The organism is Pseudomonas serbiensis (assembly GCF_030580745.1).
GTDB lineage: Bacteria > Pseudomonadota > Gammaproteobacteria > Pseudomonadales > Pseudomonadaceae > Aquipseudomonas > Aquipseudomonas serbiensis.
In genome coordinates this window covers 1-55,052 of record NZ_JAUQOO010000024.1, presented here as the reverse complement: position 1 = coordinate 55,052, position 55,052 = coordinate 1, and the positions used below count along the sequence as shown (strand labels likewise).

General features: G+C 57.5%; 58 protein-coding genes and 2 pseudogenes (1 of these 60 running past the window's edge). 34 read left to right on the top strand and 26 right to left on the bottom strand.

Annotated features, from left to right (window positions below):
- Positions 1-465, top strand: the 3' portion of a protein-coding gene (locus Q6A51_RS24060; RefSeq protein WP_304575886.1) for a hypothetical protein. Its footprint begins 213 nt before the window's first position; 465 of the gene's 678 nt are visible here — the last part of the coding sequence; the start codon falls outside the window, past its left edge; it ends in the stop codon at positions 463-465.
- A gap of 77 nt (positions 466-542) precedes the next feature.
- Here the strand turns inward: Q6A51_RS24060 and Q6A51_RS24055 are convergent, their stop codons facing one another.
- The 3 genes and pseudogenes from Q6A51_RS24055 to acnA form a co-directional block, all read right to left on the bottom strand.
- Positions 543-2,108 carry a methyl-accepting chemotaxis protein gene (locus Q6A51_RS24055; protein WP_201006194.1) on the bottom strand — a complete coding sequence of 522 codons (1,566 nt, stop codon included), beginning with the start codon at positions 2,106-2,108 and terminating at the stop codon, positions 543-545.
- A gap of 109 nt (positions 2,109-2,217) precedes the next feature.
- A pseudogene (locus Q6A51_RS24050) lies at positions 2,218-3,009 on the bottom strand (CPBP family intramembrane glutamic endopeptidase).
- Between the two features lie 94 nt (positions 3,010-3,103).
- Positions 3,104-5,848, bottom strand: a complete 2,745-nt coding sequence (gene acnA, locus Q6A51_RS24045) for an aconitate hydratase AcnA (protein ID WP_304575885.1) — start codon at positions 5,846-5,848, stop codon at positions 3,104-3,106.
- A gap of 159 nt (positions 5,849-6,007) precedes the next feature.
- Between acnA and rlmM the strand changes: the two genes are divergently transcribed.
- From rlmM to pdxB, 3 genes are all read left to right on the top strand, one after another.
- A complete protein-coding gene (gene rlmM, locus Q6A51_RS24040) occupies positions 6,008-7,090 on the top strand; it encodes a 23S rRNA (cytidine(2498)-2'-O)-methyltransferase RlmM (protein ID WP_201019935.1) in 1,083 nt (360 codons plus the stop codon).
- Between the two features lie 54 nt (positions 7,091-7,144).
- Positions 7,145-7,399, top strand: a complete 255-nt coding sequence (gene tusA, locus Q6A51_RS24035) for a sulfurtransferase TusA (protein ID WP_201006201.1) — start codon at positions 7,145-7,147, stop codon at positions 7,397-7,399.
- A gap of 66 nt (positions 7,400-7,465) precedes the next feature.
- Complete coding sequence (gene pdxB / locus Q6A51_RS24030) at positions 7,466-8,605, top strand: 4-phosphoerythronate dehydrogenase PdxB (protein ID WP_304575884.1); 1,140 nt, start codon at positions 7,466-7,468, stop codon at positions 8,603-8,605.
- A 68-nt stretch (positions 8,606-8,673) separates the two neighbouring features.
- Here pdxB and Q6A51_RS24025 read toward each other — a convergent pair whose 3' ends face one another.
- Positions 8,674-8,853: a PA1571 family protein gene (locus tag Q6A51_RS24025; RefSeq protein WP_201006205.1), complete on the bottom strand. Its 180-nt coding sequence runs from the start codon at positions 8,851-8,853 to the stop codon at positions 8,674-8,676.
- Between the two features lie 201 nt (positions 8,854-9,054).
- On the opposite strand from Q6A51_RS24025, the gene Q6A51_RS24020 reads away from it, so the two are divergent.
- Positions 9,055-10,836 carry an ABC transporter transmembrane domain-containing protein gene (locus Q6A51_RS24020; protein ID WP_201019932.1) on the top strand — a complete coding sequence of 594 codons (1,782 nt, stop codon included), beginning with the start codon at positions 9,055-9,057 and terminating at the stop codon, positions 10,834-10,836.
- 43 nt (positions 10,837-10,879) lie between these two features.
- On the opposite strand, the gene ppnP is transcribed toward Q6A51_RS24020, so the two are convergent.
- Together ppnP and Q6A51_RS24010 are read right to left on the bottom strand one after the other, a co-directional pair.
- Positions 10,880-11,161: a pyrimidine/purine nucleoside phosphorylase gene (gene ppnP, locus Q6A51_RS24015; RefSeq protein WP_201006209.1), complete on the bottom strand. Its 282-nt coding sequence runs from the start codon at positions 11,159-11,161 to the stop codon at positions 10,880-10,882.
- An 83-nt stretch (positions 11,162-11,244) separates the two neighbouring features.
- Entirely contained in the window at positions 11,245-11,787 is a 543-nt protein-coding gene (locus Q6A51_RS24010) for an exonuclease domain-containing protein (protein WP_201019931.1), read from the bottom strand.
- Between the two features lie 250 nt (positions 11,788-12,037).
- On the opposite strand from Q6A51_RS24010, the gene Q6A51_RS24005 reads away from it, so the two are divergent.
- Positions 12,038-12,886 carry a substrate-binding periplasmic protein gene (locus Q6A51_RS24005; RefSeq protein ID WP_201006212.1) on the top strand — a complete coding sequence of 283 codons (849 nt, stop codon included), beginning with the start codon at positions 12,038-12,040 and terminating at the stop codon, positions 12,884-12,886.
- A 13-nt stretch (positions 12,887-12,899) separates the two neighbouring features.
- On the opposite strand, the gene Q6A51_RS24000 is transcribed toward Q6A51_RS24005, so the two are convergent.
- Together Q6A51_RS24000 and eat are read right to left on the bottom strand one after the other, a co-directional pair.
- Entirely contained in the window at positions 12,900-13,067 is a 168-nt protein-coding gene (locus Q6A51_RS24000; RefSeq protein ID WP_201006214.1) for a DUF2897 family protein, read from the bottom strand.
- A 113-nt stretch (positions 13,068-13,180) separates the two neighbouring features.
- Positions 13,181-14,545 (bottom strand): ethanolamine permease, encoded by a 1,365-nt coding sequence (gene eat / locus Q6A51_RS23995; protein ID WP_201019929.1) that lies wholly within the window; start codon positions 14,543-14,545, stop codon positions 13,181-13,183.
- Between the two features lie 291 nt (positions 14,546-14,836).
- Between eat and pyrF the strand changes: the two genes are divergently transcribed.
- Positions 14,837-15,535, top strand: a complete 699-nt coding sequence (gene pyrF / locus Q6A51_RS23990; protein ID WP_200994097.1) for an orotidine-5'-phosphate decarboxylase — start codon at positions 14,837-14,839, stop codon at positions 15,533-15,535.
- 164 nt (positions 15,536-15,699) lie between these two features.
- Here the strand turns inward: pyrF and Q6A51_RS23985 are convergent, their stop codons facing one another.
- The gene (locus Q6A51_RS23985; RefSeq protein WP_201019927.1) at positions 15,700-16,704 is read right to left on the bottom strand and encodes an NADP-dependent oxidoreductase; all 1,005 of its coding nucleotides are present in this window, start codon (positions 16,702-16,704) and stop codon (positions 15,700-15,702) included.
- A gap of 198 nt (positions 16,705-16,902) precedes the next feature.
- Between Q6A51_RS23985 and Q6A51_RS23980 the strand changes: the two genes are divergently transcribed.
- From Q6A51_RS23980 to Q6A51_RS27660, 3 genes and pseudogenes are all read left to right on the top strand, one after another.
- Positions 16,903-17,838: a S66 peptidase family protein gene (locus Q6A51_RS23980; RefSeq protein ID WP_304575883.1), complete on the top strand. Its 936-nt coding sequence runs from the start codon at positions 16,903-16,905 to the stop codon at positions 17,836-17,838.
- A gap of 224 nt (positions 17,839-18,062) precedes the next feature.
- Positions 18,063-19,175 (top strand): annotated as a pseudogene (locus tag Q6A51_RS27665) (HAMP domain-containing protein); the annotation flags it as partial.
- Complete coding sequence (locus Q6A51_RS27660; RefSeq protein ID WP_374063458.1) at positions 19,152-20,033, top strand: methyl-accepting chemotaxis protein; 882 nt, start codon at positions 19,152-19,154, stop codon at positions 20,031-20,033. The pseudogene Q6A51_RS27665 and the gene Q6A51_RS27660, both read left to right, overlap by 24 nt.
- Positions 20,034-20,035: 2 nt before the next feature.
- Here Q6A51_RS27660 and Q6A51_RS23970 read toward each other — a convergent pair whose 3' ends face one another.
- Positions 20,036-21,229, bottom strand: coding sequence for a benzoate/H(+) symporter BenE family transporter (locus Q6A51_RS23970; protein ID WP_201019921.1), 1,194 nt, complete (start codon positions 21,227-21,229; stop codon positions 20,036-20,038).
- A 50-nt stretch (positions 21,230-21,279) separates the two neighbouring features.
- Complete coding sequence (locus tag Q6A51_RS23965; RefSeq protein WP_304575881.1) at positions 21,280-21,753, bottom strand: MarR family winged helix-turn-helix transcriptional regulator; 474 nt, start codon at positions 21,751-21,753, stop codon at positions 21,280-21,282.
- An 82-nt stretch (positions 21,754-21,835) separates the two neighbouring features.
- Here Q6A51_RS23965 and Q6A51_RS23960 point away from each other — a divergent pair, with 82 nt between their 5' ends.
- From Q6A51_RS23960 to Q6A51_RS23950, 3 genes are read left to right on the top strand one after another with little or no spacing between them, the layout of a single operon-like run.
- Positions 21,836-23,002 (top strand): aminotransferase-like domain-containing protein, encoded by a 1,167-nt coding sequence (locus Q6A51_RS23960; RefSeq protein ID WP_304575880.1) that lies wholly within the window; start codon positions 21,836-21,838, stop codon positions 23,000-23,002.
- Between the two features lie 38 nt (positions 23,003-23,040).
- On the top strand, positions 23,041-23,643 hold the full coding sequence (locus tag Q6A51_RS23955) for a glutathione S-transferase family protein (RefSeq protein ID WP_304575879.1): 603 nt from the start codon (positions 23,041-23,043) through the stop codon (positions 23,641-23,643).
- Positions 23,644-23,665: 22 nt separating this feature from the next.
- Entirely contained in the window at positions 23,666-24,052 is a 387-nt protein-coding gene (locus tag Q6A51_RS23950) for a lysozyme inhibitor LprI family protein (protein WP_304575878.1), read from the top strand.
- An 18-nt stretch (positions 24,053-24,070) separates the two neighbouring features.
- Here Q6A51_RS23950 and Q6A51_RS23945 read toward each other — a convergent pair whose 3' ends face one another.
- Positions 24,071-24,442, bottom strand: coding sequence for a glutaredoxin family protein (locus Q6A51_RS23945; RefSeq protein WP_201006231.1), 372 nt, complete (start codon positions 24,440-24,442; stop codon positions 24,071-24,073).
- 71 nt (positions 24,443-24,513) lie between these two features.
- Positions 24,514-25,059, bottom strand: coding sequence for a GTP cyclohydrolase I FolE (folE, locus tag Q6A51_RS23940; protein ID WP_236124300.1), 546 nt, complete (start codon positions 25,057-25,059; stop codon positions 24,514-24,516).
- A 235-nt stretch (positions 25,060-25,294) separates the two neighbouring features.
- Between folE and Q6A51_RS23935 the strand changes: the two genes are divergently transcribed.
- Positions 25,295-25,486: a hypothetical protein gene (locus Q6A51_RS23935; protein WP_304575894.1), complete on the top strand. Its 192-nt coding sequence runs from the start codon at positions 25,295-25,297 to the stop codon at positions 25,484-25,486.
- A gap of 39 nt (positions 25,487-25,525) precedes the next feature.
- Here Q6A51_RS23935 and Q6A51_RS23930 read toward each other — a convergent pair whose 3' ends face one another.
- The 3 genes from Q6A51_RS23930 to Q6A51_RS23920 all read right to left on the bottom strand — a co-directional run bounded on the left by Q6A51_RS23930 (position 25,526) and on the right by Q6A51_RS23920 (position 27,176).
- On the bottom strand, positions 25,526-26,083 hold the full coding sequence (locus Q6A51_RS23930) for a Smr/MutS family protein (RefSeq protein ID WP_201006233.1): 558 nt from the start codon (positions 26,081-26,083) through the stop codon (positions 25,526-25,528).
- 47 nt (positions 26,084-26,130) lie between these two features.
- Positions 26,131-26,451, bottom strand: coding sequence for a hypothetical protein (locus Q6A51_RS23925; RefSeq protein WP_201019913.1), 321 nt, complete (start codon positions 26,449-26,451; stop codon positions 26,131-26,133).
- Between the two features lie 134 nt (positions 26,452-26,585).
- Positions 26,586-27,176 carry a cysteine hydrolase family protein gene (locus Q6A51_RS23920; RefSeq protein ID WP_201006236.1) on the bottom strand — a complete coding sequence of 197 codons (591 nt, stop codon included), beginning with the start codon at positions 27,174-27,176 and terminating at the stop codon, positions 26,586-26,588.
- A gap of 200 nt (positions 27,177-27,376) precedes the next feature.
- Between Q6A51_RS23920 and prmB the strand changes: the two genes are divergently transcribed.
- Positions 27,377-28,285, top strand: a complete 909-nt coding sequence (gene prmB, locus Q6A51_RS23915; RefSeq protein ID WP_201006238.1) for a 50S ribosomal protein L3 N(5)-glutamine methyltransferase — start codon at positions 27,377-27,379, stop codon at positions 28,283-28,285.
- A 37-nt stretch (positions 28,286-28,322) separates the two neighbouring features.
- Here the strand turns inward: prmB and Q6A51_RS23910 are convergent, their stop codons facing one another.
- Positions 28,323-29,123 (bottom strand): hypothetical protein, encoded by an 801-nt coding sequence (locus tag Q6A51_RS23910; RefSeq protein WP_201006240.1) that lies wholly within the window; start codon positions 29,121-29,123, stop codon positions 28,323-28,325.
- A 115-nt stretch (positions 29,124-29,238) separates the two neighbouring features.
- The gene (locus Q6A51_RS23905; RefSeq protein ID WP_304575877.1) at positions 29,239-30,234 is read right to left on the bottom strand and encodes an alpha/beta hydrolase; all 996 of its coding nucleotides are present in this window, start codon (positions 30,232-30,234) and stop codon (positions 29,239-29,241) included.
- A gap of 143 nt (positions 30,235-30,377) precedes the next feature.
- Between Q6A51_RS23905 and aroC the strand changes: the two genes are divergently transcribed.
- From aroC to Q6A51_RS23875, 6 genes are all read left to right on the top strand, one after another.
- Entirely contained in the window at positions 30,378-31,469 is a 1,092-nt protein-coding gene (aroC, locus tag Q6A51_RS23900; RefSeq protein WP_201019910.1) for a chorismate synthase, read from the top strand.
- Between the two features lie 31 nt (positions 31,470-31,500).
- On the top strand, positions 31,501-32,673 hold the full coding sequence (locus Q6A51_RS23895; RefSeq protein ID WP_304575876.1) for an MFS transporter: 1,173 nt from the start codon (positions 31,501-31,503) through the stop codon (positions 32,671-32,673).
- Complete coding sequence (locus tag Q6A51_RS23890; RefSeq protein WP_201019908.1) at positions 32,670-33,284, top strand: methylthioribulose 1-phosphate dehydratase; 615 nt, start codon at positions 32,670-32,672, stop codon at positions 33,282-33,284. The genes Q6A51_RS23895 and Q6A51_RS23890 overlap by 4 nt, the downstream gene beginning before the upstream one ends.
- An 80-nt stretch (positions 33,285-33,364) precedes the next feature.
- A complete protein-coding gene (locus Q6A51_RS23885; protein WP_201019907.1) occupies positions 33,365-33,910 on the top strand; it encodes a 1,2-dihydroxy-3-keto-5-methylthiopentene dioxygenase in 546 nt (181 codons plus the stop codon).
- 67 nt (positions 33,911-33,977) lie between these two features.
- Entirely contained in the window at positions 33,978-34,652 is a 675-nt protein-coding gene (gene mtnC / locus Q6A51_RS23880) for an acireductone synthase (protein ID WP_201019905.1), read from the top strand.
- 282 nt (positions 34,653-34,934) lie between these two features.
- Positions 34,935-35,657, top strand: a complete 723-nt coding sequence (locus Q6A51_RS23875) for a helix-turn-helix domain-containing protein (protein WP_201006250.1) — start codon at positions 34,935-34,937, stop codon at positions 35,655-35,657.
- A gap of 96 nt (positions 35,658-35,753) precedes the next feature.
- Here the strand turns inward: Q6A51_RS23875 and Q6A51_RS23870 are convergent, their stop codons facing one another.
- On the bottom strand, positions 35,754-36,032 hold the full coding sequence (locus Q6A51_RS23870; protein WP_201006251.1) for a DUF3509 domain-containing protein: 279 nt from the start codon (positions 36,030-36,032) through the stop codon (positions 35,754-35,756).
- Positions 36,033-36,363: 331 nt separating this feature from the next.
- Here Q6A51_RS23870 and Q6A51_RS23865 point away from each other — a divergent pair, with 331 nt between their 5' ends.
- Together Q6A51_RS23865 and Q6A51_RS23860 are read left to right on the top strand one after the other, a co-directional pair.
- Positions 36,364-36,894 carry an ankyrin repeat domain-containing protein gene (locus Q6A51_RS23865; RefSeq protein ID WP_201019904.1) on the top strand — a complete coding sequence of 177 codons (531 nt, stop codon included), beginning with the start codon at positions 36,364-36,366 and terminating at the stop codon, positions 36,892-36,894.
- Between the two features lie 88 nt (positions 36,895-36,982).
- Positions 36,983-37,507 (top strand): hypothetical protein, encoded by a 525-nt coding sequence (locus Q6A51_RS23860; protein WP_304575875.1) that lies wholly within the window; start codon positions 36,983-36,985, stop codon positions 37,505-37,507.
- Here Q6A51_RS23860 and Q6A51_RS23855 read toward each other — a convergent pair.
- Positions 37,504-38,430, bottom strand: coding sequence for a ZIP family metal transporter (locus Q6A51_RS23855; RefSeq protein WP_201006254.1), 927 nt, complete (start codon positions 38,428-38,430; stop codon positions 37,504-37,506). The genes Q6A51_RS23860 and Q6A51_RS23855 overlap by 4 nt on opposite strands.
- A gap of 138 nt (positions 38,431-38,568) precedes the next feature.
- Between Q6A51_RS23855 and Q6A51_RS23850 the strand changes: the two genes are divergently transcribed.
- The 8 genes from Q6A51_RS23850 to Q6A51_RS23815 all read left to right on the top strand — a co-directional run bounded on the left by Q6A51_RS23850 (position 38,569) and on the right by Q6A51_RS23815 (position 46,836).
- Positions 38,569-38,760 carry a PLDc N-terminal domain-containing protein gene (locus tag Q6A51_RS23850; RefSeq protein WP_201006255.1) on the top strand — a complete coding sequence of 64 codons (192 nt, stop codon included), beginning with the start codon at positions 38,569-38,571 and terminating at the stop codon, positions 38,758-38,760.
- A gap of 219 nt (positions 38,761-38,979) precedes the next feature.
- Positions 38,980-39,840, top strand: coding sequence for a polyamine aminopropyltransferase (speE, locus tag Q6A51_RS23845; protein WP_201019901.1), 861 nt, complete (start codon positions 38,980-38,982; stop codon positions 39,838-39,840).
- A gap of 276 nt (positions 39,841-40,116) precedes the next feature.
- On the top strand, positions 40,117-42,210 hold the full coding sequence (locus Q6A51_RS23840) for an LTA synthase family protein (protein WP_201019899.1): 2,094 nt from the start codon (positions 40,117-40,119) through the stop codon (positions 42,208-42,210).
- A 140-nt stretch (positions 42,211-42,350) separates the two neighbouring features.
- Entirely contained in the window at positions 42,351-42,587 is a 237-nt protein-coding gene (locus Q6A51_RS23835; protein WP_201006259.1) for a hypothetical protein, read from the top strand.
- A gap of 245 nt (positions 42,588-42,832) precedes the next feature.
- On the top strand, positions 42,833-43,174 hold the full coding sequence (locus tag Q6A51_RS23830) for a ribonuclease E inhibitor RraB (RefSeq protein ID WP_201006260.1): 342 nt from the start codon (positions 42,833-42,835) through the stop codon (positions 43,172-43,174).
- A 489-nt stretch (positions 43,175-43,663) separates the two neighbouring features.
- Positions 43,664-45,073 (top strand): circularly permuted type 2 ATP-grasp protein, encoded by a 1,410-nt coding sequence (locus tag Q6A51_RS23825; RefSeq protein ID WP_201006261.1) that lies wholly within the window; start codon positions 43,664-43,666, stop codon positions 45,071-45,073.
- Positions 45,074-45,085: 12 nt separating this feature from the next.
- Positions 45,086-46,042: an alpha-E domain-containing protein gene (locus Q6A51_RS23820; protein ID WP_201006262.1), complete on the top strand. Its 957-nt coding sequence runs from the start codon at positions 45,086-45,088 to the stop codon at positions 46,040-46,042.
- The gene (locus Q6A51_RS23815; RefSeq protein WP_201019898.1) at positions 46,039-46,836 is read left to right on the top strand and encodes a transglutaminase family protein; all 798 of its coding nucleotides are present in this window, start codon (positions 46,039-46,041) and stop codon (positions 46,834-46,836) included. The genes Q6A51_RS23820 and Q6A51_RS23815 overlap by 4 nt, the downstream gene beginning before the upstream one ends.
- An 82-nt stretch (positions 46,837-46,918) precedes the next feature.
- Here Q6A51_RS23815 and Q6A51_RS23810 read toward each other — a convergent pair whose 3' ends face one another.
- Positions 46,919-47,290: a rhodanese-like domain-containing protein gene (locus Q6A51_RS23810; RefSeq protein ID WP_201006264.1), complete on the bottom strand. Its 372-nt coding sequence runs from the start codon at positions 47,288-47,290 to the stop codon at positions 46,919-46,921.
- A 614-nt stretch (positions 47,291-47,904) separates the two neighbouring features.
- Between Q6A51_RS23810 and Q6A51_RS23805 the strand changes: the two genes are divergently transcribed.
- A complete protein-coding gene (locus Q6A51_RS23805; protein WP_201006266.1) occupies positions 47,905-48,633 on the top strand; it encodes an amidotransferase in 729 nt (242 codons plus the stop codon).
- A gap of 48 nt (positions 48,634-48,681) precedes the next feature.
- Here the strand turns inward: Q6A51_RS23805 and Q6A51_RS23800 are convergent, their stop codons facing one another.
- From Q6A51_RS23800 to Q6A51_RS23780, 5 genes are all read right to left on the bottom strand, one after another.
- Positions 48,682-49,653, bottom strand: a complete 972-nt coding sequence (locus Q6A51_RS23800; protein WP_304575874.1) for a magnesium and cobalt transport protein CorA — start codon at positions 49,651-49,653, stop codon at positions 48,682-48,684.
- A 137-nt stretch (positions 49,654-49,790) separates the two neighbouring features.
- Complete coding sequence (locus tag Q6A51_RS23795; RefSeq protein ID WP_304575873.1) at positions 49,791-50,480, bottom strand: crotonase/enoyl-CoA hydratase family protein; 690 nt, start codon at positions 50,478-50,480, stop codon at positions 49,791-49,793.
- A gap of 217 nt (positions 50,481-50,697) precedes the next feature.
- Entirely contained in the window at positions 50,698-51,378 is a 681-nt protein-coding gene (locus Q6A51_RS23790; protein ID WP_304575872.1) for a class I SAM-dependent methyltransferase, read from the bottom strand.
- Positions 51,379-51,408: 30 nt separating this feature from the next.
- A complete protein-coding gene (locus Q6A51_RS23785; protein ID WP_201006271.1) occupies positions 51,409-51,702 on the bottom strand; it encodes a DUF6388 family protein in 294 nt (97 codons plus the stop codon).
- 139 nt (positions 51,703-51,841) lie between these two features.
- Complete coding sequence (locus Q6A51_RS23780) at positions 51,842-52,729, bottom strand: manganese catalase family protein (protein WP_304575871.1); 888 nt, start codon at positions 52,727-52,729, stop codon at positions 51,842-51,844.
- A 361-nt stretch (positions 52,730-53,090) separates the two neighbouring features.
- Between Q6A51_RS23780 and Q6A51_RS23775 the strand changes: the two genes are divergently transcribed.
- Together Q6A51_RS23775 and Q6A51_RS23770 are read left to right on the top strand one after the other, a co-directional pair.
- On the top strand, positions 53,091-54,812 hold the full coding sequence (locus Q6A51_RS23775) for a ShlB/FhaC/HecB family hemolysin secretion/activation protein (protein ID WP_405046176.1): 1,722 nt from the start codon (positions 53,091-53,093) through the stop codon (positions 54,810-54,812).
- 50 nt (positions 54,813-54,862) lie between these two features.
- A partial coding sequence (locus Q6A51_RS23770) for a hypothetical protein (protein WP_304575055.1) occupies positions 54,863-55,052 on the top strand: 190 nt, incomplete at its 3' end.

Sequence of the window (55,052 nt, the reverse complement as noted above, 5' to 3'; positions counted from 1 at the left end):
ATAAGGGCAGGCACGAACAGTAATACCCGTGAACTGGAAAGTTTGAAGAAAGTTGTCGAGGAACAGGCCAAGGCCATTGAAGAACTCAAGCGCAATAGCAAGGCTTCTGCTTCAAGCAGCAGTTCCAGTGATAGTGAAATTTCAACTCTCAAGCGCAAGCTTGATGAGCAGAGCCGCAGCATCGATAAGTTTGAAGGGCAGGTGAATGACTTGAAGCGTAGTTCCGGGTCAAGTAACAGCTCCAGCTCAAGTGAACTGTCCAGCCTCAAGAGCAAGGTCGATGAGCAGGGGCGCGACGTGGCCAGGCTTGAGGGGCAGGTGAATGACTTGAAGCGTAGTTCAGGGTCAAGTAGCAGCTCCAGCTCAAGTGAGCTGTCCAGCCTCAAGCGTGACCTCAGCAGTCAGCAGAGTGAGTTGAGTAATGTGAAACGCTCCCTCGATGACCTTTCCCGCAAGGTGAAATAAGGCCGCACAGTTTCAAATCTCGTAAAAAAGCCCCGGTAAATCAGCATTTACCGGGGCTTGTCTTTTTCCGTGCAGGCTTATCGATTGAAGCGTTCAACCAGCGAATATTGCGAATTGGCGGTGTCGGTCAGCTCGGCGCTGAGCACTGCCGAGCGATGAGCCTCGTCGGACGTCTGGTCGGCCAGCTCGGCAATGGTGGAGATATTGCGGCTGATCTCTTCGGCCACCGAGCTTTGTTGTTCGGTGGCTGTGGCGATCTGAGTGGCCATGTCCGTGATGTTGGCGACCGCTTCGCTGATGCCCACCAGCGCCTCGTCGGCTTCCAGTACCCGCGCAACACCTTCCTCGGCCTGACGATGGCCTGAGTTCATGGTCTGCACGGCATTATTGGCAGTCTGTTGCAGTTTGGCGATCAGGCCATGGATCTGTCCGGTGGACTCAGTCGTGCGTTGTGCCAACTGACGCACCTCATCGGCTACCACGGCAAAGCCGCGGCCCATTTCCCCGGCGCGTGCCGCTTCGATGGCTGCGTTGAGTGCCAGCAGGTTGGTCTGGTCGGCAATGCCTTTGATCACATCGACCACGCCACCGATTTCATCGCTGTCCTTGGCCAGTTGCGTGACGGTCAGGCCGGTTTCGCCCACGGAAGTGGACAAGCGTTGAATCGCGTCACGGGTTTCCCCGGCAATATCACGGCCACGGAGCGTCAGTTGATTGGCCTGCTGGCTGGCATCGGCTGCCCGCTGCACATGGCTGGCGACTTGCTGGGTGGTGGTTGCCATCTGGTTGATCGCGGTTGCCACTTGTTCTGTCTCGACCCGTTGACGCTCCAGCCCGGAAGAGCTTGCATTGGCCAGCGAGTTGGATTTGCGTGCCTGGGTATTCAAGTGTTCGGCGGTGTCCTGCAAGCGGGTCAGGCAGGTTTTCAGCCGTGCTTCCTGGCTGAGGATCGACATTTCCAGACGGGCCTGCGGGCCCCGGCTGTCGGTATACATCTGCGCGATCAGCGGGTCCGAAGTGGTTTGTTCTGCCAGACGCAGCAGGCGCTTGATACCGCGCTGCTGCCAGGTCAGGCCGAGCAGGCCCAGCGGCACGGACAATACGGCGGCCAGAATGAAGCCCCAGTGAGAGTTGAGCCAGGCTCCGATCATGAAGCTCAACTGGCTGACAAGGATGAACGGCAGCCAGTCCTGCAGCACCGGCAGCCATTTATCGCGGCCAGGAATGGCCGACTTGCCTTTATTGATTCGTGCATACAGCGCTTCGGCACGCTTGATCTGTTCGGCGGTCGGTTTGACACGCACGGACTCGAAGCCAACCACCTGCTTGTTCTCGAACATTGGCGTCACATAGGCGTTGACCCAATAGTGATCGCCATTCTTGCAGCGGTTCTTGACGATACCCATCCACGGCTGGCCACGTTTCAGAGTGGTCCACATGTGCTCGAAAACGGCCGGAGGGACGTCAGGATGACGAACCAGATTATGCGGAGCCTTTATCAGCTCTTCATGACTGAAACCGGAGACTTCCTGGAAAATCTCGTTGCAGTAGGTGATCACGCCTTTGGTATCGGTGGTAGAAATCAACCGCTGTTCAGCAGGAAATGTCCGCTCACGTTGAGTGATTGGCTGGTTGTTACGCATGGCTTTCGGTCCTTCGATCCAATAGGCTTCGGAGAGTTATCGGCAAACTTACCTGTAAATTGAGCCTGTTAAGCGAAATGATTAGCGATTCATTGTCATCCATCAATGCTTATCGATTGAGCATCGGGTAGGTGAACAGGCCGAAATGCACCAGATTCAACCCCAGGTGAGTGATCACCGAGGCCAGCAGGCCACCGAACCGATAAGCGATGCCATAACCTGCCCCAGCCAGGCCCGCGAGCAATATCCACTGCCATCCCGAGCCCGCATGGGCAAGCCCGAACAGTATGGCAGCGATACTGATGGCAAGTGTGCTACCAAACCATAGTTTGTTAAAAAATTGTTGCAATGCACCTTGCAGATAAGCGCGGAAAAACAGCTCTTCGGTCAATGTCACCAGCAGTAGATTATTCAATAGCCAGAGTGTGCCGTGCTCCGGCCATTTTGCAGACCAGCCGGTTACCCCGAGGGCTATTGCCGTTGTCATGCACAGTACGCTGCTGGCGATCAGCGTGCCGGCTGCGACTTTCAGTGAGCGTGCAACGCCTGTTGACGCCAGTATCCAGGGGCAGAACAGCAGTATCCAGAAGCCGATCAGGGGTTTGTCCAGATTCAGGGACATGGAGAAGGGCGCGGCCTCAGGGCTGAAGCGAACCGCGTCGAACACTTTTGCGTTGTTGAAACCGGGCAACAGATGACTGGCCAGCGCAATGCCCGTGACAATGAAGGTGGCATGCCCAAGCCCGCGGACAATCCTGTTTCCTTACTGCCTTGCGCAAAGCCCTGCAATAAGCAGAACGCCGACAGCCAGGGCCGCGGGCCACTCCAGTTGCCCGTAAAACAGGGCAATGGAGTAGCCGAGGCCAAGCAGGCCGAAAAATACCCACAGCCTTGGTGCCATTGAGAATCTCCTGAAGCAAAAGCGGAGATTCTAGGGGGTTCCACCGGGCGTGTGCGGTATCAATAGATATTGGCCATGCATCATTTTCACGACGTCACGACGCAATCAACTGCCTCAACACGTAATGCAGAATGCCTCCTGCCTTGAAGTATTCGACTTCGTTGAGGGTGTCGATCCGGCATAGTACGTCCAGATTTTCCTGGCTGCCGTCTTCCCGGGTGATCTTGAGCGTCAGGTTCATGCCCGGCTGCACCTCTGCATGTGTCAGCCCGCTGATTTCCAGTGTCTCCTTGCCCGTCAGCTTCAGGGATTTGCGGTTCTGGTCATTTTTGAATTGCAGGGGCAGCACGCCCATCCCTACCAGATTGGAGCGATGAATCCGCTCAAAGCTTTCGGCGATGACGGCTTTTACGCCCAGAAGGTTCGTACCTTTGGCTGCCCAGTCGCGGCTTGAGCCGGTGCCGTATTCCTGGCCCGCGATAATCACCAGTGGCGTGCCTTCTGCCTGATAGCGCATCGCGGCGTCGTAGATGGCCAGCTTTTCGCCGCTGGGTACGTGAAGGGTATTGCCGCCTTCCTCGCCGCCGAGCATTTCATTGCGAATGCGGATATTGGCGAAGGTGCCGCGCATCATCACTTCATGGTTGCCACGACGTGATCCGTAGGAGTTGAAGTCCTTGGGTTCTACGCCCTGATCGCGCAGGTAGCGTCCGGCCGGGCTTTCAGTCTTGATATTGCCCGCCGGGGAAATATGGTCAGTGGTGACCGAGTCACCCAGCAGTGCCAGGATCCGTGCGTCTTGAATATCTTCGATCACCGGCAAAGGGCCGGCAATTTCTGCAAAGAACGGCGGATGCTGAATATAGGTGGAGTCCGGCTGCCAGACATAGGTGGCCGCCTGAGGGACTTCGATGGCCTGCCATTGTTCGTCACCGGCAAAGACCTCGGCGTACTCCTTGTGAAACATGCTGGTGTTGACGCTTTCTACTGCCTCGGCGATTTCTTTCTGGCTGGGCCAGATATCGCGCAGGTAAACCGGTTTGCCGTCCGAACCTTCACCCAGCGGTTCGCTACTGATATCGATGCGCACACTACCTGCCAAGGCATAGGCCACAACCAGCGGTGGTGACGCCAGCCAGTTGGTCTTGACCAATGGGTGTACGCGGCCCTCGAAATTGCGGTTACCGGACAATACCGAGGCCACGGTCAGGTCCGAGTTCTGGATGGCGTTCTCTATGGGCTCAAGCAGTGGCCCGGAATTACCGATGCAGGTGGTACAGCCATAACCCACCAGATCGAAGCCCAATGCATCAAGGTATTGCGTCAGGCCAGCGGCCTTGTAGTAATCGGTGACGACCTTGGAGCCGGGAGCCAGCGAGCTTTTTACCCAAGGCTTGCGCTTGAGGCCTTTTTCCACTGCTTTTTTCGCCACCAGCCCGGCTGCCATCATCACGCTGGGGTTGGAGGTGTTGGTGCAGGACGTAATGGCCGCGATAACGACTGCGCCGTCTTTCAGGCGATAAGTCTGGCCGTTGTGCTCATATTCAGCTTCGCCGCTGAGCTGTTCGGCATTGCCCACGGCCACGCCACCGCCGCCTTCGCTTTCCAGGCGACCTTCTTCTGTGCGGGCAGGTTTGACCTGCAGGCCGAGAAAGTCATCGAATGCCTGGGCGACGGCAGGCAGATCGACTCTGTCCTGCGGACGTTTCGGCCCCGCCAGGCTGGCCTGTACAGTGCTCATGTCCAGTTCCAGGCTGTCGGTGAACACAGGCTCCTTGCCAGGCAGTCGCCACAGGCCCTGCGCCTTGCAATAAGCTTCCACCAGCTTCACCGTTTCATCCGGGCGGCCGGAAAGGCGCAGGTAATCCAGCGTTACATCATCCACCGGGAAGAAACCGCAGGTTGCACCATATTCGGGTGCCATGTTGGCAATGGTTGCGCGGTCAGCCAGCGGCAGGTCGGCCAGCCCGTCGCCATGGAATTCGACGAATTTCCCGACCACGCCTTTCTTGCGCAGCATCTGGGTGACGGTCAGCACCAGATCCGTCGCGGTGATGCCTTCCTTGAGCTTTCCGGTCAGTTTGAAACCGATCACTTCCGGGATCAGCATCGACACCGGCTGGCCGAGCATGGCCGCTTCGGCTTCGATCCCGCCCACGCCCCAACCCAGCACACCCAGGCCGTTGATCATGGTGGTGTGGGAGTCGGTGCCGACCAGGGTGTCGGGGAATGCATAAGTGCGGCCATCCTCTTCCTTGGTCCAGACCGTGCGGCCCAGGTATTCCAGGTTCACCTGATGGCAGATTCCGGTGCCCGGCGGTACGACGCTGAAGTTATCGAAGGCGCTCTGGCCCCAGCGCAGGAAGGCATAACGTTCTCCGTTGCGCTGCATTTCAATATCGACGTTGTCGCTGAAGGCGTCGGGATCGCCAAACCGGTCCACCATGACCGAGTGATCGATGACCAGATCAACCGGCGATAGCGGGTTGATACGCTGTGGGTCGCCACCGGCCTTGGCCACGGCGGCGCGCATTGCGGCCAGATCCACCACAGCGGGCACGCCGGTAAAGTCCTGCATCAGAACCCTGGCCGGGCGGTACTGAATTTCGCGGTCCGAACGGCGTTCGGTCAGCCAGGCCGCAAGGGCCTTCAAGTCGGCTCCGGTGACGGTCTTGTTGTCTTCCCAGCGCAACAGGTTTTCCAGCAGCACTTTGAGCGACATGGGCAGCTTGTCCAGGTCACCCAATGATTTGGCGGCTTCCGGCAGGCTGAAGTAGTGATAGGTCTTGTTATCGATTTCGAGTGTTTTCAGGCTTTTCAGGCTATCCAGGGAGGGCATGAATGACTCCTTAAAGAGTTATGCAAGCGGTACTGGCTCCATGCAACAGGTCGGGAGCGCAGTCCGAGGCTCGACATTCTGTGGACTGTCGGGCTGCGCCAGTGGTTCCTGATTGGGCTATCATGCGCGGCTTTCAAGTCTGCGGGGCCGTGAGTCACCATGAATACGCTGTTTATGCATTGTCGACCCGGTTTTGAGAGCGAGGTCTGTTCGGAGATATCCGACCATGCTGCACGCCTGAACGTGGCAGGTTATGCCAAGGCCAAGCCCGATACGGCCTGTGCCGAATTCATTTGCACTGAAGAGGATGGTGCCCGGCGTCTGATGAGCGGTCAGCGTTTTGATCGCTTGATCTTCCCTCGGCAGTGGGCTCGGGGAGTCTTTCTCGATTTACCTGAAACCGACCGCATCAGTGTGATCCTGGCTCATATGGCGAGTTTTCCTGTCTGCGGCAGCGTGTGGCTGGAAGTGGTCGACACCAACGATGGCAAGGAACTGTCGAATTTCTGCAAGAAATTCGAGGCTCCGCTGCGCAAGGCGCTGACCCAGGCGGGCAAGCTGGTGGACGATTCGCGCAAGCCGCGTCTGTTGCTGACCTTCAAGAGTGGCCGAGAGGTGTTTCTCGGTCTGGCCGAGGCAGATAACTCGGCGATGTGGCCCATGGGGATTCCGCGTCTGAAGTTTCCTCGTGAAGCGCCAAGCCGTTCGACCCTGAAACTCGAAGAGGCCTGGCATCACTTTATCCCGCGTCAGGAGTGGGATGAGCGCCTGTCCAGCGACATGACCGGCGTAGACCTGGGGGCGGCGCCGGGTGGCTGGACCTATCAACTGGTGCGTCGTGGCATGCTGGTAACGGCCATCGATAACGGACCGATGGCCGAAAGCCTGATGGATACCGGTCTGGTGCAGCATTTGATGGCCGATGGTTTTACCTACAAGCCTCGCCAGACAGTGGACTGGATGGTCTGCGACATCGTCGAAAAACCGGCACGTAACGCCGCCTTGCTGGAAACCTGGCTGGGAGAGGGTCTGTGCCGTGAGGCCGTGGTCAATCTCAAACTGCCCATGAAGCAGCGTTACGCTGAAGTGCGTCGGCTGCTTGATCGTATCGAGGAAGGGTTCCAGGCGCGTGGTGTCAGGGTTTCGATTGGCTGCAAGCAGCTTTATCACGACCGCGAGGAAGTGACCTGCCACCTGCGTAGGCTGGACGTTGCCAAGCCAGCCCGCCCGCGCAAGGGCTGATTGGCCTGATTGAATCAATTGAGCGACAATTGCCGCCAGTTTTTGGAGTGCCTCATGTCTGAACCCATCGAAAACCAGCCTGTTGATGCAACCCTGGATGCCAGCGGCCTCAATTGTCCTGAACCTGTGATGATGTTGCATCAGAAGGTTCGTGACCTGCATGCCGGTGGCCTGCTCAAGGTGATCGCCACGGACCCTTCGACCCGTCGTGACATTCCCAAGTTTTGTGTGTTTCTAGGGCATGAACTGGTCGAACAACAGACCGATGGCGGTACTTTTCTCTACTGGATTCGCAAGAAACAGGATTGAGGCAGGTTTTACCTGCCGCAATCGTGTTTCACTACGGGTTATCCCTCAGTTACCAGAGACTCTTTCATGCGCATTGTCGCTGACGAAAATATCCCGCTGCTTGATGCCTTTTTCGCTCATTTTGGCGAGATACGCCGTCTGCCGGGGCGCTCTATCGATCGGGCCGCGGTTGCCGATGCCGATATCCTGCTGGTGCGCTCGGTGACAAACGTTGACCGCACGATGCTTGAAGGCAGCCCGGTGCGTTTCGTCGGGACCTGCACCATTGGGACGGACCATCTGGATCTGGAGTATTTCCAGCAGGCGGGCATTCAATGGTCCAGCGCTCCTGGCTGCAATGCCCGAGGCGTTGTGGATTATGTATTGGGCAGTTTGCTGACCCTGGCCGAAATCGAAGGTGCAGACCTCAAGCAGCGCACTTATGGTGTCGTGGGTGCAGGTCAGGTGGGTGGCCGCCTGATCAAGGTGTTGAAGGCTCTGGGCTGGAACGTACTGGTCTGTGATCCGCCTCGGGCTGGCGAGGGCGGCGAGTTCGTCAGCCTGGACGATATCGTTGAGCGCTGCGATGTCATCAGCCTGCACACGCCTTTGACCAGGGTGGGGGAGCAGCCAACCTGGCATCTGTTCGATAAGTCGCGGTTACTTCAGCTCAGGCAGGGTGCCTGGCTTATCAATGCCAGTCGTGGTGCAGTGATCGATAACGTTGCGCTGCATGATGTCCTGCTTGAGCGTGAAGACCTGCAAGCGGTACTCGATGTATGGGAAGGCGAACCTCAGGTCAACGTGCCGCTGGCGGATCTGTGCGTGATCGGCACGCCGCATATTGCAGGCTACAGCCTTGATGGCAGGCAGCGTGGAACCGCGCAGATCTATCAGGCGCTCTGTGCCTTTCTCGATCAGCCGGCAACCATTCTTCTGGACGATCTGCTGCCTCGGCCCTGGCTGGCGCAAGTCAGCCTGGACGGGCAAACCGATCCTGTCTGGGCACTGAACATGCTGTGCAGGGGGGTCTATGATCCGCGTCGCGACGATGCCGATTTCCGTCGCAGCCTGGTGAACGATACCGCCAGCCAGCGTCTGGCTTTCGATGCCTTGCGCAAGCACTACCCGCCACGTCGGGAAATCGAGGGTTTGAAAGTCCGGCTGGAAGGCGATTCGCAGGCCTTGAAGCAGATGGTCTTGGCGCTGGGTGCATCGCTTGTCTGAACAGGCACACAGGATTCAAGGCAGAAAAAACCCGACACTGGGTCGGGTTCTGAAAAATGGGGTGATGCTTAATTATTCTGCTTTGCAGGCGTGACCCAGAACTTTTCGCATTCCTGGCAGGCAGCCTGAACCATTTCTTCGGTAATGAGGACTTCGTGTCCATCCTTGTCGAGCACAGCGCCACCTACAGAGAGGTCGGGGGTGGATCGAACGACCTGGACTTGATTGCTGCTTTCTTGCACGTTCATAGTCTTTCTCCTTGATCAGGTGTTACATCTAAACTACCCGCGTTTGATGACCGTGCAGTGACACTTCCAGTCGCAAGCGGAGTCCCAGTGCAACAGAAATGATATAAAACCGCCAGTATTTGCTTAGATCGATCCTTTCTAGAAGAGAAGCAAGGCGTCATAACGCTTGGCTTTCCTGCCCCCCATACAGGTTTAATGATTATGTCGTCGGTGTTTTCCATCGCTCAGCGGCCTTCTATCCGTCTGGCTCTGAGTTTTCTCGTCCCTTACCGCTGGCAGGCTTTGGGGGCATTGCTGGCCTTGATCATTACGGCAGGTCTCATGCTCTTCATGGGGCAGGGCATCAAGATGATCGTGGATCAGGGGTTCGTGACGGGCTCGGCTGAACAACTTGAGCGATCCATCGGTTTTTTCCTGCTGGTGACTGTGGGGTTGTCGATCGGCACCTTTACCCGCTTTTATCTGGTGTCCTGGATCGGCGAGCGGGTTGTGGCGGATTTGCGCAATCGCGTATTCGAGCACCTGATCAATCTGCATCCGGCTTTCTATGAAAATAACCGCAGCTCGGAAATCCAGTCCCGCCTGACGGCAGATACCACCTTGCTGCAGTCGGTGGTGGGGTCGTCTCTGTCGGTATTCCTGCGCAGTGCGCTGATGGTGATTGGCGGCATCATTCTTTTGTTCATCACCAACCCGAAGCTGACCAGTATCGTGGTGCTCACCTTGCCACTGGTGATCGTGCCAATCCTGGTATTCGGTCGCCGGGTGCGTCGTCTGTCTCGAGAGACGCAGGACCGTGTGGCTGATGTAGGCAGTTATGTCGCCGAAGCGCTGAGGCAGATCAAGACCGTTCAGGCGTATAACCACCAGGAGCACGACAAGGCGCATTTTTCCCGGACGGTCGAGAATGCCTTCGGTACGGCACGCAAGTATATCTTGCAAAGGTCCTGGCTGATTACCATCGTGATCTCGCTGGTACTGGGTGCTGTTGGCGTGATCCTGTGGGTTGGCGGGATGGACGTGATCAAGGGCACCATCAGCAGCGGTGAATTATCGGCCTTTGTGTTTTACGCCCTTCTGGTAGGCACTTCCTTTGGTTCGCTGAGTGAGGTGATTGGCGAGTTGCAGCGCGGCGTGGGTGCTGCCGAGCGCATCAGCGAACTGCTTCAGGTCTGTAGCGAAATCACACCTCCAGCCAGCGGCCTGCTTTGTCTGCCGGGCAGAATCAGTGGTCGTCTGGCGTTCGAGGGCGTCAGTTTTGCCTACCCGTCACGGCTCGATCACAATGCGGTCGACGATCTGACCCTGAGCATCGTGGCCGGTGAAACCATCGCGCTGGTCGGTCCATCGGGGGCGGGCAAGTCCACGCTGTTCGATTTGTTGCTGCGTTTCTACGATCCTCAGCAGGGCCGCATCCTGATTGAAGGGACCCCCATTCTTCAGCTTGATCCTCAAGACCTGCGTCGCAACTTTGCCCTCGTTTCACAGACGCCAGCCTTGTTCTTCGGCAGTGTCGAAGACAACATTCGCTATGGCAACTCAGAGGCCAGTATCGAGCAGGTGGAAGCCGCAGCGCGCATTGCTCATGCCCATGAGTTCATCATGCAAATGGCTGATGGCTACAAGACCCATCTGGGGGATGGCGGCCTTGGGTTGTCCGGTGGTCAGCGGCAGCGTCTGGCGATTGCCAGGGCATTGCTGGTCGATGCACCGATTCTGTTGCTGGATGAAGCGACCAGTGCGCTGGATGCTCAAAGCGAGCACCTTATCCAGCAGGCGCTGCCAAGCCTGATGAAGGGGCGTACGACGCTGGTTATCGCCCATCGACTGGCCACGGTACAGAATGCCGACCGTATTGCAGTCATCGATCAGGGGCGTCTGGTGGCGGTGGGGACGCATCAGCAACTGATAGCCGGCAATGCGCTGTATGCGCGTCTTGCGGCACTTCAGTTTAATGTGCAGATGGAAGGCGAGATGGGTTGAGGCTTTGGCTGGCTGCGTGTCTGGCACGCAGCCTTGGCTTTACTCAGCGGTATTCGCACAGGTAAGCAGTATCGACACTTACCTTCAACTGAAACTTGCTGTTGGCCGGTACATTGAACTGGCTGCCGGTGCTGAAGGTTTCCCAGTCAGTGCTGTCCGGTAGCTTGACGATCAGTTCGCCGGAGATGACATGCATGATTTCGCGTTGTGCAGTGCCGAACTCATATTCGCCCGCTGCCATCACACCAATGGTGGCCTGGCCTTCCGTCTGACTGAAAGCGATGGATTTGACAGTGCCGTCGAAGTATTCATTGACCTTGAACATGCGAGATTCCTTGGTGAAAGGGCTGAAAAGGGTCGAATAGTATGCCCAAGGTATCAACCATCGTCACTTGGCAATCCTGATATTCAATTGGGAAGAATCAGCGGCAGCAGTCTGGCGGTGTTGCGTGCATCGACCAGAGCGCGGTGTTGCTGGCCGCTGAACTGCATGCCGGCCAGTTGCAGCGCGCTGTTGAGCCCCGGCGCGCGTTGTAGTTGGCGGGCCTCGGCGAAGCGCTGCTTCAGGTTCACATAGGGCATCTCGCTCAGGGCGCTTTGCAGATGATGCTGGCGCCACTGCTCCTCCAGTTGCCTGCGGTCGTAATCGCCCCAGCTGGCCCAGCCGACAACACGGGCCTGATGATGGCTGAGCCAGCGCTCGAATTGTGGCCATACGCTGGTCAGCGGTGCGGCGCTGTCGATATTGCTTTGGCTGATGTGGGTCAGTTCTCGGCAGAAGTGCGTCAGCAAGGGGCGGCGTGCGGGGCGTACGAAGCGCTCGAAATGATCCAGTTCGCGTCCGTCCTGATTCACCAGCGTTGCACCGATCTCGATGATTTCCATTTCTGCGACCGGCCATCCGCCTTCCTCGGTGGTAGCCTCCAGGTCGATCACCAGCCAATGCGGCATTATGAAGCTCCATCCAACAGTTTGAGTGAGATCAGAGTAGCCATATTCATTCGGCTATGCTCGATAAGGTTTTGCCACGGGGTTGCCGATACTTCAATCGACCGTTGAATACTCCTTGAGTGCCTTGTCTTTTGTCGCCATTCACCTGTCGGCTTTCATGGCGCATCCGATTATGCCGATTCATTGATTTGGTAGTTGTTTAAACTGCTGAAAGCGCATAGCGTGTGGCGTTTTTGACCGATACCTTTTCATGAAGACGCACGCAGTAATAACCGATGTGTTGTTGCGCAGGGGAGCGATGCTGATTGTATCGCTGTTATTGAGCTGGCAGGTTCAAGCCGCTCAAGTCGTGCAGGTTGCGGCCGTGCATTTTCCGCCCTATATGATTCGCCCTGAAAGAGGCAATGATACCGGGCTTCTGCCCAAGCTTATCGAGGCCTTGAATGCCAGTCAGCACGACTACGAGTTCGTGGTGGTGCCGACTTCCGTGCAGCGTCGCTTTCGTGACTTTGCACAAGGTCGCTTCGACATTGCCATTTTTGAAAACCCGGACTGGGGTTGGAAAAGTGTTGCCTATGACAAAGTGGATATGGGGCTGGAAGATGCCGAAGTCTTTGTTGCCCGACGGGCGGAAGGGCGTCAGCAGAGTTATTTCGACGACCTGTCCGATAAACGCCTGGCTCTGTTCAGTGGTTATCACTATGGGTTTGCCAACTTCAATGCCGACCCGAAGTTTCTGAGCGAGAACTTCAACGTCACGCTGACCTATTCACATGACAGCAATTTATTGATGGTCATACGCGAACGTGTGGATATTGCGCCGGTAACGCGCTCTTACCTGGTGGATTTCATGGCGCACAACCCGACCGAAGCCGAGCAGTTTCTGGTGTCCGAGCGGGTGGATCAGCTCTATCGTCAATATGCACTGTTGCGTCCGGGTGGCAGCATCAGCGCAACGAAGTTTGATCAGTTGTTGCAGCAGTTGCGTGACAGTGGGGCGTTCGCGAAGATCTTCGAGCCTCTGCACATAAAGGTATTGGCCGTGCCTCCTTACTCGGCTGCGCAAGACAAGGCAGCGAGCAAGAAGGCTGGAAGGTGAGAGAAGGCCAGGATCACTGATCCTTGGCTTCCTTGGCATCCATCTGCGCATTACGTTCATGAATACGCTTGAGCTGCTCTTCGGTCAGAGGCAGCTTTTGTGCTGTGTCGCGCAGTAACATCAGGCCGCCGACGATGGAGCCAATTGCAACGATCAGAATCAACCAGGCATACCAGGGCATAGCACTCTCCTTGTAGTCATACCGGTTTGAGCAAGGTGTTGCCCAATGGTTCAAGTGTATGCGCTCTGGAAGGGCCGCGTGAAACCGTGATGGTTTCACGCGGCCTTTTGCTGTTATGAGCCGGTCAGCATCGCGTCGGCAGGGGCGTTGGCGCGCGATTGGGAGGTAAGGCTGAAGTAGATGAAGCCTACAGCCATGAAGCAGAGGAAGATGAACCCGATCAGCATGTTGAACCAGGCCATTGCCACCAGGCATACCACGGCCAGCGCCAGGGCGATTCCTGGCACGACAGGGTAGCCCGGTGCGCGGAAGCTGCGTTCCAGCAGGGGTTCGGTCTTGCGCAGTTTGAACAGGCTGAGCATGCTCATGATGTACATCACGATTGCACCGAATACGGCCATGGTGATCATGGCTGCGGTCAGGGTCATACCGCTCAGGTTGATCAGGCCGTCGCTGTAGATGGCTGCAATGCCGATCAGGCCGCCCGCGATGATTGCCCGGTGAGGCGTCTGGAAGCGTGAGAGCCTGGCCAGCGAAGCGGGCAGGTAACCGGCACGCGCCAGGGCGAAGAACTGACGCGAGTAACCCAGGATGATCCCGTGGAAACTGGCAACCAGCCCGAACAGGCCGATCCAGACCAGCATGTGCAGCCAGCCGGAGTTATCGCCCACCACGGCCTTCATGGCCTGTGGCAGCGGGTCGTTGATGTTGGACAGGGTGCGCCAGTCGCCGACACCGCCCGCAAACAGCATTACGCCGATGGCCAGCACTACGAGGGTCAGGATGCCGCTGACATAGGCTTTCGGAATGGTACGTTTCGGGTCCTTGGCTTCTTCGGCAGCCATGGCTGCACCTTCGATAGCCAGGAAGAACCAGATTGCGAACGGAATCGCGGCGAACATACCGGCAATCGCGCCCGGCCCGAAGGTATCTGAACCTGCCCAGCCATGCAGTGCGAAGTTACTGAAACTGAAGGCCGGAGCCACCACGCCCATGAACACCAGCAACTCGGCCACGGCCAGGACGCAGACAACCAGCTCAAAGGTCGCCGCCAGCTTCACGCCCAGAATATTGAGGGTCATGAAGACGATATAGGCGCCGACCGCTGCATGCTTGGGGTCCAGGGTCGGAAACTGCACGTTCAGGTAGGCACCGATTGCCAAGGCAATGGCCGGTGGCGCAAAGACAAATTCGATCAGCGTCGCCATGCCAGCGATCAATCCACCTTTCTCTCCGAATGCGCGGCGACTGTAGGCGAATGGCCCGCCCGCGTGGGGAATGGCAGTGGTCAGTTCGGTGAAGCTGAAGATGAAGCAGGTGTACATCGCTGCGACCATCAAGGCCGTGACCAGAAATCCGAGTGTTCCCGCCACACCCCAGCCGTAGCTCCAGCCGAAGTATTCGCCGGAGATCACCAGCCCGACTGCGATCCCCCATAAGTGAATTGTGCCTAGCGTTGGCTTGAGTTGTTGACTCATGTGTTTCTCCCTGAGGGTCCGAAAAGCATTGAAATATTTTTTTGCTTGCTCTTTTTATTTGCTTTGTTTGCAGGCTCCGTGCCAGTGCATGAATCGTCGTCGTATTGCTTCAAATGAGGTCGTTTGCAGAACGGCTCTGGTCGCTGCCTCGTGTTCTGGCGCAGGTTTGGTGCGCAAGGCTGCAAGGGTGAGCGCTGTAAGTGCGTATTGGCTTTTTTAAAGTCCAGGTCCCGTCCGCCAGCAGGTTCGGCTACAATGCGCGCCGATTTCGACTTACCTGAGAACACGCTCATGTCCGCCTGCCAGACTCCTGTCATCGTCGCCCTGGATTTTCCGACCCGTGACGCCGCCTTACGGTTGGCTGACCAGCTTGATCCGAAACTGTGCCGGGTCAAGGTCGGCAAGGAACTGTTCACCAGTTGCGCTTCGGATATCGTTGAAACCCTGCGTAACAAGGGCTTCGAGGTTTTTCTGGATCTTAAATTTCACGACATTCCCAACACCACGGCCATGGCTGTCAAGGCGGCAGCGGAAATGGGTGTCTGGATGGTGAACGTGCATTGTTCCGGCGGCTTGCGCATGATGTCGGCGTGCCGTGAAGTGCTGGAAAAGCGCAGTGGCCCTCAACCGCTGTTGATCGGTGTTACCGTACTGACCAGCATGGAGCGTGAAGACCTGGCAGGTATCGGTCTGGATATCGACCCTCAAGTGCAGGTGCTGCGTCTGGCTGCCCTGGCGGAAAAAGCCGGCATGGACGGTCTGGTATGTTCGGCTCTGGAAGCCCAGGCGCTGAAGGCTGCTCATCCGTCCCTGCAACTGGTCACCCCCGGCATTCGCCCTGCTGGCAGCGCCCAGGACGACCAGCGTCGTATCCTGACACCGCGTCAGGCGCTGGACGCTGGTTCCGACTATCTGGTCATCGGCCGTCCGATCAGCCAGGCCGCCGATCCGGCACAGGCCCTGGCGGCTGTGGTTGCCGAACTGGCCTGATCCTCCGGTAGGATCATGCTGGTACAGTTAAGGTCATAAATCACTTTGTGGGAGGCAGCTTGCTGGCGACTTCAGCGTACAGACGCAGAATATCTGCCGGTTTTGAGGCTTTTTCGCCAGCAAGCTGTCTCCCACAAGTTTTGTTCCTTGACTGATCGTTCCTATCAGACCTTCAGCACCAACTTGCCGAAGTTCTCGCCACTGAAGAGCTTGAGCAGGGTTTCAGGGAAGGTTTCCAGCCCGTCGACCACATCCTCACGGCTCTTGAGCTTGCCTTCGGCAATCCAGCCTGCCATTTCCTGACCGGCTTCGGCGAAACGCGAGGCGTAGTCCAGCACCACAAAGCCTTCCATGCGCGCGCGGTTGACCAGCAGCGACAGGTAGTTGCTCGGCCCTTTGATCGGTGAGGTGTTGTTGTACTGGCTGATGGCGCCACAGATCACGACGCGGGCTCGCGGTGCCAGGCGGCTGAGCACGGCATCCAGGATATCGCCACCGACGTTATCGAAATACACGTCCACGCCTTTGGGGCACTCGCGTTTCAGTCCTGCCAGAACGTCTTCGCTCTTGTAGTCGATAACGCCATCGAAACCCAGTTCGTCGATCAGCGAGCGGCACTTTTCCTGCCCGCCCGCGATGCCGATGACCCGGCAGCCCTTGAGCTTGGCGATTTGCCCGGCCACGCTGCCCACCGCACCGGCTGCACCGGAGATCACTACGGTGTCGCCGCTTTTCGGGGCGCCCACATCCAGCAGTGCGAAGTAGGCGGTCATGCCGGTCATGCCCAGCGCGGAAAGGTAGCGGGGCAGCGGCGCGAGTCTTGGATCAATCTTGTAAAAGCCTTTGGGTTCGCCGACGAAGTAATCCTGAACCCCTACCGAACCTTGTACGTAGTCGCCTGCCGCGAACTGCGGGTTCTTCGATTCGATCACTTCGCCAACGCCCAGGGCGCGCATGACATGGCCCAGTTCAACCGGCGGGATATAGGATTTGCCCTCGTTCATCCAGCCACGCATGGCCGGGTCGAGGGAAAGGAATTGGTTGCGCACCAAAATCTGTCCGTCTGCCACTTCTGCGACCGGTACCTCCTGATACGTGAAGTTCTCTCTGCCGGGATGGCCAACAGGTCGCTTGGCGAGCAGAAACTGGCGATTGGAAAGAGTGGTCATGACAGGTCCTCGATCTGAAGAAGAAAGGCTGATTGAAGCTGTTGATGCTCTTTGAGGCAAGCAACGGTCATGTAGCGAATGCGGCTCCATCCAGCAGGATGATGCCTGTTGGCAGTCGTCACCGAAGGTGTTTCGACTTGAGTCACCCGCAGTGGTGCTCTACATTGCCTGTTCATTGAAAGTCTGGATTGTCGCGCAATGTCCCCTACGAATTTGCCAACCCTTTATCCCCGCGCGCTGCGTGCAGGTGACGCTGTTGCGCTGGTGTCGCCTGCCGGGCCGGTGGTTGCCTCCAAGGTCGAAGCCGCAGTGGAGGTGCTGAAGGGCTGGGGATTGAAGCCGCGGGTCTATCCCCATGCATTGGGCAAGCATTCCTTTTATGCCGGCACTGACGAGGACCGCCTCGCGGATCTGAACAGCGCACTGGCCGACCCGGAAATCCGTGCGGTGATCTGCAACCGTGGCGGTTACGGCACGCAGCGAATTCTTGGGCAACTGGATTTTGAATCCGTTCGGCGCGATCCGAAGCTGGTCACCGGCTTTTCCGATATCACGGCCCTGCACGGCGCGCTATGGACGCATGCAGGTCTTGCGACCATCCACGGCCCGGTGGCGGCTCAACTGGAGCGTGGCGGCTTGTTCGTCAGCGGCATGCGCCATGTGCTGATGAGCGCCGAGCCGGTGCTGCTCAAGGCCGATCCCGAGGCTGCGACCGGTAGTGTGCGAACTCAAGGCAGCGCCAAGGGTTTGCTGCTCGGTGGCAATCTGAGCATGCTCAGCACCTGCATCGGCACGCCTTACATGCCGGATCTGACAGGTGCCATCCTGCTGATCGAGGATGTCGGGGAAGCGGCTTATCGGGTCGACCGTCTGCTGACTCATCTGGGCAATTGCGGGATCCTGCAGCGTCTGGCCGGTATCGCAGCGGGCGATTTCAGTGTGCCTGCCCATACCGCCGGTTCGATCACTCCGGCCCACGTGTTGCAGGAACGACTGGGCAATCTGGGGATTCCGGTCCTGGGCGGCCTGCCGGTGGGTCATGGCGACGTCAATCAGGCCGTGCCTCTGGGTACGCAGGCCATTCTCGATGTGGATGCCGGGACGCTGCTGGTATCCGCCGCTGCCCATTCTTGAAGCACGAATCCCTCTTGTAGCATCGCGTTTCTCTGTGCAGGCGGAGCGTTCAGCCGCCTGTTGCCGAGGCAACCATCCTGAAAGCGACGTCTGCATAGCTCTTTGCCATTATTCATGAGCCGCAGGCTTGCGCTTGCTCCGACCCGTTGCGAATGTGCATGGATATTGAATGGCCTCGTGAGTGGATCATTCAAGGCGAATGAGTCGAACGGGGATTGAACGCTATGATCTTGGCCATTCAAGGACGCTTCGCCAACCTCGGTATGGCGAAGAAGCTGGGCTTTGGTTTTACTCTGGTGCTGCTGTTGACGGCTCTGGTGGCGGCCATTGGTGTCTGGTCGCTGAAAAGCATCAGCCAGCATGTCGATGGCCTGAAACAGATGTCTTCCCTTAATAGTGGGCTGCTGCGTGTACGCTTGCTTGAGCAGGAATACGCCCTGCACAGCGATCCCAGGGTCGTGGAGCAGATTCACACCCGAATCGATGACCTGAGCACTCTGGCGCAATCGCTGCAAGAGCAGTCGCCTGCCAACGAGGCGATGCTTTCTCAGGTTCGGCAGGCATTGGGTGCCTACCGCACCTCTTTCGATGAATTCGTCGATATCAGTCAAAGCAAGGATCTGGCACTGGAAATGGCCAGTTGGTCGGTGTCCAGCGTAGCCAACAATCTTGAAGTGTTGCAGGCCGGGCTGGCCGATGATGGAACCTGGACCCTGAAGGATTCCCAAGGCCAGCAAGGTGCCGAGTTCGTCGAGCAGGCCGGCAAGGTCAGTCAGGTATCGAAGCTGATGCAGCAGGCCATGGACGAAGCCCGTGTACGTCTGGACAAGAGCCGCAGGACCGGGTCGGGCGAAGCTGCGAAAACCGGGACCATCGAGCAGGCCGATCAAGCCAGGGGGCTGGCCGAAGAACTCAAGTCCCAGATCAAGGATGAGGGTTATCTGACGGTGTTGGGTGAAGTCAGCACGCACATCGTCAGCTTCACCGAAAAGCTCAAGGAGTACACCGACCTGCTGGCCAGGGAAGCTCAGGTTTCCGGCCAGTTGGCGACCAATGCCCGGCAAGTGGTGGAACTGGTCAAGCAGGTTTCTGCCACCGAAGATCAGTCCATGCAGACTCAGCTCACCGCCAATACCTTGCAGATTATCGGGTCGTCGGTGGTGGCCTTGTTGGTGGGGTTTATTGTTTCCTGGTTGATTACCCGCTTGATCGTCGGCCCGCTGCGCAGTGTTATCGGCCTGGCACAGCGCATTGCCGCAGGAGACTTGAGTGGCAGTGTGCAGGTTCGGCGGCGCGATGAAATCGGTCAGTTGATGCTCGCCATGCAGCAGATGGGCGAGGGCTTGAGCCGTATTGTCAGTGGCTTGCAGTCGGGCATCGAGCAGCTGTCGAACTCGGCGCACTCCTTGTCGGCCGTTACTGAACAGACCAACCTGGAAGTCAGTTCCCAGAAGGAAGAAACCGAACAGGTCGCCACAGCGATGAATCAGATGACCGCCACTGTCCATGATGTGGCGCGTAATGCCGAAGAGGCTGCATTGGCTGCTCAGACGGCTGATGAAAAGGTGGACGGTGGGCAGGCGGTGGTGCGTCAGAGCATGCAGCGTATCGAGCAACTGGCCAGTTCATCGCAGTCTGCCAGCCAGGGTATCCAGAACCTGAGTGCCGAGATTCAGAACATCGGCCAGGTCTTGAATGTGATCAAAAGCGTTGCCGAACAAACCAACCTGCTGGCACTCAATGCTGCTATCGAGGCCGCTCGGGCGGGTGAGCAAGGGCGTGGTTTTGCGGTGGTGGCGGATGAAGTTCGCGCCCTTGCCAAGCGTACTCAGCAGTCAACCCAGGAGATCGAGAATCTGGTGTTCAGGTTGCAAAGTGGTGCGCAGGCATCGGTTGAGCAGATTCAGAGCAGTGGCGAGCTGGTGAAGCTGGCGGTCAGCGATGCGCTGCAAACCGAAAGCGCGTTGGGTGGTATTGCGGTGGCTGTCTCCATGATTCAGCAGATGAACCAGCAGATCGCCGCAGCCGCCGAGCAGCAAAGCTCGGTGGCCGAGGAGATCAACCGCAGTGTGACAAGCATCCGTGCCAGTGCCGATCAGTCGGCTCTGGCCATGCAGGGCAACGCAGCTTCCAGTCTTGAACTGGCCTCATTGGGAGTGGAACTGAAGGGGATGGTCGGGCATTTCAGGCTTTAACCTCATCCACTCTTGCGCATATTGAGGATCACCAGCGTCAGTACCCCGGCCACGATTCCCCAGAGTGCCGAACCAATGGAAAACAGGGTCAGGCCTGATGCGGTGACCATAAAGGTGATGAGTGCCGCTTCCCGCTCCTTGGGCTCGTTCATGGCGACGGTCAGGCCGTTGATGAGTGAGCCAAACAGCGCCAGAGCGGCAATCGACAGCACCAGCTCCTTTGGAAAGGCTGCGAACAATGCCGCCAGGGTCGCGCCGAAGATTCCGGCGATGCCGTAGAAAACCCCGCACCAGACGGCGGCCGTATAACGCTTTTTCTTGTCTTCATGGGCATTGGGGCTGGTGCAGATGGCGGCGCTGATCGCTGCCAGATTGAGCCCATGGCAGCCAAAGGGTGCGGTCAGCAGCGAGGTGATGCCCGTGGCTGTAATCAGAGGCGAAGAGGGCGTGTGATAGCCATCGGCACGCAACACGGCGATGCCTGGCATGTTCTGCGAAGTCATTGCCACCACGAATAACGGAATGCTGATGCTGATGGTCGCCGCCAGCGAGAACGAAGGCGTCGTCCAGACCGGCGCGGCCACTTCCAGAGAGAGGTCAGTGAAATTCAGCAGCCCCAGCACGCCGGCTATTGCGATCCCCACCAGCAGCGCCGCCAGTACCGAATAGCGCGGCGAGACTCGTTTGACCAGCAAGTAGGTGAAAAACATGGCCAGTACCAGGCTGGTGCGATGCTGTACGGCGATGAAGATATCGCTGCCGATCTTGAACAGGATCCCGGCCAGCAAGGCCGCCGCCAGGGAGGCGGGCAAGCGCTTGACCAGCCGCTCGAAACTGCCGGTCATGCCGCAGATGATCACCAGGAGCGAGCAGGTGATGAACGCGCCGATAGCCTCCGGGTAAGCCACGCCGCCCAGTGTGGTAATCAGCAAGGCGGCGCCGGGTGTTGACCAGGCCACGCTGATCGGCGTGCGGTAGCGCAGCGACAACCCGATACTGCAAATCGCCATGCCTATGAACATCGACAAGAGCCAGGATGACATCTGGCCACTGGTGAGGCCAGCAGACTGCCCTGCCTGAAGCATCAGCACCAGCGAACTGGTGCAGCCGGTCATCATTGCAATGAAACCAGCGACCACGGCTGAAGGTGATGAGTCTGCCAATGGGCGCAGTGGCGCCTTGAGGGTCTCGTTCATGCAGGGCTTTCCTTAAACGGGCAGGTTTGAAAGGTGTCGGTATTTCTTATTCAGTTATCGGTATCTGTGCCGCCGGGCCGGGCGCCCGACTGGAGCGTCTGCCCCAGCGCCTGGTTGACGGTTAGCCATCCATCCACCGCAGCCTGACCTGCGTCGGAGAATACCCGCTGCAAGAGCTTCACCTGTTCCTGGCGCAACGCCTGCTCGAATCTGATTCCTTCTTCGCTCAGCACCAGCAGTCGCTTGCGCTTGTCGGTATCAGGTGTCGTGCTGTGTACCAGCTCCATGGCAATCAACTGGCGCAGTGGCACATTGAGCGCCTGTTTGCTGACCCCCAGCACGGTGAGCAGCTCTTTCACGCTCAGGTCGGGGTAGCGAGCAATAAAAAACACAATGCGCTGATGAACACGGCTGAGCCCGCGCCGGGCCAGCATTTCATCGGCCTTGGCGGTAAATGCCTGGTAGCCGAAAAAGAAGGCTTCCATGGCAATTTGCTGATTGGCAGGATTTTTAAGGTCAAGCATGTTGACGTATCCGGGCTTGGCGTCGTAATTTGAGTCAACAAGTTTGACGTATTTCCCTTTCACTCGGCTACAGGTAGTTGCCATGGCTTTCTCCGAACGTGTTACCCGCCTGAAAAGTTCATTGATTCGCGAAATCCTGGCCGCTGCACAACGGCCTGAAGTGATGTCCTTTGCCGGCGGCTTGCCTGCCGAGTCCATGCTGCCGAAAGTGGAGTGGGCCGACATGCCGTTGACGCTGGGGCAATACGGCATGAGCGAAGGCGAGCCCGAGCTGCGTGAAGCGCTGGCCGCCGAGGCGCGGGCGCTGGGTGTTCCTTGTCAGGCCAGCCAGGTCCTGGTCGTCAGCGGTTCGCAGCAGACGCTTGATCTGGCCGCCAAGCTGTACATCGACAAAGGCACTGAAATCCTGCTGGAAGCCCCGACTTACCTGGCAGCGCTGCAAATCTTCCAGTTGTTCGGCGCCGATTGCCTGACCGTGCCCTTGCAGGCCGAGGGGCCGGATCTGATTGCCTTGCGGCAGCGTCTGGAGCAACACAAGCCTGCGTTCGCCTACCTGATTCCGACCTTTCAGAATCCATCGGCAGTGCGTTATAGCGAAGCGAGCCGTGATGCGGTCGCGGCCCTGCTCGACGAGTTTGGCGTGACGTTGATCGAAGATGAGCCTTATCGCGAACTGACCTTTGATGGCGGCAATGCAAGACCGATTGTCGCTCGTCTCAAAAAGGCCAGCTGGATCTATACCGGAACCGTCTCCAAAACCTTGCTGCCGGGGTTGCGTGTCGGTTACCTGATTGCCAGTGCGGACCTGTTCCCGCACCTGCTGCGCCTGAAGCAATCTGCCGATCTGCACACCAACCGTATCGGTCAGTGGCAGGCCTTGCAGTGGATCGGCACCGAACACTATCGTGAACATCTGAGTGAGTTGCGTGGGTTCTATCGGCAGCGACGCGATGCATTCGAGGCGGCCTTGCAGGAACACTTTGGCGACCTGGCCGACTGGAACAGCCCGCAAGGTGGATTATTCTTCTGGCTGACGCTCAAGCAGAAGCTCGATACCCGCACTTTGCTGGATGCTGCGCTGTCTCAGGATGTGACTTTTATGCCGGGTGAACCGTTCTTTGCGAACCCGGAGGCCAACCACGGTCATCTGCGGTTGAACTTCAGCCATATTGATCCGGCGCGTCTGGATGAGGGCTTGAAACGATTGGCAGCGGTAATTCGCCAGGCCAGTGCAAGGCAGGCGGCTTGATTCGATCCAATACAAGGGATTCCAGCGGGAGCAGGGCGATGTACAAGGTTTACGGCGATTACAACTCAGGCAACTGCTACAAGGTCAAACTGATGCTCAGCCTGCTGGGCAGCGAGTACCAGTGGGTGCCCGTCGATATTCTCAATGGCGAAACCCAGACCCCGGCGTTCCTGGAAAAGAACCCCAATGGCAAGATTCCGGTGCTGGAACTCAGTGACGGCACCTGCCTGTGGGAGTCCAATGCGATTCTCAATTTCCTGGCCGATGGCAGCGTCTACCTGCCTACTGAGCCGCGGCTGCGTACGCAAGTGCTGCAATGGCAGTTCTTCGAGCAGTACAGTCATGAGCCTGCGATCGCGGTGGCACGTTTTATTCAGTTCTATCTGGGTCTGCCTGAAGAGCGTCTGGCCGAGTACCGTGCATTGCAGAAGTCTGGCTATCGGGCCCTTGCAGTGATGGAGCAGCAGCTCAAGCGCACGCCGTTCCTGGTGGGCGACAGTTTTTCCATCGCCGATATCGCCCTCTACGCCTATACCCACGTTGCCCATCAGGGCGGTTTTGACCTGGCCCCATATCCTGGCATTCAACAATGGCTGGAACGGGTCAAGGAGCAGCCCGGTTATGTGGGCATGCTGGATTGATCGAAAGAGAGAGGAGCGTTTCGTGAGAAATTCCATCGCCGCTCTGGCAGCCGTCATTGCGCTGGGCATTGGTTGCTCGGCGCAGGCCGAGGATTGCAATGCCAACCAGGCCAGCATGAATCAATGTGCCGGCAAGGACCTGACTGCGCTTGATGCTGAGTTGAACAGGCAGTACAAGGCGCAGATGAGCTGGCTGAAAGATCCCGCCAGGAAGCAGGCACTCAAGGACGCGCAGCTCAAGTGGATCGCCTTCCGCGATGCCGACTGCCTGTATCGCGTGGGCAAGGCTGAGGATTCGGGGTCGATCTGGCCTTTGCTGCAATCACAGTGTCTGGCCGAGCATACCCGCGTGCGGGTCAAGGAGTTGAAGGCGTATGTGGCGTGTCGCGAGGATGGCTGCCCGCGTTGATGCAGGCAGCCCAAAGGTTCAGACAGTGCTGAAGCGCTGATCCAGGTACTCGATGATGGCCTTGGACTCGTAGAGCCAGGTGGTCTTGTCGCCTTCCTGGATACGCAGGCAAGGCACCTTGATCCTGCCGCCTTCGTTGAGCAGCGTCTGGCGGTCGTTTTCATTGTTCTTGGCGTCCCGCAGGGCGACCGGAACATTGAGGCGGCGCAGGGTGCGGCGGGTCTTCACGCAGAACGGGCAGGCATGGAACTGGTACAGGGCCAGATCTCTGGCTGCTTGATCGACGGCAGCCTGAGCCTGAGGTTCGCGTTTCTTCCTGGCCGGGCGGGTCAGGAAGTCAGCGAAGATAACGAGCTGGCCAAGGCCAACCCTGAGGGCTTTCATGAACACGGTCAAACCTCTTGCGGGGCACGCATTGAAAGGGCGGGCCCGCGCCAACAGGCGGCGCAGGCTGCTGCGCCTTACTTGATAAGGCTGAGGAATTCGCTGCGGGTCGCTGCGTTTTCACGGAACTCGCCAAGCATCACCGAAGTGATCATCGAGGAATTCTGTTTTTCCACGCCGCGCATCATCATGCACATGTGCTGGGCTTCGATGACCACTGCAACGCCCAGGGCGCCGGTCACCTGCTGGATGGCTTCGGCGATCTGACGGCTCAGGTTTTCCTGAATCTGCAGGCGCCGGGCGAACATGTCGACGATACGCGCCACTTTCGACAGGCCCAATACCTTGCCATTGGGGATGTAGGCGACATGGGCCTTGCCAATGAACGGCAGCAGATGGTGCTCGCACAGCGAGTACAGTTCGATGTCCCTGACCATCACCATCTCGCTGGCGTCGGAGCTGAATAGAGCACCGTTGGTCACTTCTTCGAGAGACTGTTCATAACCGCGACACAGGTACTGCATGGCTTTGGCTGCACGCTTTGGCGTGTCCAGCAGGCCTTCGCGCGAAACATCTTCGCCCAACTGACTCAATATGGCGGTGTAATTCTGTTCCAGTGTCACAGGAGTGTGTTTCCGTGTGGGTTTCGATAAACGCGAGGGGCATGGCCCTCGCCAAAGTCGCACATAATAACTTACACATGCGAACAGGTGTATGGCCACTGCACAAATCGGCATGTGAAGTCTGTTTGTATCGCTTTTATTACGCTTTGGCTACCCGATTGCTACCGACTTCCATCGCTGGCTGCGGTCATAGGGAGCAGTAGTCAATCACTGCTTCATGAGAGAGTAAATTCGGATGTTGAGTCGAGTAGCAAAAATAGCGATGGTGATCGTTGTCCTGACTTCGGTTTCCGGCTGCTGGCCGTTCTGGCCCGGCCCTCGTGGTCACGGCGGTGGCGGAGGCGGCGGTCATCATCAGGGTGGTGGCGGCCCCGGTGGTCCGGGCGGTCCTGGTCCGGGTTTTGGTCCTGGTGGCGGTCCTCGCTGACAACGCGGGTCGGGCAGCGTCAAGGCTGCCCGGCCTTCATCACTCGTCGCGACCTTCCATCATGGTGCGCTTGAGCATGACGTAAACCGCGCCAGCGCCGCCATGTTTGGCCAGGCATGAGCAAAAGCCCAGCACTTGCGGGTGCTGGCGCAGCCAGGTGTTGACGTGGCTCTTGATCATCGGGCGCTTGCCGTCCAGGCGAACAGCCTTGCCATGAGTGACACGCACGCAGCGGATTTCCAGCTTTGTGGCTTCGGCGAGAAATTCCCACAGGGTTTCCCTGGCCACTTCCACGCTCATGCCGTGCAGGTCCAGGCTGCCCTCGAAACTGATCTGGCCAAGCTTGAGCTTGCGCATCTGGCCTTCCTGCACGCCATCGCGAGCCCAGCTCAATACATCTTCCGGGCCGACATCGATCACGAACTGGTCGGACAGCCCGTCGACCGTGACCGAATCGGTACGCACCGTGGCGGACTGACGTAGCTTTGCCAGCAGTTTGCGGTCGGTCTTGGGTTTGCCGACGTCGGCGTGCTCGTGCTTGATGGGCTTGACGCCGCGCGTCTCGTTTCTGAACAGGGAAAAATCGTCGTCTTGCATGGGGGCCTCCGCGAAGGAAGCTAGTTTAACCCTGTCGAGCGGCAGGGTCAGTCGTGTTTTTTCATCAGGTGCGCAGACATGCTCAACCCTTTCGCACGGCGTTGACGTCGGCGGCAGCGGCGCCACAGCCAGATGCCCAGGTACAGCACCAGAAGCCCGATGCCGGCAATCACGGCAGCACCTGCCGGGGTTGCATCGAGATCGCCGAGCGCCTGGGGATGGCCGATCAGGCCGGATGCACCCGCCATTGTCAGCAGTACGCCCAGGGTCACCAGCAAGGTGGCAAACGCGGTACCCAGACGCATGCGCCAATTGCCCGGCTCTTTGGAGCGCAAGCGACGGGCATCGAAACCGCCGGATATTTTCATGCCGATTTCCTCAGTGGTTATCGGCGCTATGACCCGAATGAAGTGGGGTTGTTCCCGGTTTCCATGGGCGAGGGGGAGTAAAGGGATGGGCGGTTATGTGAGAGGGTTCACACAACCACACAGGCCGCCTGTCGTCAGATCAGGTCTTTGGTCAGTGCCAGCGTGGCGAAGTTGTCCGCCATGATCGCCATTTCCGTGCGGTGTACGTCATGAGCGCTGACGTCGCCGTTGGGGCCGGGCAGATTGCGGGTGGCGCAGGCATCGTCAACCAGGGTGACGCGATAGCCATAATCCTTGGTCGCACGCACGGTGGTGCTGATGCTCGAATGGCTCATGAAGCCGCAGATGATCAGGTCCAGATGACCCAGGCTTTGCAGCAGCTCATGCAGGCCGGTGCCGTTGAATGCGTTGGGCAGGCGTTTCTCGACCAGATGTTCATCACCTTGAGGTACCAGCTCCGGGACCAGCTGGCCACGTTCGCCTTGCGGGTCGAACAGGCCGCCCACGGTGCCAAGGTGGCGTACATGCACGATAGGGCATTTTACGGCGCGGGCTTTGGCCACCAGTTGACCGATATTGTCCAGGGCTTCATGGATGCCTGTCAGCGCCAGAGGACCGCTGAGGTACTCTTTCTGGGCGTCGATGATAATCAGTGTGGCATTGCTCAAGTTGGCCGCTGCATGAACGCGGCCACTGAGTTGAAACATGGTCTTTAAAGATGACATCCAGAGGGCTCCTTCGGGTGGGGCTTTTGCGACATTCTCCTCTGGCTGAGCGCTTCTGTGAATCTCAACAATCACAAGCCCCGGTTTTATTGGGCTGCAGGGCATTTTGCCGCGGCAGTTGGTGGCGGTTTGCCTTGATGAAGGGCGGTTAATGGTGGAAACTTCCGGGTCTGCCAGATAGTTTCCCCAGGAGTTTGTCCATGATCACTTCTCGTTTGCGCACCGTGCGTGACCATATCCGTTGGGCCGTCAGCCGCTTTCACGAGGAAGATGTATTTTTCGGACACGGCACCGACAATGCCTGGGATGAAGCGCGGCAACTGGTGCTCGGTGCTCTGCATCTGCCTTGGGAAATTGCCGACAGCTATCTGGACTGCCGCCTGGAAGTCGATGAAATCTCTGAATTGCAGCGCCTGATCAAGCGTCGCATCGATGATCGCGTTCCTACGCCTTACCTGCTGGGAGAAGCCTGGTTCTGCGGCATGTCCTTTATTGTCGATGACCGCGTATTGATTCCCCGCTCACCGATTGCCGAACTGATCGAAGACCGCTTTGCACCCTGGCTCGCCAATGAACCCGCCCGCATTCTGGACCTGTGCACCGGTTCCGGTTGCATTGGCATTGCCTGCGCCGACGAGTTCCGGGACGCCGAAGTGGTATTGGCCGACCTGTCGTTCGAGGCCCTTGAAGTGGCTAACCAGAACATCGAGCGCCATGGTGTGGAAGATCGCGTCTATACCGTGCAGGGCGATGGTTTCGATGGCCTGCCGGGGCAGCGTTTCGATCTGATCGTGTCCAACCCGCCGTATGTCGATGCCGAAGACTTTGCCGACATGCCCGATGAGTACCAGCATGAGCCGGAACTGGCGCTGGCCTGCGGTAACGACGGCCTGAATCTGGTGCGCCGCATGCTGAGCCAGGCGGCCGATCACCTGACCGAGAAAGGGTTGTTGATTGTCGAAGTGGGCAACAGCCAGGTTCATGTCCAGGCGCTTTACCCGGAAGTGGATTTCGCCTGGCTGGACTTCCAGCGCGGTGGGCATGGTGTGTTCATGCTGACTGCCGAACAGTGCCGCGAGCATCAGGCGCTGTTCGATTCCAGGATTTGAGGCCGTTGTGAGCGGGGTTTCAGACCCCGCTCACAAGCTAGCGATGTGTCGCAATCCAGATCAGCAATCCCGCCTGAAACACTGCAAAGGTCACCAGGCAAGCGATGGTAAAGCGCAGGCTGCTGTCTTCGCGCTTGTACTTGCTCACCCGGTCTTCATGAGCACGAATCACGACTTCCTGTTCGGTCAGGTTCTGCTCGGCCTTTTCCAGCATCTGTGATGCTTCGAGGATCTCGATGATCCGCACCTTGTCGTTGTTCCAGGTGCTGTGCAGGTTGCCGACGTGAACATCCTTGATGCTGCCTTTCATATGCTGCGCATCGGCATAGATGACTTCAAAGCCCAGCGTGCGCAGGAAGTGATCGCGGCGCAGGCGGGTGTCTTCGTTCAGGCCGTCCTTGCTCGCCAGCGGGACGCCTTCAATCTTGTAGGATGACCATTTCTTTTGTGCCCAGTGAACCGCGTGGGCAATCAGGAAGCGCCCAAGACCACGGTTCCAGGGTTCTATCTGCAACCCTGATTCGGGGCCAAAGCGCACCATATGTTTCTGGTGATCGACCCACACGTCCAGATTGTTCTGTTCCTTGCGCACCCGTTGCCCCGGCAACTGGATATTGATGCGCAGCAGGCTCAGTTCCTTGCTGTGGCGCTCGGCACGTCCGAATTGCACGAAACGCAGCGGCCGTCCGCCGGTTGCGCGGTCGGTTGGCAGCGGCGAAAGGCGAAGCATCTGAAAGCTTTCGGGCACCACATCTTCCCAAGGCTGTGGCGGCAGGGCCTCGGCTTCTGGCTTTTCTGGGGCTTCGGCTTTTTCGGTCACGGTAGTTGTGTCAGTCATTAACGATGATCCTGTCCATGGCCTTGTGCAGCAAACACAATGCCAGCACATCCCTATCGGCCGGTTTTCCCAAGTCTGAAGGGGTTTGCGGCTTTGTTGACGTCAAATCTTTCGCTCAAGCAGGTGGCAATGCACCGATAAAGCGCAAGATGTGCGCTGAAAGCTCGCTCGCCAGTGGCAATGTCGGGTTTCTGTAGGATTGCAGTTGCTTATCCAGGTCGTCGGGGACGATGCGCAGTACGTGATTCATGCCGTCGATCAGCGCAAGTTCGGCATCTGGCCGGGCTTTTTTCAGGATCAAGGCGTCATTGATGCTGACCTGAATATCGTTGCGCCCCTGGATAATCAGCGCAGGCATCTGCAACTTGCCGAACGCGACGGCCGGGTCCTGACGGAACAGAGAGATCAGATAAGGCTGGACGCTGGGCCGGAACACGACCTCCAGGTCGGCGGGCACCTTATCGTCGGTCTTGCCGGCCTTGAGTTCATCAAGCAACTGGTTGCTGCGCTGCAACAGCTCTGGGGGCAGGCGTTCGCGAAATTGTTCACGCAGCACCTGATCCACCGGGCGACCCGTGCCCGCGACGGAAATCACGGCACTTGCCCCGGCCTTTTCCGCAGCCAGTGACGCCACCAGCGCGCCTTCGCTATGCCCCAGCAGAATCAGTGAGCCAAGTCGCGGGTTGGCCTTGAGCTTCTGGGCCCAGGCCTGTACGTCGGCGACATAGCCTTCAACGCTCAGGTTGCGTTCGTCCGGGGTTGCGGCCTTGCTGGCCGCGACGCCGCGTTTGTCGTAGCGCACGCTGGCAATATTGTTCTTGGCCAGGATTATGGCCAGACGCTTCATGCTGTCGTTGCGTCCGCCTTCCGGGTTGTTGCCGTCGCGGTCGGTGGGGCCTGAGCCGGCAATGATCAACACCACGGGCACCGGTTTTGTGGATTGCGGGAGCAGAAGGGTGCCGAACAGTTTTCCGTTTTCCGTATCCACGCTGATCGGGCGCTGCACGATGGCGGGGGATGCAGCGTTGGCTACGCCAGCCAGCATGCACAGTGTCAGGGCCAGCATGCGCAGGGCGTTCAGGGCTCGAATCGGGGAAATGCCAGGTAGCATCGCAAGGCCATCATTGGTTCAGGTTTCGCTTTGACGCGCGCCGTTGCATAAGGTTCGAGGATGAACTGCGCGGCCAGCCTGCGTATACTGGCGCGCTTGATTGAATTGATCTGGTTTTTTGGCTGATTTCTCGGAGCGCCCGCATGTCCGGCAACACTTTCGGCAAGCTGTTCACTGTCACCACCGCCGGCGAAAGCCATGGCCCGGCGTTGGTCGCTATCGTCGACGGCTGCCCGCCGGGGTTCGAGCTGTCCCTGGAAGACCTGCAACGTGACCTGGACCGGCGCAAGCCCGGTACCAGTCGCCACACGACCCAGCGTCAGGAAGCCGATGAGGTCGAGATCCTTTCAGGCGTGTTCGAGGGCAAGACCACGGGCGCTTCCATCGGCCTGCTGATCCGCAACACCGACCAGAAGTCCAAGGATTACTCGGCGATCAAGGACTTGTTCCGTCCGGCTCATGCCGACTACACCTACCATCACAAATACGGCATCCGCGACTATCGCGGTGGCGGTCGCAGCTCGGCGCGTGAAACCGCCATGCGTGTGGCGGCTGGTGCCATCGCCAAGAAGTACCTGGCGACCCAGGGCATTGTCATCCGTGGCTACATGAGCCAGCTTGGCCCGATCCAGATCCCGTTCAAGACTTGGGACTCGGTCGAGGAAAACGCCTTTTTCTGCCCGGACCCGGACAAGGTGCCGGAGCTTGAGGCCTACATGGACCAGTTGCGTCGCGACCAGGATTCAGTGGGTGCCAGGATCACTGTGGTGGCTGAAGGCGTGAAGCCGGGCCTGGGCGAACCGATCTTTGATCGCCTGGACGCTGAACTGGCCCATGCACTGATGAGCATCAATGCCGTCAAGGGCGTGGAAATCGGTGCGGGCTTCGACTGTGTCGCCCAGCGCGGCACCGAACATCGAGACGAGCTGACGCCGGAAGGTTTCCTGTCCAATCAGGCGGGTGGCATTCTGGGCGGCATTTCGTCCGGCCAGCCGATCGTTGCGCATCTGGCGCTCAAGCCGACTTCCAGCATCACTACGCCGGGACGCTCCATCGATGTCGATGGCAACCCGGTGGAAGTCATCACCAAAGGCCGTCACGACCCTTGCGTCGGCATTCGCGCCACGCCTATCGCCGAAGCGATGATGGCTATCGTGTTGCTGGATCATCTGTTGCGTCATCGTGGACAAAACGCCGACGTCAGCGTCAATACGCCTGTATTGGGGCAGCTGTAATGAATGGCGCTGCTACGGTCGTTGATCATGGATGACTGACGTGGCGCCACTGCCTGCCGGACAGCTTCCCTATTGGAGGCTCTCCGGGTTCTACATCTTCTACTTCGCTCTGCTGGGGTCGGCCGCCCCCTATCTGGCTCTGTATTTCCATCATCTCGGGTTTTCCAGTGCGCGGATTGGCGAACTGGTCGCGATCCCGATGCTGACGCGCTGTATCGCTCCCAATCTGTGGGGGTGGCTGGGTGACTATACGGGGCAGCGCCTGTTGATCGTACGCCTGGGGGCGCTCTGCACCTTGCTGGCGTTTTCCCTGATTCTGGTCGACAAGAGCTACGCCTGGCTGGCCATGGTCATGGTGCTGTATTCATTCTTCTGGCATGCCATCCTGCCGCAATTCGAAGTCATCACCCTGGCGCATCTGCGCGACCAGACCTGGCGCTACAGTCAGATCCGGGTCTGGGGTTCGGTTGGCTTTATCCTCGCGGTCGTAGCGCTTGGGGGCGTGTTCGAGTTTTTCAGCCTGGACCTGTTTCCCCATATGCTGCTGATCGTCATGGCCGGTATCGCGATCAGCAGTTGGTGGGTGCCCAATGCACAGCCGATGACTTCTGCGCAGCCACTGGATGCTGGCGGTTTTCTCAGGCAACTGACGCGCCCCAGTGTGCTGGTCTTTTATGTTTGCGTGGCCTTGATGCAGCTCAGCCATGGGCCGTACTACACCTTCCTGACCTTGCATCTGGAGCAGTTGGGCTACAGTCGCGGTGTGATTGGCATGCTCTGGGCCGTGGGTGTCGTGGCCGAGGTACTGATGTTCATGGGCATGAGCCGCATATTGCAGCGCCTTTCCGTGCGTCAGGTACTGATGGCGAGTTTTCTGCTGGCGTCGCTGCGCTGGTTATTGCTGGGAGGTCTTGCCGAGCATTTGCTGGCGTTGCTCGTGATTCAGCTCATGCACGCTGCGACCTTCGGCAGTTTTCACGCGGCTGCCATTCATTTCGTGCAACGTAGCTTCGGTTCAAGCCAGCAAGGGCAGGGGCAGGCCTTATATGCCGCCTTGTCTGGAGTGGGAGGCGCGTTGGGTGCGTTGTACTCCGGTTATAGCTGGAATGCGCTCGGGCCGTTCTGGACATTTGCCATCGCCAGCCTTGCGGCATTGGCGGCAGCCGTCATGATTGCTACATCAAAGAAAGAGGAGGGTGTATGACCCGCGAACAACTCAGCCTGGAAATCATCGAAGCCGGGCGGTTTCTGTATGGACGTGGCTGGTCGCCCGCCACCAGTAGCAACTATTCCGTACGCCTGTCCGCCACCGAAGCACTGTTGACGGTGTCCGGCAAGCACAAGGGCCAGTTGGGTATGGACGATGTGCTGGCCACCGATCTGTCGGGTAACAGCCTTGAGCCCGGCAAGAAGCCTTCTGCCGAAACCCTGTTGCACACCCAGCTTTACAGCTGCAAGCCTGAAGTGGGCGCGGTGTTGCATACGCACTCGGTCAATGCGACCGTCCTGTCACGGCTGACCGACGCCGATCATCTGGTGTTCGAGGATTACGAGCTGCAAAAGGCTTTCGCTGGCGTGGTCACCCATGAATCCCGGGTGGTGGTGCCGATCTTCGATAACGATCAGGATATTGCTCGCCTGGCCTCAAAGGTGCAGCCTTGGCTGGACGCTCACCCCGATTGTGCCGGCTACCTGATTCGCGGGCACGGCTTATATACCTGGGGTGCGAAGATGAATGATGCGCTGCGTCAGATCGAAGCGTTCGAGTTTCTGTTCGAGTGCGAGCTGAAAACCCGTACGGTCCTGAATCGTTGACCTTTAACCGTTAATCAGGGAACCCAGCCTGAACGGCCTGTAAAAGCCGGGGGCCTGTTTCCAGCCGAGGAATTTACATCATGAGCTGCCTGTCTGTTTACCACGTATCCAGCCCTGAAGTGCCCAACAAGGTTCTGACCAACCTGGAAGATATCGCTTCGACCCTGGCCGAGCACGGCGTTGCATTCGACCGTTGGCAGGCTGCTGCGCCGATTACGCCGGGCGCCAGCCAGGAAGAAGTGATCAGTGCCTATCGCACGCAGATCGACAGGCTCATGACCGAGCGCGGTTATATCACCGTCGATGTGGTCAGCCTCAACAGCGATCACCCGCAGAAGGCCGAACTGCGCGCCAAGTTCCTTGAAGAACACCGCCACGGCGAAGACGAAGTACGTTTCTTTGTCGCCGGGCGTGGCTTGTTCACGCTGCATATCGATGATTACGTGTATGCCGTGCTGTGCGAAAAAAACGACCTGATCTCGGTACCCGCCGGAACCCGGCACTGGTTCGACATGGGCGAAAACCCGCACTTCGTCGCCATTCGCCTGTTCAACAACCCGGAAGGCTGGGTGGCGAATTTCACCGGTGAAGATATCGCCGGTCGTTTTCCACGGCTGGATGATTGATAAATGACGCATTGAGGAGCGCGCTTGCTCGCGGCCTCAATGGCTCAAAACTAGGAGCCTATCCCTGATGCCCATCAAAGTTATCCTCACGGATATCGAAGGCACGACCAGTGCTGTAAGTTTCGTGTTCGATGTGCTGTTCCCGTTTGCAGCAAAACATTTACCCGATTTTGTCCGCCAGCAGTCGGATACACCTTCGGTAGCCGCTCAATTGCAGGCTGTACGCCAGGAAAGCAACGAACCTGATGCCGATGTAGAGCGGGTGATCGACATTCTTCTCGACTGGATTGCCCAAGACCGCAAGGCCACACCCCTCAAGGCCTTGCAAGGCATGGTCTGGGAACAGGGCTATAACGCCGGGCAACTCAAGGGTCATGTCTACCCGGATGCGGTCGAAGCGCTCAAGCGCTGGCATCAGGAGGGTTATAAACTTTATGTTTATTCTTCCGGCTCGATTCAGGCTCAGAAACTGATTTTCGGCTGTTCGGAGGCGGGCGATCTGTCCGGCCTGTTCAGTGGCTATTTCGACACCACGTCCGGCCCCAAGCGCGAAGAGCAATCCTATCGCACCATCACCGCCAGCATCGGCTGCCCGGCCGAGGAGATCCTGTTTCTGTCGGACATCGTCGAAGAACTCGATGCCGCCCAGGCTGCGGGTATGGCGACATGCGGGCTGGTACGCGCTGGCGGTGAGCTGCCGGGGCATGAGTCAGTGGCCAGCTTTGCCATGATTGCCCCGTAGGAACTAATTCATTCGCGAAGACGGTATTCCAGACGATGCATTTTCTCTGGATGTACCGTCTTCTCGCGAATGAGTTCGCTCCTATGGCCATCATTCCTTCCTTATCTGTAATCCCGATCTTGCTTTCAGGTAGGCCCGTGCCTGTCTTTTTGTGCATAAATCCTGTTTGTTTTACCCCTCGTTTTTAAACGCAATTATTCGTGTAAGTTCTGGCGGCCATTCCCCCTGATTAATCAAAAAACAGCTGTGCATTAGAGAGGGGGCGCAATAGGAGCGGCAGCGATGTGCAGTGCCAGGACAGTAAATACAACGATGGGTTTATTGATACAGCAGATGGTCAGTAGCATTACCGAGGACGATGGCCAGGTGGCTATCGCAAATGCACTTCAGTGGCTCAGGCATGAATGCCGCTGTGAGCGAGCGATGTTCTACCAGTTCAAGGGCTCGTTATTGCTGACGTTCATCACTTCCAATGTCGATGATACCTGGGGAGATATCTATCGAAACCGCCGCATGCTGACGGAAGATCCGGTTATCCGTTGTTATCGCAATGCGCTGGGTTTTCTCGACTGGCGAGAGGCGTTCAAACAGTATCAGGCCCCTGATTGCTATAGCGCAGCGGTTGATGCCTGCCAATTGATGCCAGCCTTGTCCTACGCTTACTCCAGCCATTGCCGAGGTGTCAGTGGCGTGACGTCGGTTTGTACGTTGAGTGCGATGCAACGGGGTACTACAACCGAGGACCGGTACTTGCTGAGCAGTCTGGTGCCGGTGCTGCATATGGTCGGCAGGGGAACCCGGTTTCGATCCCATGGTTTGACCGGCAAGGAACTGGAAATCCTGCAATGGGCGCGCGATGGCAAGACCGCCTGGGAAATCGCCTTGATCCGCGAAGTGTCCGAGGCCACGATCAAGTATCACTTCAAGATGATCTACAGCAAGCTGGGGGTTGCCAACCGCGCTCAGGCGGTAGGGGAGGCCCTGTGCCGTGGCTTGATCAAATGAGACAGGCAAAAAAAACCGCGAAAGCAAGAATGTTTCGCGGATAACAAGGGAGGAGGTGGCCGCCGACAGCAGTCGGCGGCAGGGTGATACGGTCTGTCAGCGGGTATGGTAAGTCGGCAAGTCAAAACGGTGCTGGCTTTGCAACATCGAGATTGCGGGTAATTCACTGGCTTGTGCTGCCAGGTCACGGCGAATGGCGCTGATGACCCACTCAAGCTGAACCGGTGTGTGCAACTGGGCATAGGAGATGGAGCGTCGAATCTGTTTGCCTTCGTTATCGCGCAGAGACAAGAGCACACCACCGTCCGGGCGAGGCTGGGCAGTAACGGTATAGCTGGAGAATACGGAAGCGAATTTTTCTTGGATAAAAGACATGTCTAGCGGCTCCATTGCTCATGGGATAACAAGCTTGTGAGTACTATTGCAGTGTCCATGCCATGGTTTGGTCTTTATTAAATTCCTTTAAAATCAACAGCTTGTAAATATTACGGTTTTCATGCTTCGTGCAATTTGCATGAATGGCCATCGGGCATCCTGCATTTTGCTGGTTGCCGACGAAGCCTCTCGCCGTGCAAGAGCACGCGCAATATTTTCCTATCGGGCATATAGCTTGACCCAAAGGGCACGGCTGGCAAGACTTGCGGTCATTGTATCGAGTGCCGCAAGTGATATCGGGTTCTCGTAACCTTGCGCCAGGGAGTGACACATGACTGATTCAAACACCAATACCCCGAAAACCATGACCCATGACGAAGCTGCCGAGTTCGCCGAGCAGGTGTTCGAGGTCGCTCGACAGGGCGATGCGCAGATGCTGGGCCGGCTGCTGGAAAAAGGCCTGCCTGCCAATCTGCGCAATCACAAGGGCGATACATTGCTGATGCTCGCCAGTTATTACGGTCAGCAGGATGCCGTGCGTGTATTGCTCGATCACAAGGCTGATCCGGAAATCCGTAACGACAATGGCCAGAGCCCGATTGCCGGTGCCGCGTTCAAGGGGGATCTGGCGGTCGTCAAACTCCTGGTCGAGTCTGGCGCGGACGTGGAGGGCGCTTCGGCAGACGGTCGGACAGCGTTGATGATGGCGGCGATGTTCAATCGCACTGAAATCGTCGACTACCTGATCGGCAAGGGTGCCAACCCCCATGCCCGCGATGCCAAGGGCGTCAATGCACTGGGTGCTGCTCAGGCAATGGGGGCGACAGAAACCGCCGGGCAGTTGAGCAGGCTGGGCGTTTGAGGGCTCTGGTCCTGAATCGATAGAGGTGTGCAGCGTTTCCCGCTATCCTGCGCGCCTCGTTTTTTGCCTCTATCAGGATCGCCCCTTCATGAAAGACTCCCTCATTGAATTAATCAGCAAAATCAGTTCGGGCTGCATGGGGGAAGACGAGATTGCAGGCATCGCTGCCGAAGCCGCTCAGGCTTACGCGGACCCCGAGGCATTTCTGGTTTCCAACCCCGATATCAACTACGACGATACGTTTCCCATTCCCCTGGGTGAGTGGGTGGTAGTGGGCAGCCTGCCGGAAACCGTATTGTTTCAGGCAGACACCTACATGGACCTGTTCGAGCAGATCGTCCAGTCGTTCGGCAAGGACGTCTCCTTCAATATCAAGCCCAGGCAACTGGCCAAGGTAGAAGCGCTGACTGCGCTCAATCGTATCCAGATCCAGCTGAGCAGCATGAACAAGGAAATGGGCGGCTATGTGCTCATGGATTTCAGTCAGCCGCTGGATGATGAGTTGCAGGCGGTATTGGTCTACGGCTGTGATGAGGCGCGAGTGCTTGAACTGGCCGCAGTTGCCGGCATCCATGCCGCGTCTTCATTGCAGGTACTTAAAGCCAAAGCCTAACCCAGGGCGGTATCCAGAAACATCATCACCCCGAAGCCCAGCATCAAGCCCAGGGTTGCAGAGGTCTGGTGACCATTGCGGTGGGTTTCGGGTATGACTTCGTGTGAAACCACGAAAATCATGGCACCTGCCGCCAGACCCAGGCTCAGCGGGTAAGCAATCGCAAAGCCGCTGGAAATCCCCAGGCCAACCACTGAGCCCAGGGGCTCCATCAGGCCTGAACCAATCGCCACCAGCATGGCTTTGAACGCCGATAGGCCGGTTGCCCGCAACGCCAGGGCAATTGCCAGCCCTTCGGGAATATCCTGGATGGCAATCGCGGTGGTCAGGGGCAGGCCGACATTCATGTCGCCGCCGGCAAAACTGACACCAATGGCCATGCCTTCCGGCAGGTTGTGCAGGGTGATTGCCAGCACGAACAGCCAGACCCGGTTGATACGGTCGGCATTCGGCCCTTGTCGGCCTACGCTTTCGTGCTCATGGGGCGTGAATCGATCCAGCCCCAGCATCAGCAGCACGCCAAGCCCCAGCCCTGTCACCACGGTGGCGGCGGCGAGCGGGCCGTTGCCGGTGATGTCGCGCGCAGCGGCCAGCCCGGGCAGAATCAGCGAAAAGGAACTGGCTGCCAGCATCATTCCGGCGGCAAACCCGAGCATGATGTCCTGAGTCCGCTGGCTGATATTACGGAACGCGACAGCCATTACCGCACCCAGCGCCGTCGCCCCGAAGCCCGCCGTACCGCCGATCAAGGCGTAGGCCAGATTGCTCTGGTTGGTGCCGAAGAAGGCGTTATAAAGACTGGCGGCACCCAGGCCAATAACGATGACCAGCGCCAGAAGGAATCCCAGGCTTACCAACGGGCTGGTCTGGAGTTGAGCTGACCACGTTGCCCATAGCGTTCGGGGTTGCAAGGGTGTTTGCATGAAAGGCGACCTGTCTGAAAACAATGATTCAAAGGATAGCGGACTCAGTTTCCGAGCATGGAAATGTGCCGTTGGTTCAATGGGGCTGACTATTCTCTATGGAGTCATTACTTACACAGTCTGCACAGGAGCTACATCATGGGTTCAACTTTCAATAGCCTGATCGGCTTGATCATTCTGGCCCTGGATATCTGGGCCATCATCAATGTACTGAAAAGCAGCGTGAGCACCGGTATGAAAATCGTCTGGGTGCTGTTGATTCTACTGCTTCCGGTATTGGGGCTGATTATCTGGGCGATTGCCGGCCCTCGCGGTAATGTTCGTATCTGAGGCAACCGGGCAGGAGCGAATGAATTCGCGAAAAGGGTCCAGACGGCGAATATTTATGCGCTGTACTGGCCCTTCGCGAATGAATTCGCTCCTGCGCATGGACTCGTTTGTCGTTATGCAGTGATGAGGTTCGACCTGTCATCTTTCGCAACGTAGAATGCGCGCCTTTCTTGTGGGCGGTCGGCCGTCCTGTCATCAGTCTTTAGCGGGAGCTTACCCATGAGCGATTATCAGGAAACGTTGTACGAAGGCTATGGCCAGCGCTTTCGTATGGAAAAAATGCTGCATGAAGTCCGTACCGAGCATCAGCATCTGGTGATTTTCCAGAATCCGCGGATGGGGCGCGTAATGGCCCTCGATGGCGTAATCCAGACCACCGAAGCCGATGAATTCATCTACCACGAAATGCTGACCCACGTGCCGATCCTGGCTCATGGTGCTGCCAAGCGTGTACTGATCATCGGTGGTGGCGACGGCGGCATGCTGCGTGAAGTCGCCAAGCACCTGAGCGTCGAGCACATCACCATGGTCGAGATCGACGCCACCGTAGTGGAAATGTGCAAGGAATTCCTGCCTGGCCACTCCAGCGGTGCTTTCGAGGATTCTCGTCTGAACCTGGTGATCGATGACGGCATGCGTTTCGTCGCGACCACCGAAGAGAAGTTCGACGTGATCATTTCCGACTCCACCGACCCGATCGGTCCGGGTGAAGTCCTGTTTTCGGAGAACTTCTATCAGGCCTGCCATCGCTGCCTGAACGAAAACGGCATCCTGGTCACTCAGAACGGCACGCCGTTCATGCAGTTGAGCGGTGTGCAGACCACGGCTGGTCGCATGAATGGCCTGTTCGCGGACTGGCATTTCTATCAGGCGGCAATCCCCACCTATATCGGTGGCGCAATGACCTTCGCCTGGGGCTCGACCAACACCACCTATCGCAAACTGCCGCTGGAAACCCTGCGCCAGCGCTTTGTCGGTAGCGGTATTGTTACTCGCTATTACAACCCGGAAATCCATATCGGTGCTTTCGCCTTGCCACAATACGTGCTGCAAGCCGTGAACAAACCCAGCAACGACTGAGGTTTTCTTCAGGCATGGGCATGACCTGAATCCTTGAAGGTCATGCCCGCGTGGCAAGGATTGCGGCACCGCTCACATCGGTTGCCTGCGACGCGCAACAAATTTTTCACACCCTTTTGTCGAAAATTGCGCGCGATTATTCAGTGCCACGCTCTGATAAGCGCTAAAAACACGGCAATCACGTAATATCTGCCCCCCATGCGCTGCCTCCTCTTTCGGATCGGCAGGTATCGCATATCCGAACTCAATTCCTGAATCCACCGGATCCTGACAAAAATGGCTAACACGGACGCCCAGATTCATCGGCAAGCTTTGTCCCGCCTGCAACACCCCACTGTCAAATCACATCTGGCCTACACGCTGCTCAGCGGCCTGGCCTTGATGGTGATGTACACCCTGCTGCGTATCGGGCTGCTGGTCTACAACCGTGAAATGATTGGTGATACGCCGGCATCGACCTTTATCGAAGCACTGTTCAACGGCATGCGCTTCGACCTGCGTCTGACGGTCTATCTGCTCATTCCTCTGATGCTGTCGCTGTTCAGTGTCAGGGCCATGTCTGCGCGGGGCTTCTTCCGGTTCTGGCTGACACTGGTCGGCAGCATCACCCTGTTCTTCGGCCTGATGGAGATGGACTTCTACCGTGAATTCCACCAGCGGCTGAACGGTCTGGTGTTCCAGTACGTCAAGGAAGACCCCAAGACTGTGCTGAGCATGCTCTGGTACGGTTTCCCGGTGGTGCGTTATCTGCTGGCGTGGGCGTTGGTCACCTGGTTGTTGAGCCTGGTGTTCAAGGGGATTGACCGCGTGACGCGCCCTCGTCGCGAATTCAGTGTCAGCAGTGGCAGCAATCGCTCGATTGCTCCCTGGTACCTGCGCATCGTTGTCTTCTTCATCGTGCTGGTCATCGCAGTCATTTCAGCTCGTGGCACCTTGCGTCAAGGCCCGCCGCTGCGTTGGGGCGATGCTTACACCACGGAGTCGAACTTCGCCAATCAGTTGGGCTTGAACGGTACGTTGACGCTGATTACTGCCGCGAAAAGCCGCATGTCCGAAGACCGCGACAATATCTGGAAAGCCACTTTGCCTCAGCCTGAGGCGCAGCAGGTCGTGCGCAACATGCTGTTGACCCCTCATGACCGGCTTATTGATCCTAATACTGCTGCCGTACGCCGAGACTTCACTCCGCCAGCGGAAAACACGTTGCCGATCCGCAACGTGGTGGTGATCCTGATGGAAAGCTTCGCTGGCCACTCGGTCGGTGCTCTGGGCGACAAGGCCAACATCACGCCTTACTTCGACAAACTGTCCAAGGAAGGTCTGCTGTTCGACCACTTCTTCTCCAACGGTACCCATACCCACCAGGGCATGTTTGCCACCATGGCGTGCTTCCCGAACCTGCCGGGCTTCGAGTACCTGATGCAGACTCCCGAAGGCAGCCACAAGCTGTCGGGCCTGCCGCAGTTGCTCAGCACAGGACGCAACTACGATGACGTCTATGTCTATAACGGCAACTTTGCCTGGGACAACCAGTCGGGCTTCTTCAGCAACCAGGGCATGACCAACTTTGTCGGCCGTGAAGACTTCGTCAACCCGGTGTTCTCCGACCCGACCTGGGGTGTGTCCGACCAGGACATGTTCGACCGTGGTGCCGAGGAACTGAAAGCCCGCCAGAATGGCAAGCCGTTCTATGCCTTGCTGCAAACCCTGTCCAACCATACGCCTTATGCCTTGCCGGAAAACCTGCCGGTGGAGCGTGTCACCGGGCATGGCACGCTGGATGAGCATTTGACCGCCATGCGCTATTCCGACTGGGCGCTGGGACAATTCTTCGAGAAGGCCAAGAAAGAGCCTTACTTCAAGAACACCCTGTTCGTGGTTCTGGGCGACCATGGTTTTGGCAACAAGATGCAACTGACCGAAATGGACCTTGGCCGTTTCAACGTGCCATTGCTGCTGATCGGGCCGGGCGTGCAGGAGAAGTTCGGCCAGCGCAGCAGTATCGTGGGTACTCAGGTCGATGTGGTTCCGACCATCATGGGGCGCCTGGGCGGTCAGACCCGCAACCAGTGCTGGGGACGCGACCTGCTTAACCTGCCTGAAGGCGACAAGGGTTTTGGTGTGATCAAGCCGTCCGGCAGCGAGCAGGTGGTGGCTATCATCCATGGCAACCGTATCCTGATCGAACCAACGGAAATGCCTGCCAAGGTCATGACCTACACACTGGGCGCCAACCCGCATGCCGAAGTGGTTCCCGATGCTCCGGACACGGCCGAGCTCAAGCAGAAGCTGGAAAGCTTCCTGCAGACAGCCACCAAGAGCCTTCTGGATAACACTGCCGGGGTAGAGGCCAGCAAGAACCCTAACTGATCTTTTGCTGCCATGAACGAAGGCCCTCTGCACTGGTTGCGAGGGCCTTTCTTTTTACCTGCATTTTTCTTGAACGAATGCCGTTGGCAAAAGGTCCAGATCATGTAGGCCAGCGTTCTGGCTTTGTTCTGGAGACATCGATGAGACAGTGGGCCATTTCATATATCGATAAAGATGGTGTACAGCAACGTCATGATATTGATTCACTGGAGCGCCCGAGCGAGGAGGCTGCGGCACGTCTTCTGCGTCCCATTCTGTTTCCGGTCACCGATGAACTGAACCTCAATGATCTGGAGGGGAGAACCGAGGAGCCCACAGTGAAAACCCTCAAGGATCACAACAGTGTCCAGATCATTTCCATTACAGAAGTAATCTGATTCATTTACACACGCAAAGACTTGTTGTGTCAGGCACTTGGCAGCCGACCCGAGATGGGTCTACTCTGCAAACGAGGCCGATACGTCGGCCTCTCCATGTCGAAACCCGAGCTGTCACAGGCTCGGTTTGGTCAGCTTCATGCTTGATTCCCCACTTCGGATTAACTGTCGTGTGGCGACCCCCGCCAAGGTGGTCGTTCTGGAAGAGTTGAAACTCTATCTATCGTTGCATAGGAGGACGTTTCATGAGCACAGCCTATCAAGAGGACATCAGCAGTAACGTACTGCGCCGCATGAAAGAAGGCGGTTTTGATTTTGCACGCAGTTACCCCATCGAGTTCTATGCCGTATTCCCGGATGAGGAAAGGGCGCGGCAGGCAGCAGGACAGTTTCGTGGTGAATCCATCAATACCCAGATCAACGTGCGTGACGACGGTGCGTGGCACTTGCAATTGAGCAAGGTCATGTATGCCACGTACGACGGGATCGGAGACTTTGAGCAAGACTTCCAGAGCGTGATTTCACCGATGGACGGTGAAGTTGAAGGATGGGGGGTCACAGCGGAGATCAGAAGACTGCACGCATGAATCATCTCGATCCAGTCACGACCGGCCAATTGCGGAGCACTCTGCAATTGGCCGGTCTTGTTTTTGGGTGCTGGTGGCAGGAGCGAATTCATTCGCGAAAGCCCACTGAAGTAAATTCGATGGTCAAAAAAAAGCCACTCAATGGAGTGGCTTGAAGGGAAGTCCGGTTATAAAGGCGCGAGGGCGCAGGTGCTGACATATTTCCAGAAAAAAACGTGAAACAGGCATTCGGGCCTTTGTTTGCTCGGTGCTGGTGATTGTGGCGAACTAATATCTCACCATCAAATCAACACTGACTATGCTGGTGATAGATTTCGCGAGTGACTGACGCTTCCGAATGAAGCGTAGGAGAATTGACTGGGGCGTTTATTGCACAGGAATGGTGCGTTGGATGTTCTTGTTTTACATAAGTTGTTGATATTAAAGCGTTTATGCCGATGGCACGGGCCTTGCGAAGGCCCTGATGTCCATGGTGACAAGGAGTACGGCATGATCCGCACCTTTTATGACGAGATGTACGACGCTGGCGGTCAGGTCCGCCCGCATTATCGGGAATTTGCCCGCTGGTTGGGGGATACGCCTCCTGAGCTTCTGGCTCAACGCCGGCGTGAAGCCGATCTATTGTTTCATCGCGCCGGGATCACGTTCACGCTCTATGGTGACGAGCAGGGGACCGAAAGGTTGATCCCCTTCGATACGATCCCGCGCAGCATTCCTGCCAGTGAATGGCGGGTTGTGGAGCGCGGCTGCATTCAGCGCGTCAAGGCGTTGAACATGTTTCTCGCCGACCTGTATCACGATCAACGGATCATCAAGGCGGGCATCATTCCTGCCGAGCAGGTCCTGGCCAACGAGCAATACCAGTTGGCAATGCAAGGTCTGAATCTGCATCGTGATCTGTACTCGCACATCTCCGGGGTCGACCTGGTGCGCGATGGCGATGGCACTTATTACGTGCTTGAAGACAACCTGCGCACCCCGAGTGGTGTGAGCTACATGCTCGAAGATCGCAAGATGATGATGCGCCTGTTCCCGGAGCTGTTCGCCGCGCAACGCATTGCACCGATCGATCACTACCCGAACCTGTTGCTCGACACGCTCAAGAGTTCGAGCCATCTGGACAACCCAAGCGTTGTGGTCCTGACGCCTGGTCGTTTCAACAGCGCATTTTTCGAGCACGCCTTTCTGGCGCGGGAGATGGGCGTTGAACTGGTGGAAGGGGCTGACCTTTTCGTCCGTGATGATCGTGTCTTCATGCGCACCACCGACGGCCCGAAAGCCGTTGATGTGATCTACCGCCGTCTGGACGATGCCTTCCTCGATCCGCTGGCCTTCAACCCCGATTCGATGCTGGGTGTTCCGGGCCTGCTGTCGGCCTATCGTTCCGGCAATGTGGTCCTGGCCAATGCCATCGGCACCGGGGTGGCCGACGACAAGTCGATTTATCCATATGTCACGGACATGATCCGTTTCTATCTGGATGAAGAGCCGATCCTCAAGAACGTGCCGACCTGGCAGTGCCGCAAGCCTGAAGAGCTGTCCCATGTGCTGGCCAATCTGGGTGATCTGGTGGTCAAGGAAACCCAGGGCTCCGGTGGTTACGGAATGCTGGTCGGTCCTGCGGCAAGTGCTGCTGAAATCGAATCGTTCCGTGCCCGTCTCAAAGCCAAGCCACACGCTTATATCGCCCAACCGACCTTGTCCCTGTCGACCTGTCCGACCTTCGTCGAGAACGGCATCGCCCCGCGACATATCGACTTGCGCCCATTTGTCCTCTCCGGCCGCGAAACCCGCGTCGTGCCTGGCGGGCTTACCCGAGTAGCGCTGCGTGAAGGCTCGCTGGTGGTGAACTCGTCGCAAGGTGGTGGAACCAAGGACACCTGGGTGGTCGAGGATTAAGGATGCCTGCCAATGCTAAGTAGAACTGCCTCGGATCTTTTCTGGATGTCGCGTTACCTGGAGCGAGCGGAGAACCTCGCCCGAATGATGGACGTGAGTTATTCGCTGTCATTGATGCCCCAGGACGGGCGCGGCGGGCTGGATGAAATTGCCATGCCGCTGCTGATCACCGGAACCCTGGATGCTTATGTGGAGCGTCATGGCGCCTTGCATGCCGAGCGCATGCTGCACTTCTTTGCCCTTGATGCAACCAACCCGGCCAGCATCTACAGCTGTCTTGGCGCAGCACGGGCCAGTGCCCATGCGGTGCGCGGACGAATTACCGCTGACATGTGGGAGAACATCAACTCCACTTGGCTGGAGATTCGCGGGATCGCCGAGCAAGGGCTGGCGCGCTATGGCATGAGCCATTTCTGCGAGTGGGTGAAGGAGCGTTCCCACCTGTTTCGTGGCGCGACCTACGGCACCATCATGCGTAACGATGCGTTCCGTTTCATTCGCCTGGGCACCTTCATCGAGCGTGCCGACAACACCATGCGCATGCTCGATGCCCGTTATGAAATGCTTGAGTTGCGTGGGCCGCAGGCCAACGCGGCGGCGGATAACTCGGCAGCCGGTTACTACCAGTGGAGCGCCTTGTTGCGCGCCTTGTCGTCCTTCGAGGCCTATACCGAGCTGTACCGGGACGCGCCGGGTGCGCGCCATGTTGCCGAGCTATTGCTATTGCGTGCCGACATTCCGCGTTCCTTGCGGGCCTGCCTGGAAGAATTGGACCTGATCCTCGCCAGCCTGCCGGGCGCCAATGGCCGACCGGCACAGCGTCTGGCGGCGGAAATGGATGCACGCCTGCGCTATACCAGCATCGACGAGATCCTGGCTGAAGGCCTGCATGAGTGGTTGAACGAATTCATTCCCCTGGTGGCCCAACTGGGTGATGCCATCCACACTTCATATCTGGAGGCTGCATGAGACTCTCAATTAGCCACGAGACCACCTATCACTATGATGATCAGGTTCGGGCCAGCATCCAGTATCTGCGCCTGACTCCCCATGACAGCGAGCGTCAGCAGGTTCTGAGCTGGCAGTTGAGCCTGCCGCGTCCGGTGCGCGCGCAGATCGATCCGTTTGGCAACATCCTGCATGTGCTGAGCCTGGACGAGCCCCATGAATCGATCATCATTGGCGCCCGCGGTCAGGTTGAAATCGATGAAACCCGTGAGTCCGAATACGAAAGCCAGTCGGCGCTGCCGTTTCTGCGCTTTACCCGTCTGACCGAGGCGGACGAGGCCATGCGCGCATTTGCAGCCAAGGAGAGCAGCAAGCGTACTGATCGTACGGGGCTGATCGATCTCATGCAGGCGCTGAATCAGCACATCGTCTACACGCCGGGGGCGACGGAAGTCGATACCAGCGCGGTTCAGGCGTTTGCCGGTCGTTCAGGCGTCTGCCAGGACCATACCCATGCATTCCTGGCGTGCGCACGTAGTCTTGGCGTTCCGGCACGTTATGTCTCCGGTTATCTGTACAGCGAAGACAAGGATCACCTGTCCAGTCATGCCTGGGCCGAGGCCTGGATCGACGATGGCTGGTACAGCTTTGACGTCACCAACACTCTCGCCATTCCGGCACGCCACCTGAAACTGGCAGTCGGCCTGGATTATCTGGATGCCTGCCCGGTACGTGGCATGCGTCGTGGTGGGGGTTACGAGCAGATGCACGCCAAGGTGTCAGTCTCGACACAGGTTCAGGTGCAGCACCAGTAAGCTTCAAACCGCTGTGGGAGCGAATGAATTCGCTCCCACACGCTCGCCTGATTCATGACAGGTAAGCTGTTGGCGCAAGCAGTTATTCCGCCGGATCATCGGTAATGTCATACAGCGCATTATGCAGCTCTTCATAATTGCCGCCGTTGATGACACTGAAGTAACCCGCCTGTCTGAGTTTGTCCTGCGCCTTGCTCGCTTTTTCACTGCTGCTGCTGAAAATGACGAACACAGAGTTGCGGTCGGTGAGCACCTGTTTCAGTTGGTTGACCAAGCGTGCATCTTCGACCCGAACCGCATTGAGTACGGTGCCAGCGTCGTATTCGGTCTGGCTGCGCACATCCACTGCCAGTTTCCCTTCCTTCAAGGCGGCCACGGCGGCGGCCTGTTCTACTTCACCAGCCTGCACCGCGAAGCTGCAAGCCAGAATACCCATTGCTATCCATTGGCGCATAAGTCCATCTCCCGGCATTTAACAGGAAGATTGGCACAGATAAGGACGGTTCGGTAGCGCATCCTGAATCAGCCGAACAACCTGTTCAGATTCGGCAGGATCAAGAGAAGAGTGGTCGCGAATACAATAAGTCCCGCCTGACGTATCTTTGAATGCTTGAACATGGCTGACTGCCTTTTGTTGTTATTCCTGAGCGACAAAAGCTCACCGAATTCATCAATTACGAAATCGGGCAGCTGGCAAAGGTGGTGCTTATGAACAGGTGGTCCCGGTCACATGGCCGCTGACCTGACGCTGGATGTATTTTTATCGCGCCTTCCTGTTACAGATTTAACCTTAGAGGCCGCATTGCATATGGCTTAGAACTATTTGATATTTAAGTCTGATAATTTCTGATTAAAGGTTATTTAGGAACTGCTGATAATATGGTCAGGCCTTGGCTAGAGGCTTTGAGGGAGCGTCGTTAGCCTGCTACCGTTCGTCCGGCCAAGGTATGTCCTGCGAACGATACCAGGTGGGGGCCGTGCAGATACTGGCTTCTTGCTTTGATCGTGCAATTCAAGGCAGGCTTTGCCAGTGCGCTATTGCCCTTTTACTGTTTCAGGTCCTTTTTTATGTCGTTACGCATCTGCATTCTGGAAACCGACATCCTGCGCCCGGAGTTGGTTGAGCAATATCAGGGTTATGGGCGGATGTTCGAGTTATTGTTTGCGCGCCAACCGTTTGCCGTACAGCTCAGTGTCTACAACGTGGTGCAGGGCATTTATCCACCCGAAGACGAGCGCTTCGATGCCTATCTGGTGACCGGCAGCAAGGCCGACTCATTTGGCAGCGACCCCTGGATTCAGACGCTCAAGGCCTATCTGCTCAAGTTGTATGAGCGGGGCGACAAGCTTTTGGGGATCTGTTTCGGGCACCAGTTGCTGGCGTTATTGCTGGGTGGCAAGACCGAGCGTGCCAGCCAGGGCTGGGGAGTGGGCATTCATCATTATCAACTGGCTTCTTCTGAGCCCTGGATGACTCCGTCGATGGACAAGCTGACGCTGCTGATCAGCCATCAGGATCAAGTCACGGCATTGCCGGAAAATGCCACGGTCATCGCTTCCAGCGATTTCTGCCAGTACGCGGCTTATCACATCAACCATCAGGTCCTGTGCTTTCAGGGGCACCCCGAGTTCATCCATGAATTTTCCCGCTCCTTGCTGGACCTTCGCCAGCAGACACTGGGCGAGCAGGTTTATCGCAAGGGCCTGGACAGCCTGGAGCATGAGCACCACGGCACAACGGTAGCCGAGTGGATTACGCGCTTTGTGGCCCACAAACCGGGCCAGAGTGTGGCTTGAAGCCTGAGTGCTCCCGGCGCGATACCAGACGCCGGGAGCACTTTGCCCTTACAGCCAGCCCGAGCGCTTGAAGCTGCTGAACAAGGCCGTGCAGCCTCCCACGATCACCCCCAATACTGCGAAGTAGCCGTAGTGCCAGGTCAACTCCGGCATATTCTCGAAGTTCATCCCGTAGATCCCCGCGACAGCGGTCGGAAACGCCAGAATGGCCGCCCAGGCCGCGAACTTGCGTTGCACGATGCTTTGCCGTGACGACTCCAGCAACAAACCGATCTCAATGGTCTGGCTGGCGATATCACGCAGATTGGCCAGGTCTTCCATTTGCCGTTTGACGTGAATCTCCACGTCACGAAAGTACGGGCGCATGTTCTTGTCGATGAAGGGAAAGCTCAGCTTTTGCAATTCCTCACCGACTTCCACCATTGGCGACACATAACGCCTCAGGCGCAGCAGGTCGCGACGCAGGCTGTGAATGCGGTGGATATAGGATTCATTCAGGATGCCGCCGAGGACGTTTTGCTCCAGTTCTTCCAGCTCGGCATGAATGGCTTCGGTGACCGGCTGATAGCTCTCGGTCACAAAGTCCAGCAGGGCATAGAGCACGAAGTCTTCGCCATGCTCCAGCAGCAATGGCCTGGCCTCACAACGCTGGCGCACGATGCCATAGGACTTGGAGTGCCCATTTCGCGAAGTGATGATGTAGCCCTTGCCGGCGAAGATATGGGTTTCGATGAATTGCAGCCTGCCGTTTTCCCGCACGGGGGCGTAAGTGACGATAAACAGCGCATCGCCGAAGGTTTCAAGTTTCGGGCGGCTATGGACTTCCAGCGCATCTTCAATGGCCAGTTCATGCAGGTTGAATTGCTTTTTAAGACTTTCCAGCTCCTGTGGGGTGGGCTGCTCCAGCCCTATCCAGACAAAATGCTCAGGTTTGGCTGCCCAGGCCGCGCCTTCTTCAAGGGTGATATTGCTGACTTTCTTGCCTTTGCTGTAAACCGCTGCTGCAACAACTCGGCCCATATCGGTATCGCTTCTTTTTCAAGGAGTGGCAGTGATGCAAAAAGGATTGCGCCAGGGTGAGCTTAACCAAACGCTCATGAGTCCGCAGATAATAAAAAGCCCGCATGGGCGGGCTTCATATCTGTCGAACGCCATGCTTAGAGCGAATGCTGCTTATCGAGTTCTATCGCGGCATCCAATGTATCGAGCAGCGTTTTTCTGGCTTTCAGCTTGGTTTTCCTGTGGGCGTTCATGTTGATCTTTTTCAACTGCACGGCAGCGGCGCGGGCGGTTGCCAGCAGCTCGTCGACGCTGACCACCTTGTCCAGAAAACCCGCGTCCAGCGCGCCTCTGGGGTCGAATATCTCGGCGTTGATTACCGAGCGATGAAAGGCGGACTTGCTCAGGCGGTCACGCGCCAGTTCGATGCCGACATGGTGCATGGTCATGCCGATCTGTACCTCATTGAGGCCGATATTGAAGGGGCCTTCGACACCGATCCGGTAATCGGCTGACAACAGCAGAAAAGCACCTTTGGCCACGGCATGACCCGGGCACGCAACAATGATGGGGAAGGGGTGAGCCAGCATGCGACGAGCCAGAGTCGAACCCTGGGCTACCAGGCCGATAGCCGCCTCGGCACTGGAAGTCATGACCTTGAGGTCATAGCCGCCCGAGAGAATGCCCGGTTGCCCGGTGACGATCACCACGGCACGATCTGTCTCGGCCTGATCCAGCGCGGCATTGAATGCGGCGATCACATCCGGCGAGATGGCGTTGACCTTGCCGTTGTTGAGGGTCAGCGTGGCAATACCATCTTCAAGCTGGTACGAGATCAGATCACTCATGGCGCTATTCCTTCTTGTTGAGATGCGCAGACGTTACTCAGCTGCAACCATCAGGTAAAGCGCTGACTGATCGGTCATGAACGGATTGTGAGGTCATCCACGAAGCAAGCCGGTAGGAGTGAATTCATTCGCGAGGCGTCATTCGAGGCGATAGATTCTCTTCGGATGTACGGGCACCTTCGCGAATGAATTCGCTCCTACGGAAACACGATTTAATTCATGATGTTACGTCTTGTTTGATGAGAGGCGATCTGGCCGTAAACAGTGCCACTTTTCCCGTCACCTCGACCGTCACCTCACTGAAATGCTGAGCCAGAGCGTTACGCAGACCGGCAACGCTATCACTGCGATTACCGAAGATGCCTTTCTTGTTATAGACGTCCATCAGCTTGCGACCAAACCCGTTGTGCCCGGCTTCGTCGCCCAGAATGGTTGCGCCGAACAGCACACCGTCATCTTTCAGGCGGGTCTTGAGGTTAGCGAAGACCTGCGCCTTGTCGCTCATGGTTCCGGGCAGGCAGTGCAGCAGATAGAACAGAGAGATCGAGTCAAACCCTGTCTCATGTTCGGGTTCGAACGACTTGAACACATCGTGGCGGATTACCCGGATGCCCGGCCGCCCGAAGCGCTGGCGTGCGGCTTCCAGGCTGCTGCTGTTGAGGTCCAGCAAGGTGACTTCGGTACTGATGGGCAGATCGGCATTGGCCAGGTAATAGCCGGTGCCGACGCCTACATCCAGATGGCGTGCGCCGACATGGCGATTGAAGAACGGCTGCAATACCTGCGTCGTCGAGCACTGCCAGGCAAAACGATTGGAAACCCCCAAGACCCACCAGTCATAAAGTTTCAGGGTCAGGGGAGAGTAAACGGCTGCGCCCGCTTCGGAAGAATGGTTCATGGCACTTCTATTCCTTGTACAGGCCCGGGATTACTGTTCGATTTCGTTCAGTTCGCAATACTCGTCCCAGTCCATGCCCAGGGCTTCGGCCACCTGTGCGTGGGCTTCAAGGCGCATGCTCTTGAGTTGTTCCGGGGTTTCGGCAATCAATTGCAAAGCCAGTTCCCAAGGCTCTATGCCCTGATCCTCGGCTTCATCCTCGAACGCCCACTGCGCTTGCTGCTTTTGCTCTTCGGGGCTGAGGTTCTTGATTTCATCCTGCAAGGTCGGATGGGTAGAGAGGTATTTCGCCAAGGCGGCTTCGTTCCACTCAAGTGCATTCATGCCGGGTTTCCTCAAACTCAATGGGGTGGCCAGGCTTGCGGGGAGCAGGCCTGGCGAGACGGCGAGATTGTGAGGGAACATTTCAAACGCTGCCAGTGCTGGCACTGCTGAATAACGGTGTTACGCCAGCCCGCCGGATTCAAAGTGATTCTTTACCCTGCAGCAGACCTGATCCCAGCTCCGCCGCAGTAAGCGGGTCGGCGTCAGGATCGGACTTGGTGCGTTCTTTCATCATGGTCAGGGTCAATGCATCCTCTTCATTGAGTGTCACCGATGCAGTGCCATCGCCACCGTCAACAGCGGGGTGTGGATTTTCGACATACTCGAACTCTTCATCACTGTTCCATGGCCCGCGAAGGTTCGGCTCGCCACTGGACATGTTGAAGTAGGTGCGGGTGAACTCCGGCATGCCGGGCAACTTGCCTTGCGGGAAGTTGGGCTGGATCGAGTGCAGTGCTTTTTCAAATGACTTCTGGTGAGCGATCTCGCGTGTCATCAGGAAGCCAAGTGCCTCCTTGATACCAGGATCGTCGACAACATTCAGCAGGCGCTCATACACGATCTTGGCGCGAGCTTCGGCGGCAATGTTGGAGCGGAAGTCAGCGGTGGGTTCGGTGATCGAATCGACGTAGGCGGCCGTCCATGGAACGCCCGCAGAGTTGACCAGCGGAGCACCGCCACCATAAAGCACACTGGTGATGTGCGAGTCGTTCCCCGCGCCATTGATGCTGCGATACAGCTCACCTTCTTCCTGCACGCCTTCGGCCATCTGTCCTTTCGCGCCCCGGTTGAGCATGACGATGATCGAACCGACGATTTCCAGATGGCTCAGTTCTTCCGTGGCAATGTCCATCAGCAGGTCTTTACGTCCTGCATCCTCTTCGGCCAGCGCTTGCGTGAAGTAACGGGCTGCTGCCGCCAGTTCGCCTTGTGCGCCACCGAACTGCTCCAGCAGAAGATTGGCAAGGCCGGGATTGGGCTCGGCGACACGTACGGTGTACTGAAGTCTTTTGTTATGTAAAAACATCGGGTTTTCCTCAAACTCAGGTTTTTGCGCGTTTGCCACTTCGGGCAATGGCGCAGGCATAAGTTCTGAGGAGGCCTGGAGACTAAAGATTCTTTGTTTATTCGTTTACTGCGATGGGCGGAACATGATGAATAGTTCAAGGCTGCTGATGAGCTGTCGTTTCAGTAAATCGGGTTCTGTGTGGCAGCCATTTCGTCATCGCTTCTTCCTGCCGAAGCGCTTCCTTGCATGTAATGCGGGGAAGAGGGAAGGCTCTGGATAAGGGGGAAAATACGGGCGTAACAAACCCGATACGCGGTCGATACAAAAAATTGACGCCATTGTAATGTCAAACTACAATCGCGCCGAATTTGATATCAATATGATATTGCAAGGACGCACCGTGCATTCCTCCGCATCAAGGGCAGCTCTGTTTGTCCTATTCGCCGTAACTCCCTTGGTTTCCCTGGCCGCTCCCAACCCCGGTGAGCAGGACCTGATCCGCGATCGTCAGGATCGTCTACTCGAAGAGCAACGCCGTCGCCTGGAAGAACTCAAGGAATTGCCCGGTGCCCAGCCAGCCCCGCAAGCTCCCGAGGCGCCAGTCGATACGCGCTGTTTCAAGATCGACGTCATTGAACTCAAGGGCGCCGACTCGCTGTCGGGCAGTGAGCGCGATGCCTTGCTCAAACCTTTTCTGGGTGAGTGCCTGGGCGTCGCTCAACTCAACGACGTGCTCAAGGCCGTCACCGATCACTATATCGACAAGGGATGGGTTACTACCCGCGCCTATCTGCCGCAACAGGATCTTTCCAAGGGCCATCTCGAAGTGCTGGTGGTCGAGGGCAAGCTGGAGAAACTGCGTAGCGAGGAAGGCAGTGGCCTGACTCCGCGCGAGCTGGACATGACGTTTCCGGGGCGTGAAAGCGAAGTACTGAACCTGCGTGAAATCGAGCAGATGGTCGATCAGCTCAATCGTCTGCCGTCCAATCAGGCGAAGATGGAACTGACGCCGGGGCAGGCCGTGGGCGGCAGCGATGTGCTGGTGAAAAACACGCCTCAGAAACCCTGGCGCACCTCTCTGGCCCGTCATAACAACGGTCAGAAAAGCACTGGCGAACAGCAGTGGGGCGCGGGCTTCGAATGGGACAGCCCGCTGGGGCTGGCCGACCAGTTAAGCCTGCGTGGCGGGCGCGACGCTGTCACTGACCATCAACGCAGCTCCTACAGCAGCATGTTCAGTTACAACCTGCCGTGGGGCTGGTGGAATTTCAGTTACTCCTACAACGACAGTGAATACCGAACCCTGGGGCAAGGCGCCGGGATCGACTTCAAGTTCACCGGTGAAAGCCAGGCCCATCAGTTGCGTGTCGATCGGGTGATTCAGCGCGATGCCCGTGGCAAGACGTCCGTGAATGCCGGCATCAGCCACCTGCGCACTCGCAGTTTTGTGGAAGACAGCGAACTGGCGATTGGCTCTCAGCGCATTACCGAGACGCAGTTCGGCATCGCCCATGGCCGGCTGATCGGCAGCGCATTTGCCAACCTGGAACTGGGCGTCCAGCAAGGCAGTGGTGCGCTGGATGCGATGGGCGATGGCCATCCTGCAGGCAATGAACCCACGGCCCGCTACCGCAAATACACCGCAACGTTCAGCTATCAGCAGCCTTTCGAGCTGTGGGGTGAAAGCTTCAGTTTCAACAGCCTGGCCACCGGCCAGCGCAGCGAAGACCGGCTCTACAACAGCCAGCGCCTGAGTATCAGCGGGCAATCCGCAGTGCGTGGCTATAAAGAGCAGTTTCTTTCCGGCGACAGCGGCGGCTACTGGCGCAACGACCTGCGCTGGACCCGACCGGTCGGTTGGGAATGGTTGCAGCCGGTGCTCCAGCAATACGGCATGAGCGTGTCTTACGACCAGGGCGTCATTCGTCACGACGCCAATAGCGAAGGTGAAAACGGCCGGGTATCCAGCAGTGCGGTTGAGTTGTTCACCCGTGGCAAATACCTCGCCGCCAACGTGACTTTCGCCCATTCGCTGGAGCGGCCTGCCGCGCTGAGCGAGCGGGAAGCACCGATCTACTTCCGGCTTGAACTGTTTTTCTAAGCCTTTCTGACCCTTTACCAACCGTTCTGACCCCCGCAGGAAACCTCCGCATGGACGCCAAGCATCTCGCCTTCCTGGCCCGTCAACCGTCGGCCCGTGTGCAACTGCGCGAACGTTTCTGGGGGATGCCCAAGCGCGGTATTGCGCTGATCCTGGCCAATGCGATGTTCTGGCAACCGCTGTGGGCGCAGGCGGACGGGATTGTGGTGAGCAGCGGCTCCACCAGCGTCGGGGCTGCGG

Coding starts and splice junctions, on each gene's coding strand:
- ppnP (WP_201006209.1), bottom strand. CDS start 11,161: ATGTTCAAGGTCAATGAATACTTCGACGGCACTGTCAAATCCATCGCT.
- Q6A51_RS23820 (WP_201006262.1), top strand. CDS start 45,086: ATGCTAAGTAGAACTGCCTCGGATCTTTTCTGGATGTCGCGTTACCTG.
- Q6A51_RS23795 (WP_304575873.1), bottom strand. CDS start 50,480: ATGAGTGATCTGATCTCGTACCAGCTTGAAGATGGTATTGCCACGCTG.
- Q6A51_RS23970 (WP_201019921.1), bottom strand. CDS start 21,229: ATGAACGAGACCCTCAAGGCGCCACTGCGCCCATTGGCAGACTCATCA.
- Q6A51_RS23835 (WP_201006259.1), top strand. CDS start 42,351: ATGAGACAGTGGGCCATTTCATATATCGATAAAGATGGTGTACAGCAA.
- Q6A51_RS23885 (WP_201019907.1), top strand. CDS start 33,365: ATGAGCTGCCTGTCTGTTTACCACGTATCCAGCCCTGAAGTGCCCAAC.
- Q6A51_RS23865 (WP_201019904.1), top strand. CDS start 36,364: ATGACTGATTCAAACACCAATACCCCGAAAACCATGACCCATGACGAA.
- Q6A51_RS24005 (WP_201006212.1), top strand. CDS start 12,038: ATGAAGACGCACGCAGTAATAACCGATGTGTTGTTGCGCAGGGGAGCG.
- acnA (WP_304575885.1), bottom strand. CDS start 5,848: ATGCCCTCCCTGGATAGCCTGAAAAGCCTGAAAACACTCGAAATCGAT.
- Q6A51_RS23860 (WP_304575875.1), top strand. CDS start 36,983: ATGAAAGACTCCCTCATTGAATTAATCAGCAAAATCAGTTCGGGCTGC.
- Q6A51_RS23935 (WP_304575894.1), top strand. CDS start 25,295: ATGTTGAGTCGAGTAGCAAAAATAGCGATGGTGATCGTTGTCCTGACT.
- Q6A51_RS23870 (WP_201006251.1), bottom strand. CDS start 36,032: ATGTCTTTTATCCAAGAAAAATTCGCTTCCGTATTCTCCAGCTATACC.
- Q6A51_RS24000 (WP_201006214.1), bottom strand. CDS start 13,067: ATGCCCTGGTATGCCTGGTTGATTCTGATCGTTGCAATTGGCTCCATC.
- speE (WP_201019901.1), top strand. CDS start 38,980: ATGAGCGATTATCAGGAAACGTTGTACGAAGGCTATGGCCAGCGCTTT.
- Q6A51_RS23840 (WP_201019899.1), top strand. CDS start 40,117: ATGGCTAACACGGACGCCCAGATTCATCGGCAAGCTTTGTCCCGCCTG.
- Q6A51_RS23980 (WP_304575883.1), top strand. CDS start 16,903: ATGTCCCCTACGAATTTGCCAACCCTTTATCCCCGCGCGCTGCGTGCA.
- Q6A51_RS23930 (WP_201006233.1), bottom strand. CDS start 26,083: ATGCAAGACGACGATTTTTCCCTGTTCAGAAACGAGACGCGCGGCGTC.
- Q6A51_RS23785 (WP_201006271.1), bottom strand. CDS start 51,702: ATGAATGCACTTGAGTGGAACGAAGCCGCCTTGGCGAAATACCTCTCT.
- pdxB (WP_304575884.1), top strand. CDS start 7,466: ATGCGCATTGTCGCTGACGAAAATATCCCGCTGCTTGATGCCTTTTTC.
- Q6A51_RS23985 (WP_201019927.1), bottom strand. CDS start 16,704: ATGACCACTCTTTCCAATCGCCAGTTTCTGCTCGCCAAGCGACCTGTT.
- Q6A51_RS23855 (WP_201006254.1), bottom strand. CDS start 38,430: ATGCAAACACCCTTGCAACCCCGAACGCTATGGGCAACGTGGTCAGCT.
- aroC (WP_201019910.1), top strand. CDS start 30,378: ATGTCCGGCAACACTTTCGGCAAGCTGTTCACTGTCACCACCGCCGGC.
- Q6A51_RS23810 (WP_201006264.1), bottom strand. CDS start 47,290: ATGCGCCAATGGATAGCAATGGGTATTCTGGCTTGCAGCTTCGCGGTG.
- Q6A51_RS23890 (WP_201019908.1), top strand. CDS start 32,670: ATGACCCGCGAACAACTCAGCCTGGAAATCATCGAAGCCGGGCGGTTT.
- eat (WP_201019929.1), bottom strand. CDS start 14,545: ATGAGTCAACAACTCAAGCCAACGCTAGGCACAATTCACTTATGGGGG.
- pyrF (WP_200994097.1), top strand. CDS start 14,837: ATGTCCGCCTGCCAGACTCCTGTCATCGTCGCCCTGGATTTTCCGACC.
- Q6A51_RS23910 (WP_201006240.1), bottom strand. CDS start 29,123: ATGACTGACACAACTACCGTGACCGAAAAAGCCGAAGCCCCAGAAAAG.
- Q6A51_RS24010 (WP_201019931.1), bottom strand. CDS start 11,787: ATGCCGCATTGGCTGGTGATCGACCTGGAGGCTACCACCGAGGAAGGC.
- Q6A51_RS24025 (WP_201006205.1), bottom strand. CDS start 8,853: ATGAACGTGCAAGAAAGCAGCAATCAAGTCCAGGTCGTTCGATCCACC.
- Q6A51_RS23895 (WP_304575876.1), top strand. CDS start 31,501: ATGACTGACGTGGCGCCACTGCCTGCCGGACAGCTTCCCTATTGGAGG.
- Q6A51_RS23905 (WP_304575877.1), bottom strand. CDS start 30,234: ATGCTACCTGGCATTTCCCCGATTCGAGCCCTGAACGCCCTGCGCATG.
- Q6A51_RS23815 (WP_201019898.1), top strand. CDS start 46,039: ATGAGACTCTCAATTAGCCACGAGACCACCTATCACTATGATGATCAG.
- mtnC (WP_201019905.1), top strand. CDS start 33,978: ATGCCCATCAAAGTTATCCTCACGGATATCGAAGGCACGACCAGTGCT.
- Q6A51_RS23775 (WP_405046176.1), top strand. CDS start 53,091: ATGATATTGCAAGGACGCACCGTGCATTCCTCCGCATCAAGGGCAGCT.
- Q6A51_RS23960 (WP_304575880.1), top strand. CDS start 21,836: ATGGCTTTCTCCGAACGTGTTACCCGCCTGAAAAGTTCATTGATTCGC.
- Q6A51_RS23790 (WP_304575872.1), bottom strand. CDS start 51,378: ATGAACCATTCTTCCGAAGCGGGCGCAGCCGTTTACTCTCCCCTGACC.
- Q6A51_RS23780 (WP_304575871.1), bottom strand. CDS start 52,729: ATGTTTTTACATAACAAAAGACTTCAGTACACCGTACGTGTCGCCGAG.
- Q6A51_RS23850 (WP_201006255.1), top strand. CDS start 38,569: ATGGGTTCAACTTTCAATAGCCTGATCGGCTTGATCATTCTGGCCCTG.
- Q6A51_RS23805 (WP_201006266.1), top strand. CDS start 47,905: ATGTCGTTACGCATCTGCATTCTGGAAACCGACATCCTGCGCCCGGAG.
- Q6A51_RS23965 (WP_304575881.1), bottom strand. CDS start 21,753: ATGCTTGACCTTAAAAATCCTGCCAATCAGCAAATTGCCATGGAAGCC.
- Q6A51_RS23830 (WP_201006260.1), top strand. CDS start 42,833: ATGAGCACAGCCTATCAAGAGGACATCAGCAGTAACGTACTGCGCCGC.
- Q6A51_RS24020 (WP_201019932.1), top strand. CDS start 9,055: ATGTCGTCGGTGTTTTCCATCGCTCAGCGGCCTTCTATCCGTCTGGCT.
- tusA (WP_201006201.1), top strand. CDS start 7,145: ATGTCTGAACCCATCGAAAACCAGCCTGTTGATGCAACCCTGGATGCC.
- Q6A51_RS23955 (WP_304575879.1), top strand. CDS start 23,041: ATGTACAAGGTTTACGGCGATTACAACTCAGGCAACTGCTACAAGGTC.
- Q6A51_RS23925 (WP_201019913.1), bottom strand. CDS start 26,451: ATGAAAATATCCGGCGGTTTCGATGCCCGTCGCTTGCGCTCCAAAGAG.
- Q6A51_RS23920 (WP_201006236.1), bottom strand. CDS start 27,176: ATGTCATCTTTAAAGACCATGTTTCAACTCAGTGGCCGCGTTCATGCA.
- prmB (WP_201006238.1), top strand. CDS start 27,377: ATGATCACTTCTCGTTTGCGCACCGTGCGTGACCATATCCGTTGGGCC.
- rlmM (WP_201019935.1), top strand. CDS start 6,008: ATGAATACGCTGTTTATGCATTGTCGACCCGGTTTTGAGAGCGAGGTC.
- Q6A51_RS23875 (WP_201006250.1), top strand. CDS start 34,935: ATGTGCAGTGCCAGGACAGTAAATACAACGATGGGTTTATTGATACAG.
- Q6A51_RS23825 (WP_201006261.1), top strand. CDS start 43,664: ATGATCCGCACCTTTTATGACGAGATGTACGACGCTGGCGGTCAGGTC.
- Q6A51_RS27660 (WP_374063458.1), top strand. CDS start 19,152: ATGCTCGCCATGCAGCAGATGGGCGAGGGCTTGAGCCGTATTGTCAGT.
- Q6A51_RS24055 (WP_201006194.1), bottom strand. CDS start 2,108: ATGCGTAACAACCAGCCAATCACTCAACGTGAGCGGACATTTCCTGCT.
- Q6A51_RS23800 (WP_304575874.1), bottom strand. CDS start 49,653: ATGGGCCGAGTTGTTGCAGCAGCGGTTTACAGCAAAGGCAAGAAAGTC.